The sequence below is a fragment of the Arthrobacter sp. 05L428 genome (assembly GCF_056397665.1).
This window is the reverse complement of the sequence record NZ_JBFTNW010000002.1, coordinates 167166-223322: the sequence shown is the minus strand read 5'-3', so window position 1 is coordinate 223322 and position 56157 is coordinate 167166. Positions and strand designations below refer to the sequence as shown.

At 69.7% G+C, this 56157-nt stretch carries 50 protein-coding genes and 3 tRNA genes (2 of these 53 running past the window's edge); 21 read left to right on the top strand and 32 right to left on the bottom strand.

What is annotated here, in order from left to right; genetic code table 11:
• The 11 genes from AC1DH3_RS07405 to AC1DH3_RS07355 all read right to left on the bottom strand — a co-directional run.
• Positions 1 to 698, bottom strand: the 5' portion of a protein-coding gene (locus AC1DH3_RS07405; RefSeq protein ID WP_441417975.1) for an ABC transporter substrate-binding protein. It extends 592 nt beyond the left edge of the window; only the first 698 of its 1290 coding nucleotides appear in the window; its start codon is at positions 696 to 698; the stop codon falls past the left edge of the window.
• Between the two features lie 251 nt (positions 699 to 949).
• Entirely contained in the window at positions 950 to 1561 is a 612-nt protein-coding gene (locus AC1DH3_RS07400; RefSeq protein WP_441417976.1) for a hypothetical protein, read from the bottom strand.
• Positions 1558 to 2244, bottom strand: coding sequence for a hypothetical protein (locus AC1DH3_RS07395; protein WP_441417977.1), 687 nt, complete (start codon positions 2242 to 2244; stop codon positions 1558 to 1560). The genes AC1DH3_RS07400 and AC1DH3_RS07395 overlap by 4 nt, the downstream gene beginning before the upstream one ends.
• Positions 2241 to 2609, bottom strand: a complete 369-nt coding sequence (locus AC1DH3_RS07390; protein ID WP_441417978.1) for a hypothetical protein — start codon at positions 2607 to 2609, stop codon at positions 2241 to 2243. Before AC1DH3_RS07390 ends, AC1DH3_RS07395 begins: the two co-directional genes overlap by 4 nt.
• Positions 2606 to 2797 carry a hypothetical protein gene (locus tag AC1DH3_RS07385; RefSeq protein ID WP_441417979.1) on the bottom strand — a complete coding sequence of 64 codons (192 nt, stop codon included), beginning with the start codon at positions 2795 to 2797 and terminating at the stop codon, positions 2606 to 2608. Before AC1DH3_RS07385 ends, AC1DH3_RS07390 begins: the two co-directional genes overlap by 4 nt.
• The gene (locus AC1DH3_RS07380) at positions 2794 to 3252 is read right to left on the bottom strand and encodes an Asp23/Gls24 family envelope stress response protein (RefSeq protein ID WP_441417980.1); all 459 of its coding nucleotides are present in this window, start codon (positions 3250 to 3252) and stop codon (positions 2794 to 2796) included. The genes AC1DH3_RS07385 and AC1DH3_RS07380 overlap by 4 nt, the downstream gene beginning before the upstream one ends.
• A gap of 111 nt (positions 3253 to 3363) precedes the next feature.
• Positions 3364 to 3816: a hypothetical protein gene (locus AC1DH3_RS07375; protein WP_476908950.1), complete on the bottom strand. Its 453-nt coding sequence runs from the start codon at positions 3814 to 3816 to the stop codon at positions 3364 to 3366.
• Between the two features lie 76 nt (positions 3817 to 3892).
• Positions 3893 to 6736 (bottom strand): ABC transporter transmembrane domain-containing protein, encoded by a 2844-nt coding sequence (locus AC1DH3_RS07370; protein ID WP_476908949.1) that lies wholly within the window; start codon positions 6734 to 6736, stop codon positions 3893 to 3895.
• A 371-nt stretch (positions 6737 to 7107) separates the two neighbouring features.
• A tRNA-Phe gene (locus AC1DH3_RS07365) sits at positions 7108 to 7183 on the bottom strand.
• Positions 7184 to 7231: 48 nt separating this feature from the next.
• Positions 7232 to 7305 (bottom strand) — tRNA-Asp (locus AC1DH3_RS07360).
• Between the two features lie 114 nt (positions 7306 to 7419).
• Positions 7420 to 7492 (bottom strand) — tRNA-Glu (locus tag AC1DH3_RS07355).
• 197 nt (positions 7493 to 7689) lie between these two features.
• Here AC1DH3_RS07355 and AC1DH3_RS07350 point away from each other — a divergent pair.
• Complete coding sequence (locus tag AC1DH3_RS07350) at positions 7690 to 8733, top strand: PHP domain-containing protein (protein WP_476908948.1); 1044 nt, start codon at positions 7690 to 7692, stop codon at positions 8731 to 8733.
• A 26-nt stretch (positions 8734 to 8759) separates the two neighbouring features.
• Here the strand turns inward: AC1DH3_RS07350 and AC1DH3_RS07345 are convergent, their stop codons facing one another.
• A complete protein-coding gene (locus AC1DH3_RS07345) occupies positions 8760 to 9362 on the bottom strand; it encodes a LysE/ArgO family amino acid transporter (protein ID WP_476908947.1) in 603 nt (200 codons plus the stop codon).
• A 68-nt stretch (positions 9363 to 9430) separates the two neighbouring features.
• Here AC1DH3_RS07345 and AC1DH3_RS07340 point away from each other — a divergent pair, with 68 nt between their 5' ends.
• From AC1DH3_RS07340 to AC1DH3_RS07320, 5 genes are all read left to right on the top strand, one after another.
• Positions 9431 to 10312: an ArgP/LysG family DNA-binding transcriptional regulator gene (locus AC1DH3_RS07340; protein ID WP_476908946.1), complete on the top strand. Its 882-nt coding sequence runs from the start codon at positions 9431 to 9433 to the stop codon at positions 10310 to 10312.
• Positions 10313 to 10447: 135 nt separating this feature from the next.
• A complete protein-coding gene (locus tag AC1DH3_RS07335; protein ID WP_476908945.1) occupies positions 10448 to 11497 on the top strand; it encodes a DMT family transporter in 1050 nt (349 codons plus the stop codon).
• Positions 11498 to 11507: 10 nt separating this feature from the next.
• On the top strand, positions 11508 to 11960 hold the full coding sequence (locus AC1DH3_RS07330) for a metallopeptidase family protein (RefSeq protein WP_476908944.1): 453 nt from the start codon (positions 11508 to 11510) through the stop codon (positions 11958 to 11960).
• A gap of 29 nt (positions 11961 to 11989) precedes the next feature.
• Positions 11990 to 12910 carry a cation diffusion facilitator family transporter gene (locus AC1DH3_RS07325; RefSeq protein WP_441417991.1) on the top strand — a complete coding sequence of 307 codons (921 nt, stop codon included), beginning with the start codon at positions 11990 to 11992 and terminating at the stop codon, positions 12908 to 12910.
• Positions 12911 to 13151: 241 nt separating this feature from the next.
• Positions 13152 to 14582 carry a C40 family peptidase gene (locus AC1DH3_RS07320; protein WP_476908943.1) on the top strand — a complete coding sequence of 477 codons (1431 nt, stop codon included), beginning with the start codon at positions 13152 to 13154 and terminating at the stop codon, positions 14580 to 14582.
• Between the two features lie 27 nt (positions 14583 to 14609).
• Here the strand turns inward: AC1DH3_RS07320 and AC1DH3_RS07315 are convergent, their stop codons facing one another.
• From AC1DH3_RS07315 to AC1DH3_RS07295, 5 genes are all read right to left on the bottom strand, one after another.
• On the bottom strand, positions 14610 to 15455 hold the full coding sequence (locus AC1DH3_RS07315; RefSeq protein WP_476909057.1) for an ABC transporter permease: 846 nt from the start codon (positions 15453 to 15455) through the stop codon (positions 14610 to 14612).
• Positions 15456 to 15462: 7 nt separating this feature from the next.
• Positions 15463 to 16401 carry an ABC transporter ATP-binding protein gene (locus AC1DH3_RS07310; RefSeq protein ID WP_441418175.1) on the bottom strand — a complete coding sequence of 313 codons (939 nt, stop codon included), beginning with the start codon at positions 16399 to 16401 and terminating at the stop codon, positions 15463 to 15465.
• A gap of 83 nt (positions 16402 to 16484) precedes the next feature.
• Positions 16485 to 17627, bottom strand: a complete 1143-nt coding sequence (locus AC1DH3_RS07305) for a LolA family protein (protein ID WP_476908942.1) — start codon at positions 17625 to 17627, stop codon at positions 16485 to 16487.
• Positions 17628 to 17687: 60 nt separating this feature from the next.
• Complete coding sequence (locus AC1DH3_RS07300) at positions 17688 to 20504, bottom strand: PEP/pyruvate-binding domain-containing protein (protein ID WP_476908941.1); 2817 nt, start codon at positions 20502 to 20504, stop codon at positions 17688 to 17690.
• A gap of 47 nt (positions 20505 to 20551) precedes the next feature.
• Entirely contained in the window at positions 20552 to 21589 is a 1038-nt protein-coding gene (locus AC1DH3_RS07295; RefSeq protein WP_476908940.1) for a universal stress protein, read from the bottom strand.
• Positions 21590 to 21967: 378 nt separating this feature from the next.
• Between AC1DH3_RS07295 and AC1DH3_RS07290 the strand changes: the two genes are divergently transcribed.
• The gene (locus AC1DH3_RS07290) at positions 21968 to 22621 is read left to right on the top strand and encodes an NAD(P)/FAD-dependent oxidoreductase (protein ID WP_441418176.1); all 654 of its coding nucleotides are present in this window, start codon (positions 21968 to 21970) and stop codon (positions 22619 to 22621) included.
• A gap of 21 nt (positions 22622 to 22642) precedes the next feature.
• Here the strand turns inward: AC1DH3_RS07290 and AC1DH3_RS07285 are convergent, their stop codons facing one another.
• A complete protein-coding gene (locus AC1DH3_RS07285; RefSeq protein ID WP_476908939.1) occupies positions 22643 to 23320 on the bottom strand; it encodes a copper resistance CopC family protein in 678 nt (225 codons plus the stop codon).
• A 112-nt stretch (positions 23321 to 23432) separates the two neighbouring features.
• Between AC1DH3_RS07285 and AC1DH3_RS07280 the strand changes: the two genes are divergently transcribed.
• A complete protein-coding gene (locus tag AC1DH3_RS07280; RefSeq protein ID WP_441417997.1) occupies positions 23433 to 24875 on the top strand; it encodes an NCS2 family permease in 1443 nt (480 codons plus the stop codon).
• A 170-nt stretch (positions 24876 to 25045) separates the two neighbouring features.
• Positions 25046 to 26017: a formimidoylglutamase gene (gene hutG, locus AC1DH3_RS07275; protein ID WP_476908938.1), complete on the top strand. Its 972-nt coding sequence runs from the start codon at positions 25046 to 25048 to the stop codon at positions 26015 to 26017.
• A gap of 35 nt (positions 26018 to 26052) precedes the next feature.
• On the opposite strand, the gene AC1DH3_RS07270 is transcribed toward hutG, so the two are convergent.
• On the bottom strand, positions 26053 to 27357 hold the full coding sequence (locus AC1DH3_RS07270) for a cation:proton antiporter (RefSeq protein WP_441417999.1): 1305 nt from the start codon (positions 27355 to 27357) through the stop codon (positions 26053 to 26055).
• 190 nt (positions 27358 to 27547) lie between these two features.
• Between AC1DH3_RS07270 and AC1DH3_RS07265 the strand changes: the two genes are divergently transcribed.
• On the top strand, positions 27548 to 27784 hold the full coding sequence (locus AC1DH3_RS07265) for a hypothetical protein (RefSeq protein WP_175322554.1): 237 nt from the start codon (positions 27548 to 27550) through the stop codon (positions 27782 to 27784).
• 92 nt (positions 27785 to 27876) lie between these two features.
• Here AC1DH3_RS07265 and AC1DH3_RS07260 read toward each other — a convergent pair whose 3' ends face one another.
• The 4 genes from AC1DH3_RS07260 to AC1DH3_RS07245 all read right to left on the bottom strand — a co-directional run bounded on the left by AC1DH3_RS07260 (position 27877) and on the right by AC1DH3_RS07245 (position 32605).
• On the bottom strand, positions 27877 to 28113 hold the full coding sequence (locus AC1DH3_RS07260) for a hypothetical protein (protein WP_441418001.1): 237 nt from the start codon (positions 28111 to 28113) through the stop codon (positions 27877 to 27879).
• Positions 28114 to 28277: 164 nt separating this feature from the next.
• Positions 28278 to 29870 carry a histidine ammonia-lyase gene (hutH, locus tag AC1DH3_RS07255; RefSeq protein ID WP_476908937.1) on the bottom strand — a complete coding sequence of 531 codons (1593 nt, stop codon included), beginning with the start codon at positions 29868 to 29870 and terminating at the stop codon, positions 28278 to 28280.
• A complete protein-coding gene (locus tag AC1DH3_RS07250; protein WP_441418003.1) occupies positions 29867 to 31570 on the bottom strand; it encodes a urocanate hydratase in 1704 nt (567 codons plus the stop codon). Before AC1DH3_RS07250 ends, hutH begins: the two co-directional genes overlap by 4 nt.
• Positions 31571 to 31729: 159 nt before the next feature.
• Complete coding sequence (locus tag AC1DH3_RS07245) at positions 31730 to 32605, bottom strand: IclR family transcriptional regulator (RefSeq protein WP_476908936.1); 876 nt, start codon at positions 32603 to 32605, stop codon at positions 31730 to 31732.
• 203 nt (positions 32606 to 32808) lie between these two features.
• On the opposite strand from AC1DH3_RS07245, the gene AC1DH3_RS07240 reads away from it, so the two are divergent.
• Complete coding sequence (locus AC1DH3_RS07240) at positions 32809 to 33147, top strand: hypothetical protein (RefSeq protein WP_476908935.1); 339 nt, start codon at positions 32809 to 32811, stop codon at positions 33145 to 33147.
• Positions 33144 to 33518 carry a hypothetical protein gene (locus AC1DH3_RS07235; RefSeq protein ID WP_476908934.1) on the top strand — a complete coding sequence of 125 codons (375 nt, stop codon included), beginning with the start codon at positions 33144 to 33146 and terminating at the stop codon, positions 33516 to 33518. The genes AC1DH3_RS07240 and AC1DH3_RS07235 overlap by 4 nt, the downstream gene beginning before the upstream one ends.
• Here the strand turns inward: AC1DH3_RS07235 and AC1DH3_RS07230 are convergent.
• Positions 33506 to 33958 (bottom strand): DUF5956 family protein, encoded by a 453-nt coding sequence (locus AC1DH3_RS07230; protein WP_476908933.1) that lies wholly within the window; start codon positions 33956 to 33958, stop codon positions 33506 to 33508. The two genes, AC1DH3_RS07235 and AC1DH3_RS07230, sit on opposite strands and share 13 nt — an antisense overlap.
• A 229-nt stretch (positions 33959 to 34187) precedes the next feature.
• On the opposite strand from AC1DH3_RS07230, the gene AC1DH3_RS07225 reads away from it, so the two are divergent.
• Positions 34188 to 34469 carry a hypothetical protein gene (locus AC1DH3_RS07225; RefSeq protein ID WP_476908932.1) on the top strand — a complete coding sequence of 94 codons (282 nt, stop codon included), beginning with the start codon at positions 34188 to 34190 and terminating at the stop codon, positions 34467 to 34469.
• 149 nt (positions 34470 to 34618) lie between these two features.
• Here the strand turns inward: AC1DH3_RS07225 and AC1DH3_RS07220 are convergent, their stop codons facing one another.
• From AC1DH3_RS07220 to AC1DH3_RS07210, 3 genes are all read right to left on the bottom strand, one after another.
• Positions 34619 to 35251: a flavin reductase family protein gene (locus AC1DH3_RS07220; RefSeq protein ID WP_476908931.1), complete on the bottom strand. Its 633-nt coding sequence runs from the start codon at positions 35249 to 35251 to the stop codon at positions 34619 to 34621.
• A 142-nt stretch (positions 35252 to 35393) separates the two neighbouring features.
• On the bottom strand, positions 35394 to 36143 hold the full coding sequence (locus AC1DH3_RS07215) for a 3-hydroxybutyrate dehydrogenase (RefSeq protein WP_175322546.1): 750 nt from the start codon (positions 36141 to 36143) through the stop codon (positions 35394 to 35396).
• Positions 36144 to 36211: 68 nt separating this feature from the next.
• On the bottom strand, positions 36212 to 37591 hold the full coding sequence (locus AC1DH3_RS07210) for an MFS transporter (protein ID WP_441418010.1): 1380 nt from the start codon (positions 37589 to 37591) through the stop codon (positions 36212 to 36214).
• A 133-nt stretch (positions 37592 to 37724) separates the two neighbouring features.
• On the opposite strand from AC1DH3_RS07210, the gene AC1DH3_RS07205 reads away from it, so the two are divergent.
• Positions 37725 to 38642 carry a LysR family transcriptional regulator gene (locus AC1DH3_RS07205; RefSeq protein ID WP_476892931.1) on the top strand — a complete coding sequence of 306 codons (918 nt, stop codon included), beginning with the start codon at positions 37725 to 37727 and terminating at the stop codon, positions 38640 to 38642.
• Positions 38643 to 38670: 28 nt separating this feature from the next.
• Here the strand turns inward: AC1DH3_RS07205 and AC1DH3_RS07200 are convergent, their stop codons facing one another.
• A complete protein-coding gene (locus AC1DH3_RS07200; protein WP_441418012.1) occupies positions 38671 to 39651 on the bottom strand; it encodes a spermidine synthase in 981 nt (326 codons plus the stop codon).
• A 181-nt stretch (positions 39652 to 39832) separates the two neighbouring features.
• Between AC1DH3_RS07200 and AC1DH3_RS07195 the strand changes: the two genes are divergently transcribed.
• The 6 genes from AC1DH3_RS07195 (at position 39833) to AC1DH3_RS07170 (ending at position 44941) form a co-directional block, all read left to right on the top strand.
• Positions 39833 to 40696, top strand: coding sequence for a hypothetical protein (locus AC1DH3_RS07195; RefSeq protein ID WP_441418013.1), 864 nt, complete (start codon positions 39833 to 39835; stop codon positions 40694 to 40696).
• Positions 40693 to 41124, top strand: coding sequence for a phage holin family protein (locus tag AC1DH3_RS07190; protein ID WP_441418014.1), 432 nt, complete (start codon positions 40693 to 40695; stop codon positions 41122 to 41124). The genes AC1DH3_RS07195 and AC1DH3_RS07190 overlap by 4 nt, the downstream gene beginning before the upstream one ends.
• Before the next feature lie 15 nt (positions 41125 to 41139).
• Positions 41140 to 41736 (top strand): DUF3618 domain-containing protein, encoded by a 597-nt coding sequence (locus tag AC1DH3_RS07185; protein WP_441418015.1) that lies wholly within the window; start codon positions 41140 to 41142, stop codon positions 41734 to 41736.
• Between the two features lie 81 nt (positions 41737 to 41817).
• A complete protein-coding gene (locus AC1DH3_RS07180; protein ID WP_441418016.1) occupies positions 41818 to 42933 on the top strand; it encodes a YihY/virulence factor BrkB family protein in 1116 nt (371 codons plus the stop codon).
• A gap of 86 nt (positions 42934 to 43019) precedes the next feature.
• Positions 43020 to 43871, top strand: coding sequence for a universal stress protein (locus tag AC1DH3_RS07175; RefSeq protein WP_476908930.1), 852 nt, complete (start codon positions 43020 to 43022; stop codon positions 43869 to 43871).
• Between the two features lie 65 nt (positions 43872 to 43936).
• Positions 43937 to 44941, top strand: a complete 1005-nt coding sequence (locus AC1DH3_RS07170) for a zinc-dependent alcohol dehydrogenase family protein (RefSeq protein ID WP_476908929.1) — start codon at positions 43937 to 43939, stop codon at positions 44939 to 44941.
• Positions 44942 to 45009: 68 nt separating this feature from the next.
• On the opposite strand, the gene AC1DH3_RS07165 is transcribed toward AC1DH3_RS07170, so the two are convergent.
• Both AC1DH3_RS07165 and AC1DH3_RS07160 read right to left on the bottom strand, forming a co-directional pair.
• Positions 45010 to 48252 carry an HAD family hydrolase gene (locus tag AC1DH3_RS07165; RefSeq protein ID WP_476908928.1) on the bottom strand — a complete coding sequence of 1081 codons (3243 nt, stop codon included), beginning with the start codon at positions 48250 to 48252 and terminating at the stop codon, positions 45010 to 45012.
• A gap of 61 nt (positions 48253 to 48313) precedes the next feature.
• Complete coding sequence (locus AC1DH3_RS07160; RefSeq protein WP_476908927.1) at positions 48314 to 49279, bottom strand: polysaccharide deacetylase family protein; 966 nt, start codon at positions 49277 to 49279, stop codon at positions 48314 to 48316.
• 160 nt (positions 49280 to 49439) lie between these two features.
• Here AC1DH3_RS07160 and AC1DH3_RS07155 point away from each other — a divergent pair, with 160 nt between their 5' ends.
• Positions 49440 to 51374 carry a heavy metal translocating P-type ATPase gene (locus AC1DH3_RS07155; protein ID WP_476908926.1) on the top strand — a complete coding sequence of 645 codons (1935 nt, stop codon included), beginning with the start codon at positions 49440 to 49442 and terminating at the stop codon, positions 51372 to 51374.
• Here the strand turns inward: AC1DH3_RS07155 and ppsA are convergent.
• Positions 51322 to 53757, bottom strand: coding sequence for a phosphoenolpyruvate synthase (gene ppsA / locus AC1DH3_RS07150; RefSeq protein WP_476908925.1), 2436 nt, complete (start codon positions 53755 to 53757; stop codon positions 51322 to 51324). The genes AC1DH3_RS07155 and ppsA overlap by 53 nt on opposite strands.
• 82 nt (positions 53758 to 53839) lie before the next feature.
• Positions 53840 to 56157, bottom strand: the 3' portion of a protein-coding gene (locus tag AC1DH3_RS07145; protein WP_476908924.1) for a cation-translocating P-type ATPase. The gene runs 352 nt beyond the window's last position; 2318 of the gene's 2670 nt are visible here — the last part of the coding sequence; its start codon lies off the right edge, out of view; it ends in the stop codon at positions 53840 to 53842.

Genomic DNA, 56157 nt, shown 5'->3' with positions numbered 1-56157 from the left:
GTGTTCAGGCTCGGCTTGCCGTCCTTGTCCAGCACGGAACCGCCGAAGGAGTTGATCGCCTCGGAGGCGTTCACCGTGAGGCCCTCGTACTTCGAGAACTGGCCAGCGTAGCAACCCATGTTCTTGGCCTTGGCGATCGAGCACATGCCCATCATTTCGTCCCAGGTCTTGGGCGGCGTGGGAACCAGGTCCTTGCGGTAGTACAGGATGCCGCCGTCGGAAGACTCCGGCGCGGCGTACAGGGTGCCCTTGTAGGACGCGGCGTCGAGGGTTGGCTTCAGCATTCCGGCGGTGTCGAGTGCCATCTTGTCCTTGAGCGGCTGCAGCCAGCCCTTCGCCGCGAATTCGGCGGTCCAGACGACGTCAACGCTGACAACGTCGTAGTTGGCGTTCTTGGCCTGGAAGTTCTGGACGAGGTCATCGTGCTGCTGGTCGGCCTGGTCGGTCTGCTCCTTGAACGTCACCTTCTCGTTCGGGTGCGCGGCGTTCCACTTTTCGATCAGCGGCCGGACCACGTTGCTGTTGTCCTTGCCCTGCACGTAGGTGATGGGGCCGCGCCCGTCCAGGTTGGCTGCCGCGTCGCCGCCGCCGCCACCGCCCGTGGTGCCACCGCCGCCTCCCCCGCCAGCACAGGCCGAGAGGGAGAGGGCCAAGACACCGGCCGCGGCTACGGGAAGTAGGTAATTACGGGATTTCATACAGGTGCTCCTCGCTGAGTACCGGCTGGACCGGTGGTGCAGTTGGTGTGGTGACCATCACACTAGCGACCCGGCGGTGAGGAATGCAAGCGTTTACATTAAACCTTTACGCAATGGAGACCGCCTGCGGCGGCGGTCATTCCGCGCGTTGCCGCGGCGGTGCGGGGTTGCCATCGGGCTGGGGCCTGCGTTTCCGGTGGGGCAAATGTGTCCAAGACCTCACCGTCAGCCGGCCGAAGCCCGGCGTCGGCTCAGCGGACGCGTTCGGCGCGGCCGAACCTGGACCGAGCGCCGGAGCCGATGTGAATCAGCACGGGTGTGCGCTTCCCGATCACGGCATCCAGTGCCTCCACCAGGGCCGAGACCTCCGCAGCCAGGATGTGCGGGGCGACGCCCTGGCGCGGTTGTACCCGGATCCGCAGGGCCGGCTCGCCGGCAAACTCGTAGGTGGCCACCGTGGCGCCTGCCAGGTCAGGCCGGTCGGCCAGTGCCGCCCTTAGGGCCTGTTCCGCCACACCGCCGCCGATCCGGACATTGCCGGGCACTTCGCCGGCGTCGTCCTCGGCGACGAGCAGGTTCGCGCGGCCTTTGCCCTGTTGCGCCAGCCAGGCCACCATGACCCCGATGACGAGCAGCAGCAGGACCACTATGACGATCCACAGCCAGCTCTCGGTCCCCCCGGGGAAGCGGGTGCGGTCGAAGAGTCCGCGGGCGCCGGCCCATACCCCCGCCGACCAGTACTGCCACCAGCGGCCGACGGCGGGGACGGTGGCCAGCAGGATCAGCAGGGCCCCGATGACCAGGAGCTTGGCGCCGAGGATGCCGATCAGGATCCGGTTGAGGATCCGCGGGGTACCGTTCACGCGCCGATCACCCCCGAGGAGGCCAGGTTGACCCGGACCTCCGGCAGGGGCGAGAGCGCCATGTCTCGGAGCTCCGCCTCCACGGCGGACTGGACGTCCGTTGCGCGGAGCGGCACACCGGAGGTGGGCCGGACGTTGACCAGCACCTGCCGCCGGGACACCACCACCATCACCTGCTCCTGCGTCACGTTGGCGGCGAGCCGGGCGCGCCGCGCCAGCGCCGAGGCGATCACCTCGTCATCGACCACGACGGCGGCCCGTGCGTCGGCGAGCACGTGCCGGGCCCGCCGTCCGGGCAACACCGCGTTGAGGAAGAAAAAGAGCCCGGCCGCGAACAGCACCGCGCCGACGACGCCGAGCAGGAGCGGCGGGACTCCGGCCGGGAGGGCGATGACTTTCTCGGCGGCGGTCTGCGGATCGATCAGCCACGGCGGCTGCCCAACGGCCCGCACCGCCGTTTCCAGCAGGGCGTAGACGCACAGCCCGATCACCAGGACTGCCGCGATGACGGCGGCGGACGCCCGGGACGAGCTGGTCTCGCGGGCCAGGACCCGCTCGGTTACGGCGTCGCCTGAGTCTGCCCCGGGACTCGCGGCGGGACCGGATCCGGCTGGGTGGGTGCCCGTGGCAGCGGCCTCCGGGGACCCGGCGCCGCCGTAGGGGCGTTCGGCGGCCTGGCTCACCGGACCCGCCCTCCGTCACTGACGCTGGCCCCGCTGATGCGGATGTCCACCCGGCTCAGCTGCGCACCGCTGAGCTCCGTCACGCGGCGCAGAATCTCCGCCTTCGCGGCCACCGCGCGGTCCCAGATGGGGCCGCCGAAGGATGCCACGCGGGCCGGGTCCCGGAGCACCGCGGTGAGCGACGGGACGGCGATAGGCGTGACGAGGGACAGGGCCAGCAGGCCGTCGTCGTCGGCCCAGTCGGCCCGGACGTCCTGCGGCGGCACACCGAGCGCCTCCGCAGTTGCGGCCCGCGCCACGCTCGTGAGGGCCTGGGTGCTGATCCGGTTGTGTCCGGCCAGCAGCCGTCCGGCGGTGGAACTCATGAGGAGGAACGCCGGCCCGTGAGGGCATCGACGACGCTGCGCAGGTCCAGTTTCCCTTCCGCCGCACGGCCCAGCAGGGCTCCGACGGCCATGAAGAGCAGGGAGCCGAGGAAGCCCCAGGCCCCGAACGTGAAGGACATGAAAGCCAGGAAAGCGCCGGCCGCAATGCCGACTACGGTCAGGTTCACTGCAGGGCCTCCCTCGTGGGTCGTGCCTCGCCGGAGGCCGCGGGCTTGGGCGGACCGGGGACGAAGACGTCATGGATCTCGATATTGACTTCAATGACCTGGAGGCCGACGAGTTCCTCCACGGCGGCATAGACAGCCGCCCGGATTTGGTCCGCCAGGGCATGCAGCGGGGTGCCGTAGAGCGCCACGAGGTCAATGTCCACGGCCACCTGGGTCTCGCCGACCTCGGCGCGCACCCCGGCAGCGTGGTCCGAACTGCCGACCGCGTCGCGGATGGCGCCCAGGGCGCGGGAAGGCCCGGTGCCCAGGGAATACACGCCGGGAACGGCGCGGGCGGCGATGCCGGCAACCTTGGCGACAGCGGCTTCGGAAATCACGGTGCGGCCGGTCGCGGCACGGGCCGCCGCCGGCAGACCCACCCCGGGATCCGCGGACTGAGGATTCTGGTACTCCATCTGGCACTCCCCCTTCTCTTTGACACCACCCTAGCCCTTAGGGCCGACGGTGGGGCCACATCGCCTGGATTTCCGGGCCGCTTCGGACCCGGGAGCCATGTGCCCGAGGAGCTACTTGCAGTTGGCGGCAATCCAACCGGTCACGGGAGCCATGGCGTCCTGGAACTTGCCGCTGGAATAGACGGTCTGGTCGCTCAGGCCCGCGACGGCGACCTCGTTGAGTTTGGCGAAGTCGGCCTTGAGGCTGTCCGGGACGCGTTCGGCCGTGCGGCTGAGTTCGGCCTTGAGCTGCTCAAGTTCGGCGGTTTTGCCCTGTGCCGCCGAGAGCGGGAACAGCGAGGCGCCCGTGGCCTGCTCCGAAATCGTCTTGCAGGCCTCGGCCGCCGTCGGGAAGTCGCCATAGGGGCCGGAGGACTTGGTGGGGCTGGGCGTCGCGGAGGCGGACGGTGCGGGGGCCGACGACGACGGCGGGGCCGCGGCTTCCGGCGCAGAGCAGGCGGTTAGCGCCAGGGCGGCGAGGAGGGCGGTCACGGTCAGCGGGCGTGCAGTTTTCGTCAAAATCACTCTTCTGGTCGGGCGTGCGCCGCGGATCCGTCCAGGGACTGTCCGCAGCGATGGCGTTCTTCCCCAGCGTGCGAGTCTAGCCGGGAGTGCCGGCGTGTCCCCAACCCTGGTCACGGCGCCCGTGTCGGGCGAGGGAATTATCGTCCCGCGCAGCGTTGGACAGCGAATTGTTGGTCGCGCGCTGTTCGGGCAGGCGGACCGCCTCGGGCATGGGGAGATAATACGCGCCGGTGTAGCGTGACGTGTCCCCGGTCAGGGCCCAGACCGAGCCGCGCCGGCGGCCGGCGCGGCTGTCGAGGGTTGTCCGGTCGCGCGCGGCCAGGCGGTCCAGGACCGAGGCGATGACATCCTCATGCGTGCACAGCACGGTCCCCGTGCCGCGGGCATTGTCGACGAGCCGCATCGCCCGTTCGATGCGGCCATCGGAAAGATCACTGGCCACTTCCACCGTCAGGGATGCACGGCGTGCCAGCGGCTCAACAGTGCCGATACACCGGGCGGCCGGCGCGGAGAGGATCCGGTTTATTTCGAAGAACGAGCCGAGTCCTTCGAGGGAGCGGGCTGTCGTGCGTCCTTCGTGGGCCAGCGGCCGGGTGATTTCGGAGTGGTCCCACAGCTGGCGGGGTGTTGCCGTGGCCCCGCGGATAAGCAGCAGCATCCTGTCCCGGGCCGGCACCGCACGGATCCCAAGTTCCCGCTCCAGGACGCCGCCCAGTGCGAGAAGCACGGGCCGTTCGCGTGGTTCGCTCAGCGTGCGCAGCGCCGCCGGAATGCTGAACCAGCGGGCCTCGTCCACTTCATCGTTGGCCGAGAAGATGCCGCCCTGGGCCTCCGCGGCCCAGTAGCGCACCGTCTTGAGGCGCCGGCGGCGGTCCAGATAGGTCACCTGCGGCAGCTCCGCACCGGCCCGGCAGACGAGACCCGTCTCCTCGCCCACTTCCCGCAGCGCACATTCCTGGTCCGTCTCGCCCGGTTGGGCTTTTCCCTTGGGGATGGACCAGTCCTGATGACGGCGCCGGTGGACCAACAGCACCTCCAGCGCGCCCTCCCTTCCGATCCGCCAGGGGAGCGCTCCCGAGGTCGCGGGCCTCGCCGGCGTTCCCTCGCGGATCGCGCCCCGCGCAGGCAGCGGCAAGGCTGGAGGATCTTGGGCCCCCTGCAGCCCGTCGAGCCGGCTGTACAGACCGCCGGCGGCGAGGAGTTGCCGGTGGTTACCGCTTTCCACAATCCGCCCGTGGTCCAGCACGTAGATCTTGTCCGCGCGCCGGAGAGTGGAGAGGCGGTGCGCAATCACGATGACAGTCCGCCCGGCCATCAGCCGGTCCATTCCCTCCATCACGTATTGTTCGGAGATGGCGTCCAGGCCGGAGGTGGGTTCATCGAGGATGACGATCGGTGTATCGCGGACCAGGGCCCGGGCGATCGCGATCCGCTGGCGTTGTCCGCCGGAGAGGCTGACGCCCCGCTCGGCAACCGGGGTGTCATAGCCCAACGGCAGCTGATCAACGAATTCATCGACATGCGCGGCGTGGGCTGCGGCGAAAACCTGTTCCGGAGTGACGTTGTCCGATCCGTAGGCGATGTTGTCGTAGATGGTGCCGTGAAACAGGATGGATTCCTGCAGGACCATCGAGATCTGCTGGCGTACCGAGGCCAGCTGCAGTTCGCGGACGTCCACGCCGTCGAGGAGAACAGCGCCGCCCGTCACGTCGTAGAGCCGCGGAATAAGGCTGACCACCGTTGACTTGCCCGCACCGGTGGGCCCGGTCAGCGCAATCATCCGGCCCGGCTCCACACGGAGGTTAATCTTGTGCAGCACCTCGGAATCGTCGTAGTGGAAGTCGACATCTCGCAGCTCCACCGCGCCCGCCAGCCGCGGCGCCGGCGGGGCACCGGGCGGGTCCGTGATTGCTGGGGCGGTGCTGAGGACGTCCTGGAGCCGCTCCGCGCTGACCTGGCCCCGGCTCATGACCGTCGTCAGCTTGGAAAGTTCCTTCATCGGATCGTAAAGGGCTTTGAGGTACGCCAGAAAGACCAGCAACAGTCCCAGCGTCATCGAACCGTCCAGCACCCGCTGCACGCCCGCCCAGAGCACGACGACGGTGCCGAATGTGACGATGACATCCACCAGCGGGGACAGTGCTGCCTGCAACCGGACCAGCCTCAGGCCCGCATTCATCCGCGCGGCATTGCGGAGCTGGAAATCGGCCTCATGGCGCGCCTCGCTGGAAGAGGACTGCATAACCCGCACCGAGGAGAAGGTCTCCGCCATCGTGGAGGCAATGTCGCTGTCCCTTCTCCGCGCGGCCCGGGACGCAGCCTTGATGCGGGGGCGGTACATCAGCACCGTAGCGAACAGCACCGGTGAGACCGCCAGGGCAATCATGGCGAAGCCCGGATCAACCACCACGCAGATCGTCGTGATGAAAGCCAGAATGAGGATGTTGGGTACCAGGACAGCCAGCATTGAGATGATCATGGCGCGCACGTAGTCGACATCCGTGGTCGCCCGCGTCACCAGATCCCCGAGCCTCTGCTTGTCGTGGAAGGACAGGGAGAGCCGCTGGAGGTGGGTGAACACCTCGGAGCGGACGGATGCCATCACCCGCTCTCCGACGCCGTTGAGCAGCCGCGCCCCAAAATAGTTGGCCGCCGCATTCGCCAGGGTGAACACCAACAGGCACGCAACTGCCACCACCAGCAGCTGCTGACCTTCCAGCCCGGCCGCACCGAACGTTCGCAGGAACTCGTTCTTGCTCGCAGCGCCCGGGGTCTTGAGCACATCGTCGACAATGACTTTCAGGGGCCACGGCAGCGCCACCTGCAGGGCAGCCGCGAGGACCACCAGGGCAGCTCCGGCGGCCAACGCCGCGGCGCGTGGTGCCAAGGCGCGGCGAAACCGCCAAAAAGTCAGAAACATCTGGGCGCCCTTTGCCCGGCGAAGCGGCCGCACCGACGGCGCCGGGCGAGGCGGCCGCAGGCAGCGGGGTTGAAGCGGGCCCCTGCACACGGACACTTCCCAACGGTGTCCGTCTCCTGCAGATCCGAGCTGTCGGCGATCTCCACTGAGCGTCCTCCCCCTCTACGCCATGGGTTCGCTCAATGTCTACCCCCTGCGCCGCGTCCTGTCTATCCGTAGCCTCTGCGTAGTGCCTGCAGGTTCGGACCGAGCTTCCGGGCATCCTCGATTGCTCCAGAGGGGCCGTTTCACGCCGCAATAGGGCCATTACGGAGCGGCGGGTGGGTTAAAGAAGAAAAGCACCAGTTCGTTTATGAACTGATGCTTCCCAGTGGTGGCTCCGACCGGCGTCGATCCGGTGACCTTTCGATTTTCAGTCGAACGCTCTACCAACTGAGCTACAGAGCCTAGGTGACGTGTCACCATGACGGCCGGAATTTCTTCTGGCAATCAGAGCGACCCTGACGGGACTTGAACCCGCGACCTCCGCCGTGACAGGGCGGCGCGCTAACCAACTGCGCTACAGGGCCTTGCTTTTACTGCTTGTTTACTGCTGTTTCTTGCTGCCTGCAGTATCGCTACTGCAATTTTTCAAGGCCTTTAGCCTACCAGACTTTTTCATCCGGCTTGACCAGTTCCTTGCGTACCCCCAACGGGATTCGAACCCGTGCCGCCGCCGTGAAAGGGCGGTGTCCTAGGCCGCTAGACGATGGGGGCCAGGACGCCATCCGGTAAAACCCACTGAAACAAGGGCAAAAATTAAGGGCCGAAGCCTTCCGTTTTTGTTCCCTTCGGGTTCCTCCGAACTGGACCTATAAAACTATAGGGCCAACTTCCGGAATCTCCAAAATCCACTCCACAACCCGGGAATAAGCTCTGGACAGGGCCCATGCGGCTGTGCGGATGATGGTCAGATGGACGCCACCGCTGCCCTCAATGAGATCGCTTTCTGGCTCGAACGCGAACGCGCCACCACCTTCAAGGTCCAGGCGTTCCGCAAGGCGGCCGAACTCATCGGAGGCTTCTCCCCCGGGGAACTGGCCGCACGGACGGCGGACGGCCGGCTGAAACGGATGAAGGGGATCGGCGACCGGACCTTCGAGGTGATTGCGCAGGCGGTCGACGGCGGCGTCCCCGACTACCTCGCGGGCCTGCGGGAACGTGGCGCCGAGCCCCTCGCCGCCGGCGGCCATGAACTGCTGGCGAACCTCCGCGGCGACCTGCACACGCACAGCGACTGGTCCGACGGCGGCTCGCCGATCGAGTCCATGCTGGACGCGGCCCGGATGCTGGGCCGTGAGTATCTGGCCTTGACCGACCACTCCCCCAACCTCAAGATCGCTAACGGCCTCAGCGCCGAACGCCTCACCGAGCAGTTGGAGGTGATCGCGGGGATCGTGGCCGCGCAGGCCCCCGGGGCAGGCGCAGGCCACCCCCCGGTCCGACTGCTCTCCGGCATCGAGGTCGACATCCTGGAGGACGGAGCGCTGGACCAGGCACCGGAACTGCTGGACCGCCTGGACATCGTGTTGGCGAGCGTGCACTCGAAGCTCCGCTCGGACAGCCGGACCATGACCCGGCGGATGCTGGCCGGGATCGAGGATCCGCACACCAGGGTGCTCGGCCACTGCACCGGCCGCTTGTTGAACGGCTCCCGCGGGACGAGGCCGCCCTCGGACTTTGACGCGAGGCGGGTGTTCGCGGCATGCGCGGCGAACGACGTCGCCGTCGAAATCAACGCACGGCCGGAGCGCCAGGACCCCCCGGATGAACTGATCCAGCTCGCGCTCGACGCCGGCTGCCTCTTCAGCATCGACAGCGACGCGCACGCTCCGGGCCAGCTGGACTTCCTGCAATACGGCGCGGAGCGGGCCGCCCGGAACGCCGTCCCTGCGGAGCGGATCATCACCACCTGGCCGGTGGAAAGACTCCTCGAGTGGTCCGGACGCGGAGAGTAGCGGCCGGGGCCAGGCGGGCGCGGCGCTCAAGCAAGCAACAACACAGCAAGCGTAATCATCACGACGGCGATTGCGGCGTCGAGCACCCGCCAGGCCGCCCGGCGCCGGAACAGGGAGGCCAGGAATCGCGCCCCCGCGCCAAGGGCGGTGAACCACGCAATGCTTCCAAGGCCGGCGCCGGCCGCGAACCACCAGCGTCCGGACTCGCCGTGGGCGGCCGCGAGCGACCCGAGCAGCAAGACGGTGTCCAGGTAGACGTGCGGGTTCAGCCAGGTGAAAGCCAGGCAGGTGGCCAGCACGGCCGCCCTGCTGCCCGGGGGCTTATCCCCGGGCAGGTCCAGTTGTTCCCCGCCGATCGCGCGCCGGGCCGCGAGCGCTCCGTAGACGAGCAAAAACGCGGCTCCAGCCCACTTGATCACCACGAGGGCGGCGGGCGCCCGGTCCAAGAGGACGCCGATGCCGGCGACGCCCAGCACGATCAGCACCAGGTCCGAAACGGCACAGACCGCCACCACCAGGGCCACATGGGAGCGCTGGATCCCCTGTCGGAGGACGAAGGCATTTTGCGCGCCGATGGCCACAATGAGCGACAGGCCGGCGGAGAGGCCGGAAAACAGGGGAAGGATCACCCTTCGACGGTAAGCGCCGGGCAAAGATGAAGCCAGCTAATCTTTCTGTTGCCACATAAGATTGGCTAATGATGGACATCTCCCCCGAGCAGGCCCGGACGCTGGCTGCCATCGTCACGCACGGAAGCTTCGACGCCGCAGCCGCCCACCTATCCGTGACCCCCTCGGCCATCAGCCAGCGGATCCGTGCCCTCGAGGCCGCGGTCGGCCGTCCCGTGCTCACCCGGGCCCGGCCGGCGGGACTCACCGAGTCCGGCCAGGCGGTGGTGCGGTTTGCCCGGCAGCTGGAGCTCCTTTCCGCAGACCTTGCCGAGGAGCTGCGGCCGGAGGAACCGCACGGGCGGACGCGCCTGACCCTGGTGATCAACAGCGATTCCCTGCATACCTGGGCGCTGGCCGGACTGGCCGCGGTGGCGGGAAGGGTCCAGCTCGAGATTCTCCGGGAGGACCAGGACTATTCGCTGGAGCTCCTGCGCAGCGGCGCAGCGGCCGCCGCCATCACCACCACGGCCGAGGCGGCGCCCGGCTGCACCTCACGTCGGCTGGGTGTCATGCGCTACCTGCCGGTCTGCACCCCCGGTTTCGCCGCCCGGTGGTTTTCCGGCGGCGCCTCGGCGGCTACCCTCGCCGCCGCCCCGGTCATTGTTTTCGACCGCAAGGATGATTTACAGGACCGATACCTCCGGTCGGTAAGCCGTACGGCACTGAACCCGCCCCGGCATTACATTCCGGCCGCCCACGAGTTCGGCGAAGCCATCCGCTGGGGGATGGGCTGGGGGCTGCTCCCCGAAATCGAAGTATCGGAGGAACTGCAGCGCGGCACGATGACGGCACTGGATCCCGCGGCGCACGTGGATGTTCCACTCCACTGGCAGCAATGGCGGCACGGATCGGCCGCACTTGACGAGGTCGCGGCGGCCATCCAGGCCGCCGCCCGCCCGCTCCGGTGAATCAGGGCCGCTGAATCTGCGCCGGTGCGCCGGGCCGGCCGCGGCGCTGGGCTTGGCTGCATTTTGGCAGTAAACCGACTAGACCTGACCGATTCCCGCCAGCTGCCGGGCCGCCGCACGGGCTAGATTGGCAGCATGGCAACAACAGCCGAGACAGGCTCCCCCTCCCCGGACAGCGCACATCCGGACAATACCCACCCGGACAGCACGCACCCGGACAGCACGCATGAAGCGGCCTCGCATGCCGCCCCACCGGCCGCGGCGCAGGCAACTCTCCGGCCCGGGCAGATCAGCAGGCTCGGAATCGCCGCCGTCGTCGTCACCGTGGTGCTCTGGGCGTCGGCCTTCGTGGGCATCCGCGCGGTCGGCCCCAGCTTCTCCCCCGGACCGCTGACCCTGGGACGGCTTGCCGTGGCCGCCGTCGTGCTGGGTCTCGTGGTACTGCCGCAGTTCCGCAAGACCGCCGTGCTGCCCCGTGGCCGTGAGTGGTGGCCCATCCTGGCCTACGGCGTGATGTGGTTCGGCGGCTACAACGTTGCCCTGAACGCCGCCGAACACATGCTCGACGCCGGCACCGCCGCCCTGCTGATCAACGTCAACCCCATCCTCGTCGCAGTGATGGCCGGGATCATCCTGAAGGAAGGCTTCCCGCGCTGGCTGATCATCGGCAGCCTGGTGGCCTTCGGCGGCGTGGCAGTGATTGCCCTCGGTTCCGGCCAGCGCTCGACGGCGGACGTTGCCGGCGTGCTGCTCTGCCTGCTCGCGGCCGCCCTCGCGGCGGTGAGCGTGATCGTGCAGAAGCCGGTGCTCCGGAAGTTCCCCGCGGCCCAGGCCACCTGGTTCGGCATCATGGTAGGCGCCGTGTGCTGCCTGCCCTTTAGCGGCCAGCTCGTCGCTGAACTGCAGGCGGCGCCGCTGCCCGCAACGCTGGGGCTGGTGTACCTGGGCGTCTTTCCCACTGCGATCGCGTTCACCACCTGGGCCTATGCGCTCTCGCTGATCGACGCCGGACGGCTTGCCGCCACCACCTACCTGGTGCCCGGGACCACCATCCTGATCTCCTGGCTGGTGCTGGGCGAGATCCCCACCATCTGGGGCCTCGTGGGCGGCGTGATCTGCCTCGCCGGCGTCGCGCTGACCCGGCGCCGTTCCCGGCCGCTGCGGAGCGCACCGGCCAGGGCATAGAGTTCCGGGTATGCCCGCATCGCTCCCTCCCGGCCTGCCGATCGTGCCCAGCGGGAACGACGACGCAGGCCACAACCACGACCGCCACCACGGACCGTTCCCGATGTCCGAGGACGAATTCGAAGCCGCGGTGGGCGACGCCCTGGACCGGATCCCGCCGGAATTGGCGAAGACCATGAACAACGTGGCGGTCTTCATCGAGGACGACTACACCCCCCAACCGGACGAGGACCCGGACACGGTTCTGCTGGGCCTCTACGAGGGCGTGCCGCTGACCGAGCGGGATTCCTGGTGGGACGCCGGTTCGCTGCCGGACCGGATCACCATCTACCGCCAGCCGATCCTGGACATCTGTGCCTCCCGCGAGGACGTGGTCGAGGAAGTGACGGTCACCGTGGTCCATGAGATCGCACACCACTTCGGCATCAGCGACGAGCGGCTGCACGATCTCGGCTGGGGCTAGCCGCCTCCGGTGGGACTAGCCTTGGAATCATGGGACACGACCACAGCCACTCACACGGGATCACGGCCACCGGGAAGCACCGCAAACGCCTGATCGCCGTGCTGGGCATCACCCTGTCCGTGGTCCTGATCCAGGTCGTGGGCGCCCTCGTTTCCGGTTCGCTGGCCCTGCTCGCCGACGCCGGGCACATGCTCTCCGACGCCGCCGGCGTCTTCATCGCGCTGCTGGCGGCCTGGATTGCCGCGCGGCCGGCGAGCGATGCGCGGACCTACGGCTACCAGCGGGCGGAGGTCCTGGCCGCGCTGGCCAACGCGCTGGTCCTGATCGTCATTTCCGTGGTCATCTTCACCGAGGCCATCCGGCGCCTTGGCTCGGCTCCCGAGGTCCACACCGACGTTATGCTGTTCGCCGCCGTCCTGGGCGCGGTCGCCAACCTGGTCTCGCTGATGATCCTCCGCGGCGCACAGAAGGAAAGCCTCAACGTCCGCGGAGCGTACCTGGAAGTCCTGGGCGACCTGTTGGGCTCCTTCGCCGTCATAGTCGCGGCCATCGTCATCATGGTCACCGGCTACCAAGCCGCTGACACCATCGCCTCGATCCTGATCGCGCTGATGATCCTGCCCCGGGCGTGGCACCTGCTCCGGGACGTCGTGGACGTGCTCCTCGAAGCCACTCCCAAGGGCGTGGACGTCCAGATGATCCGCGAACACATCCTGGCCGTCGACGGCGTGGTGTCCGTCCACGACATCCACATCTGGACGATCACCTCAGGGGTGCCGGTCTTCTCTGCCCACGTGGTCGTGGAGGACGCTGCGCTGGGCGCCCGCGGCGCCGACAGGGTGCTGGACAAACTGGTCACCTGCCTTGGCTCGCACTTCGACACCGAACATTGCACCTTCCAGCTCGAACCGGCCACCCATGCGGAACACGAAGCGCACCAGCACGCCTGACCGGCCGGCGCAGCGGTGTACGGGTACATCTGCCCGCCCCGGCACCCGCTGCAATGCTCGACACGCCCCTGCGAATGTGCCCAAATGACATTGTTGTTGTTTATGTTATTGATGTGACTCTTGTTGCCAAAGTGGTATTTGGCACGTAGCCTCTTCCCTGCTGGGCGATCCGCAGAGGGGCTTTTTCACGCGCCAATTTCAGACCTCGCTCGCGCCAGCCTGACTGCAACGAGGTTTTTCCATGAGTTGGACCGGACCCGGCGGCAGGGCCGCCGCCCTGTGCACCGCCGTCGTACTGCTCGGAACGTTGGCGATCCCCGCCCAGGCCGCCCCGGCCGCCACGAAGTCGGTCCCCGGCCTGAGGATGCCGGCCGCGCCGGACCTCCCGACGCCCGCGGACATCGCCGCGGCGAAGGCCAGCGAAAGCGCGACGGCGGATCAGGTCAACCGGATCGACCGGATCCTGGCCGACGCTTCCGCGGCCAAGGAGGCCGGCCTGGCCACCTCGCTCGCCGCCAACAACGCCTACATCGATGCCCTGGTGGAACTCCAGATCCGGCGGGATGCCGCCGAGCTGGCGGAAGCCAAGGCCGCCGCCGCCGAGTCTGAGCAGAAAAAGGCGCGCAAACTGATTGGCCAACTCGCCGGTGATCTCTACCGCAATGGCGGGATGACGCCGGCGCTCGGCAACCTGGTCGGGGGGAACGGCGAGGCGCTGCAACAGGCAGCCACGCTGGAGGCGGTGGCCGCCAGCCGCACCCGCGCCTTCCAATCAGCAGAGACCGCCGCTGCCGCCGCCCGGTCGTCGAAAGATGCCGCCGCCGAGGCCGACCGCGCCGCCGATGATGCTGCCCGCACCGCGGAGTCCCGCAAGGCCGACGCCGAACGCGCCGACGCGGACCGGCAGAAAGCAGTGTCAGAGGCCGCGGCGCAGCGGACGGTCCTGGTCGGCCAACTCGCCACCCTTCGCAACACCACCGTGGCGCTCGAATCAGCGCGGGTGGATGCACTCGACCGGCAGCGCCAGCAGGCACGGCTCGCGGCCCTGACACGGGAGGCGGCGCCCACCGGACAGCCTGCCCGGGCAGCGCAGCCGGCACCGGCCACCCCGGGCCGGCCGTCCGGCACGACGCCCAGGCCGCCCGCACCGCCGGCCTCAGCCGCGCCGCGGCCGGCGCCGACCGTCCCGGCGCCACGGGATCCCGCGCCCGTCCCGCCGTCCCCGGCTCCTCCGCGGGCCCCCGCGCCGGCCCCGCCGCCTCCGGCCCCGGTGGCCCCGGTCCCGGCCCCGGCCCCCGGCGGTTCCAACCAGACAGCGCTGTCCTCGGCCATGGGCAAGGTGGGCGCGCCCTACTTCTACCAATACGGCGGAACGGGCGCCTACGGCTTTGACTGTTCCGGTCTGGTCCAGAACGCGTTCGCCGCGGCCGGCAAGAGCCTGCCCCGCACCGCCGCCGAGCAGTTTGCGCAGGCGCCGGTGAAGGTGCCGCTTGCCGCAGCGCAGCCTGGGGATCTGCTGGTCTGGGGCTCGGCCCCGGGGTTCTACCACGTGGCCATCTACCTTGGCGGGGGCCGTGTAGTGCAGGCGCTGAACCCGGAGAGCGGGATCACCGTGACGGACCTCGCGTCCATGGCCGGGATGCAGCTCTACCCCTACGCCGCCCGGTACTGATGCCCGGAACGGCGTCGCCCGGATGCCCTAGGAGAGCACGTCCTTCGTAGTGAACCGGGCGTAGGCGAGGGCGCCGAAGACGGCCAGATAGCCGCCCTGCAGCAGGGCATTGGCGGCGAACGAGTCCCAGACGATGGGCTGGCGCAGTAAGTCGGCGAAGTCGAGCCAGCGGTGGGTAAAGAGCCACGGGTGCAGCCACTCCAGTTGGGGCAGCGCATCGGCGACCTGGGAGACGACGGCGAACACCACCGTTGCCGCCATCGCGCCGACGGGCACGTCCGTGAGGGTGGACATGAACAGGCCGATGGCGGACAGCCCCACGAGGGACACGGCCAGATAGGCGGCGATCAGCAGCAGCCGCCCCAACGCCTCGGCGGCGCCGATCGAGTCCCCTGACAGCAGGGTCACGGGACCCACCGGGAAGAGCGCGGCGCCGATGCCTGCCCCGACCAGGGCCACCGTGAACGGGGCCGCGACGGCGAACACGACCGCGCCCGCGAACTTGACCACCAGCAGCCTTCCCCGCCCGGCCGGGGCCGCCAGCAGGTACCGCAGGGTTCCCAGTCCTGCCTCGCCCGCCACGGTGTCCCCGGCGACCACCCCGATCGTGAGCGGGAGGAACAAGGGGACGGCGACCAGCATGGCCGTGACGCCGGCGAACAACCCGTTCTGGCTGATCCGGTCCAGGAACGCGGGCCCGCGCCCGGGCGGCACCGCCGAGGAGAGCCGCACGGCCACGGCGATCAGCACCGGAATGGCGGCCAGGGCGAGCAACATGGCCCAGGTCCGGCGGCGCCGGAACAGGACCCCCAGCTCGGAGCCGAGCAGCCGGAGGGTCGGGGCCGTGGCAGGGCCCGCTGCCCCGCCCTGCACCGTCGAATCACTGGGCAACGTCGAACCCCTCCCCTGTCAGCTCGACGAAGCGGTCCTCGAGGCTGCCCTGTTCCACGGTGAAGCCGCGGACCCGGACGTCGGCCGCTACGAGGGCCGCCACCAGCTGTTCGGGCGTGGGGGCGCCTCCGGCGGGGCCGGAAGGCAGCGGCGCATAGAGCACCTCGCCCGCGGCTGCGGATCCCCCGCCGTCGGGCTGTCCGCTGCCAGAACCACCGCCGTCGGGGGTCAATCCCAGGCCGGCCATCACCCTGGCCGCGGCGCCGGGGTCGGGCGTCAGCAGCCGGACCCTGGACTGCCCGGCCTGCCGCAACCCCGCCAGCGGGCCCTGGGCCACAAGGCGTCCGGCACTCATGATGGCCGCGTGCGTGCAGATCTGTTCCACCTCGGCGAGCAGGTGGCTGGAGACGAACACCGTGGCGCCGTCCGCGGCCAGGGACCGCACCAGGTGCCGCACCTCGCGCGTGCCCTGCGGGTCCAGGCCGTTGGTCGGCTCATCCAGCACCAGGAGCTCCCGGGGTGCCAGCAGGGCATTGGCGATCCCCAGCCGCTGCTTCATGCCCAGCGAATAGGCCCGGACTTTCTTGTCCGCGGCGTGCGCCAGGCCCACCCGTTCCAGCGCGGTGCGCACCCGCGCGCGCCGCGTCCCGGCCTGGGCCTCCGGATCGGCGGCGTCGAAGCGCAGCAGGTTCGCGGCTCCCGAGAGGAAGGGGTAGAAGGCCGGCCCCTCGACCAGGGCGCCCACCCGCGGCAGCACGGTGCGCAGTTGCCGCGGCATCTCCTCGCCCAGGACGCGGACCGAGCCGCTCGACGCAGCTGCGAGGCCCAGCATGATCCGGATGGTGGTGGTCTTGCCGGAGCCGTTGGGGCCCAGGAAACCGAAGACCGAGCCCCGGGGTACGGCCAGGTCGACGCCGTCGACCGCCATTTGCCGGCCGAAGCGCTTACTCAAGCCCCGAGTCTCGATGCTCAGTCCGGCGGACGGCAGTTCGGGTAACGGCGCGACGGCGGTCACCGGGCGGCAGCCGCGGCCTGGAGCCGTTCCAGCGGGACCGACCCGGCGAAGACGCGGCCGTCGTCGAGGATCAGCACGTTCAGCAGGGCGGTCGAAAGGAGCCTGCCGCCGGCCACGGGCACCGTCGCCTGGGCCAGCAGCGACGCCGCGCTCCCGGGGCCGTCCTGCTGCTCCGGCGCTCCCTTGGCCGGTGCTGCCTTGGTCAGGGAGCCAGCCGGCAGTTCGACGACGGATTCCCAGCCGGTTCCGCTGACTTTGACCTTGTCCTTCGACGCCGTGCCGGGGGCCTTTGTGGCTGTGCCCGGGGCCTTCGTGGCAGTGCCGCGCTTTTCCTTGGCGCCGGTCGCTTTGTGGTCCGGGACCGGGAGCTCCTTGACGGTGGCACCCGGCGGCGGGCTGAACTGGAAGATCGCGGCGTCCGGCGCCTGCAGCGAAAGTTTGGTGAACGCGACGCTGAACGCCGGATCGGACTGGCCGCGGGCCTTCACTTCAACGCCGAGCGGCATTCCGCTCTGGCCGTCCACCGAAATCGAGACGGAGGCCAGCAGCGTGGCCGTGGACCTGGGGGTGAGCACCAGCTGGTAGGCGGGGCGGCCGGCGACCTCAACATCCGTCCCGACGCTCACATTGCTGCTCCGGTCGAGGGCGGCGAGCAGCTTGGCGGCCAGGCGGTCCGGGGTCGGCACGGATTCCTGTCCGGACGGGTGACGGCCGCCGGCCGGGAGGACCGCGTGCGCGGCGGTGTTGTCCTTGGAGTTGTAGAACCAGAGCTGGTCGCCGTGCCGGATGACGTCACGTTCGGCGAGCCGGTCCAGCACTTGGATGCGGGCGTTGTCCGCCCCGTCGCGGTAGACCCGGGCCGTGTGCGGTCCCGTCAGCAGCTCCAGCCAGGCGGTGTCACCGGACGCGGTTCCCGGGCCGGTTTTGGGAAGGTCCGGCAGGCCCAGGTCCGAGGTCTGTTCCAGGGTTCCGGAGAAGGACGGGTCGCGGTGCTGGGCGATCAGCTCCAGCACCTGCTCGGGTGATTTGGCGGGCAGCGGGTCCCCCGCGCTGGCCGGCAGGGATCCCGCCAGCACCCCGGCGGCGATCACGGCGGGAACGGTTGCGGCTGGCAGCCAGCGCAACCAGGTACGGGTCATTGCGACCGCGCTCCATCTTGGCAGCTCATGTTTCAACATTACGCCCGGATGCGGCCGGCATCACCGTGTCCCGGCAGATTCCTCCGGGGCAACGCCCGCCGCTGGCCCGCCGCCGTTCCGCGGCCTGTCCGGAACGACGGTGCCGGCGGCGCCGTCGACCGTGACGGCCTGCCCGGTGACGATCAGCGAGGTGGCGTCCGGGACCCCGACGATTGCGGGAATCCCGTACTCCCGGGCGACGACGGCGCCGTGCGAGTTGGGGCCGCCCATTTCCATCACGAGGCCGCCGGCAGTCAGGAACAGCGGCGTCCAGCCCGGATCCGTGGAGGGTGCCACGAGGATCTCGCCGGGCTCCAGCCGCGCCCCCTGCGGCTCAAGGATGACGCGGGCGCTGCCGGTGACGGTGCCGGCCGATGCGGGCGTGCCGGTCAGCACTCCGGGGGTTCCTGCCCCCGCCCCGGCGGCGCCGTCCTGCAGCGCCTCCGGTTCCGTCCCGTCCGAGAGCAGCACCCGCGGAATGTGGCGGCGGCCCAGTTCGCGGGCATAGGCTGCGCGGCGTTCCGCGACGAGGTGCTGCAGCTGGCTCCCGGCGAGGCCGTTACGGACCTCGATCAGGTCCAGGAAGAAGACGTCGTCCGCGTCCGTCAGACGTCCGGACGCCACCAGCTCCGTCCCGATGGCCTGGAGCTGTCCCCGCACCGCGGCCATCGCCTCGACGATGTGGTACTTCGGCATTTCGCGCAGCCCGGCGAACATCCGGGTGCGCTTCAGTGCCGCCCGCACCAGCGCCGCCCGCAGCCTGCCCCGCTCCCCCGCGGCGGCGACCAGTCGCTCCACCTGGGCCTCGGCGTCGCGCGCCGCCTTGCTGAACTGCCGGTCCGGGGCCTGGCCCGGATCCTCCAACCGCAGGTAGTTGGCCAGGACGCCGAGGAGGTGGGTCGGATCGTCGGACCAGCGGGGCATCCCGAGGTCAATTTCCGCCACCGCCCGGTGACCGTAGCGGCCCAGGAAGCCGGCAATCCCGGATTGCACGACGGCGGGCAGTGTCCGGTCGCGGTAGCGGCGGACGAGGTCCGGCACCACGGCATCATCGAAGCCTGCGCCGTCGAAGACGGCGGCTGCGCCGGCGTCGGCCCGGATGGCCGAGGCGAGCCGCCAGAGGGCCAGGTCCATTTCGGTGGTGACGTTGTTGGGCAGCCCCCGCAGGACCGGTTGCAGCGCACCTGGGCCGCCGGCAGATCCAAGCAGCCTGCCGGCGGCCGCGAGCAGGGCAAAGCCCAGGGCCGGCAACGGGAGGATGTTGGGCACCACCGGGAAGAGCTCCCGGCCCAGGATGCGCTCCACGTGGTCCAGCCGCTGCACCGCGGTGGACCCGGCGGGGACCACCAGGGCGGCCCGGAAGCGTTCGCCGAACTGTTCCGCCCGGCGCAGCGCGGCCTTGGGCCTGAACAGGGCACGAAGCAGCGACCCGGGCACCCTGGCCCGCGCCGCCACGGGGCCGATGTGCCGCAGCAGCCGCCACGGGGATCTGCTGGTGACGGAAAACCGGGGGTCCCCGAACAGCTCCCGCAGCACTGCCGCGGAGCGGGCTTCCATCACGTCGAAGACCCGGGGCACGATGGCCCGCCCGACGGTGCTGCGCACCACCGGGGTCAGGTCGAAGAAGAGCCGCTGCCCGGCCTGGACATACGGCGTCGGCCCGTCGTGCGGTGCGGGAACCTCGAAATGCGCCGCCCGCGCCACGGACGAGGCGATCAGCCGGAAGCCTGCCAGCCCCATCGGGGTCAGTGGCCGGGTCAGGCCCTGGGCCAGGCTGAAGCAAAGGTAGACGCGGGTTCCATCGCGGACCGGCGCCCGCTCCGGCCGCTCCGGCAGGGGGTAGAGCGTGGTGATGGGGCGCGACTGCGTCAGCCATGCCGCTCCGCCGCTGTCGATCGCCCATTCGAGGTCTTGCGGCGCCCCGAAGTGCACCTCCGCGCGGCGGCCGAGCAGCTCCAGGCCCAGGAGCTGGACGTCGTCGACACAGGGCTGCGGGCCCGCGCCGGACCGGGCGGTCCGCTCGGTCCGCTCGGTTCCGCCGCCCGGCACCGGCCGGATCACCACCGCTTTGCTCCCGATCCGGCGCTCGAGAATTCTCCGGGTGCCGCTGTCAATGACGAAGTGGTCCGGGTTGACCGCCCCGGACACCACCGCCTCGCCGAGGCCCGGGCTGGCATCGATGACCGCCTCGTGCCGCCTGCCGGTGACCGGATTGGCGGTGAACAGGACGCCGGCCACGGCTGCGTCCACCATCCGCTGGACCACAACGGCGAGCGACACGGCCGCCGGACTGATCCCCTGGATGGCGCGGTAGCTCACGGCGCGGTCGGTCCAAAGCGAGGCCCAGCACTGCCGGACGGCGGAAAGGACCGCGTCGGCGCCCACGACGTTCAGGAAGGTGTCCTGCTGTCCGGCGAAGCTGGCGAACGGCAGGTCCTCGGCGGTAGCGGACGAGCGGACCGCCACCGGGGTGTCCGGTCCCAGCGCCGCGTAGGCGGCCCGGACGGCCTCGGCAATGTCGGCCGGGATGTCCACGGCCAGGACCAGGCGGCGGGCGGTGGCGGCCAGTCCGGCGAGTCCGGGAAGGTCCCCCGGTGCGGCCGCGGCCAACCCGGCGTAGACGGTGTCGAGCCCTGCACCCGAGGTGGCGCGCCGGTAGGCCTGTGTGGTCAGGCAGAAGCCGGCCGGCACCGGGAGCCGTGCGTGCAGCAGTTCGCCGAGGTTGGCGGCCTTGCCGCCGACGGCGTTTAGCAGCTCCGCGCCGACCAGCTCCAAGCCGAGCACCAGCCCCGGGCCCGGCTCATGCCGGGGCGCGTTTGGAACGGGTAACTGCTCCACCTGCCGGCCCTCCCTTCACTGGGGAAGCGCGTGCTCCCGGGTCCGGGCTACGAGTCGCCGAGCATCGGTCCGAAGCTGGGCCGGTCGGCCAGCCGCGGGTCATCCCGGTCCGGAACCACCATGACGGGGCCCTTCGCGTGGTGCAGGATGCCGTCCGAGGTGGATCCCAGCAGCATCCCGGCGAAGCCGCCGCGGCCGCGGGTACCCACCACCACGAGTTCCACGTGCCGGCTCGCCTCAACGAGGATGTCGATCGGCGACCCGTCGACGAGCTGGGTTTCGACGTCGAGCCGGGGGAAGTGGCTCTTAATCCAGGCCACGCCGGCGTCGAGCTGGACCCGGATATCGGCAAAGAGGGCCTCGCGGTCCATCGGGGCCGGAACCCAGGCAAGCGAGCCGCTGTACTGCGGAACGGCGCAGACCAGGCGCAGCGGCGCGGAGAGGCGTTCAGCCTGGGCGGCCGCTTCGAGGACCGCCACCCGGGCCTGCTCGGAGCCGTCCACGCCCACCACCACGACGTTTTCCACCGGCTGGTGGCCTGACTTTTCCCGTTCGGCCCGGACGTGTTTGTCCTGCGTGGTTTCGCCCAGCCGGTCGCCGCAGATCAGCGGCACCGTGACCGTGGGGCATTTGGCGTGGGCGGGAAGAGCGCTGCTGACCGAACCGAGGAGCCGGCCCACGAAGCCGCCCCGGCCGCGGGTTCCGAAAACCAGCAGCTCGGCGGTTTCCGTCATTTCCAGCAGGACACCGGAGGCGTCGCCATTCTCCACCGAAGCATCGACGTCGATGGAGTACCCGGCGACCTTGTCCAGCGCCTGCTTCAGGATGGCCTCCGCGCCCTCGCGGATTACCGAATCGTCCACCGTCGCGTACCCGCCGTCCAGCCCGGACGCGGCAAAAACCGGCACCGAGTAGGCGGTCACGATGTGCAGCGGACGGTGCCGGCGCTCGGCTTCCCGGGCCGCCCACACCAGGGCGCAGTGGCTGTGGTCCGAGCCGTCCACACCGACCACTATGCCCCGAGGAGCGGAGCCGTGGCCGGCGGCGTCCCCCGCCGGATCCGGATGCACCTGTTCTCGGGCCATGGGGTCCGCCTCCTCGCGTTACGTGGCTGTGTTGCGGCTATTCTGCCAGAAGAGTCAGGCCGCGGCTTCCACCCGGGACGCAGGCAAGGTTTACCCAGTGTTTACACGGCCTCCGTGGCCCCGGAAACCCGCGGATCATTGGTTAATGCGTCTGCCGGAACCCGGACAAACCGGCGAAAACCCGCACAAATACAATGTCGGGCCGGCCCTGTTCACAGCCCGCAATCTTGGGTATCCTCTGAGGCATTGCTGAACCGAGACTCGTCTTTCAGATCGCAGCCTCCCCTGTGGAGTGCGTCGGGACGGATCGCCGGAAAAGCGTTCCGGGCATGGGCCCGGAATCCGCATCATTCGAGGAGGGACCCCGCAGTGTCGAGCATGCCTGTGTACGGCGGAATCGAACGGACCAGCACTGTGGTCATCGGCACGGGCCTGTCCGGCCTGGCGGTCGCCAGCGAGCTGCAGCGCCGGGGGGTTGAAGCCATCGTGGTGGACGGCCTGGATCTGCTCGGGGCCGGGAACCCGGCCAACACTTCCTCGCTGCAGCGCTGCGACGCGGCGGACGCAGCCACCCTCCGGGAGCGCAACGAGATCCTGCGCCACCTGCGGAACTACGCCGCCAGCCACCACCTCGATGTCCGTAACAACGTCCGCGCGCTGCAACTGGACCACCTTGACGCGGATGGCCCGGCGGACGCCAGCCTGGACTTCCAAGGAACCGGGCAGCCGGCACAGCAGTGGGCCGTCAGCACCCCCAACGGAATCCTGTACGCCGACCATCTGGTCCTCACCCGCTGTGCGCACAGCCAACTGCGCCGCATGCTCGCTGAGCTGGGGGTTGCCGCGGGCCAGAACCTCATGGCGGCCATGCACGCACTCGGCATGTACCTCGTCGGCGTGGGCGAGCTGATTACCCCCACGCCGAAGGAAGTCCTGCGCCAGGCCAAGCTGGTGGGCCAGGCGATTTCCGCCAAAGTCCATCCGGAAGGCATGCCCGCGCTGCTGTCCGCGGGGCTGGCGCTGCCGGCCTAGGAGCCGTCTTCGGCCTCCAGCCTAGCTCCGGGGTCCCCCGGTGGATTCTTCCGGGTTGGTGGCTGTGTCGGCGTCTGTCTCGGCGTCGCCGTAGCCGTCTTCGTCGTCGCCGCCATTAAGCCGCCGCTTTGCCATCAGGCCCAGGGCCACCAGGATGCCGACCGCCACCGCCACGAAGATGACGATGCTCCACGGAAAGGGCTGCGAGGCGTCCGGCGCCGGCGAGGGCGCGATGGTCGTTCCCGGCTGGGCGGTACCCAGCGTCGGGACCGTGCCCGGCGCAGGTGCGCTGCCGGCCGCCGTCGCGCCTGCCGCCGCGGTAAAGGTGAAGGTGCCCTCTATCGGGTGGCCGTCCGAACTGGCCACCCGCCACTGCACCGTGTAGAGCCCGGCCGGCGCGCCCGCCTTGAGCTTTTGCGAGGCCACGTTGTCCACGATGTCCACACCGCCATCGGCCCAGTTGCTGCCGGTGGCGTCGCTGACCTTGATCTGTGTGCCGAGGGCGAGCGGATGATTGCTGAGCGTGATCGCAACCGCTGCCGGCGGGGTGGGCACCGTCGCGCCGGCGGCGGGGCTGGTCGACTCCACGGCGTCGTGGGCCGACGCCGGACCGGCAGCCAGGAGGGCTGAGCCCAGCAGGACCGTGGCCGCCACGATCAGGCCCAGCAGGGCGCCCGGAAGTTGTCGGATGAAACGCATGGCTGGCCTGCTCCTTGTGTTGGCTTCCTTACAGACTAGGCGAGTTTGGCGGGTGGGCGCCGTCACGCCTAATAGGATTTAGCTAACACCCCTTTTCCCTCCCGGAGGACCAATGCTTAAGCAGGGCTCTGCACTCGACCGGTATTTCAAGATTTCCGAGCGGGGGTCGAACTTCTCGCGCGAGATCCGTGGCGGGTTCGCCACGTTCTTCGCCATGAGCTACATCGTGGTGCTGAACCCGCTGATCCTTTCCGGCCCGGATTCGTCCGGCGGAACGCTCGGCTTCCCGGCCGTCGCCGCCGTGACCGCCCTCGTGGCTGGCATCCTGACCATCCTGATGGGAGCCTGGGCCAAGCATCCCTTCGCGCTGGCAACCGGCCTCGGCGTCAACGCCTTCGTGGCCGTCACCGTCGCCACCAACCCGGGCCTGACCTGGCCGGACATGATGGGCCTGGTGGTCCTCTCCGGCGTCACCATGCTGATCCTGGTGCTCACCGGTTTCCGGACCGCCGTGTTCCGGGCGGTCCCGGAAGGGCTGAAGACGGCGATCGTCGTCGGCATCGGCCTCTTCATCGCCCTGATCGGCCTGGTCAACGCCGGCTTCGTCCGCCGCATCCCGGACGTCGCGGGCACCACGGTCCCCGTCGGCCTCGGCTTCGACGGCAAGCTGCTGGGCTGGCCCACGCTGGTGTTCGTGATCGGCCTGGTCCTGACCATCGCCCTCGTGGTTCGCAAGGTCAAGGGCGCGATCCTGATCGGCATCATCACCTCCACAATCCTGTCCGTGATCCTGGAATTCACCCTGCACATCGGGCCCAGCTTCGACGGCAAGAACTTCAACCCGCAGGGCTGGTCCCTCGTGGCGCCCAAGTTCACCGAATGGGCCGCCCCGGACCTGTCCCTGATCGGCAAGGCCAACCCGTTCGGCGCCTTCGAGCACCTCGGCTTCGTGGCCGCGACCCTGCTGGCGTTCGTGATCCTGCTGAGCATCTTCTTCGACGCCATGGGCACGATGGTTGGCCTGGCCACCGAGGCCGGCACCATCGACAAGGACGGCAACATCCCCAACGTGGACCGCGTGCTGCAGATTGACGCCCTGGGCGCAATCGTGGGCGGCGGCGCGTCCGTCTCCTCCAACCAGATCTACGTCGAATCGGGCGCAGGCATCGGCGAAGGCGCCCGCACGGGCCTGGCCTCGATCGTCACCGGCCTGCTGTTCCTCGTTGCCATGTTCTTCACCCCGCTGATTAACCTGGTGCCGTTCGAAGCCGTGGCTCCGGCGCTCGTCGTCGTCGGCTTCATGATGGTCTCCCAGGTCGGCAAGATCGACTGGCAGGACTGGGGCATCGCGATTCCCGCGTTCCTGACCTTCACGCTGATGCCGTTCACCTACTCGATAGCCAACGGCCTCGGCGCCGGGTTCATCTCCTTCGTGCTGATCCGCCTGGTCCAGGGCCGCGCCCGCGAGGTGCACCCGCTGATGTGGGCCGTGGCCGCCGCGTTCCTGCTGTTCTTCGGGATCGGCCCGATCGAGGCCGCGCTCGGTATCCACTAAGGATCCCGGCCCGTCTCCCATCCGCCGAGATGGCATTTCGCGGCAGTGTTTTCGTGGAACATTGCCGTGAAATGTCATCTCGGCGCCGTTTAAGCAGGGTTTCCGGGATTTCGGACACTCCGACGGCGGCGCTGCTGGTTTTCCGGCCCGGGCTGCGGTGAGCTAGGGACATGCCTTCTTCCGCCCGCACCGCCGACGTCCCGCCGCAGCCTTGGACCGGACGGTTTGACGGCGACGGCGCCGACCACCGCCGCTGGTGGCAGGCCGTGACGCCCTACACTGCCCACCCGCTCGGGAACCGGCAGCCGGCCGCGTCCGCCGGCGCGCGGCCTGCTGTCATCCTCGGCTTCGGCAGCGACGCCGGAGTGCGGCGCAACAAGGGCCGGGTCGGAGCGGCGGCCGCGCCGGCCGCCATCCGCGCCGCCCTCGGCCCGCTGGCCTTCCATTTGGACCGGGAAGTGCACGACGCCGGCGACGTCACCGTCACCGGGGACGCGCTGGAGGCCGGGCAGGCACGGGCCGGGCTCGCCATCACCGGCCTGCTCGACGCCGGTGCCCTGCCGGTGGTCCTCGGCGGCGGCCACGAGACCGCCTTCGCCAGCTACCTGGGCGTGACCGGCTCCGCCGCGGTCCGGGAGGGGCTGAAGGTGGGCGTGCTGAACCTGGATGCGCACTTCGACCTGCGCGACGAGCCGGTGCCCAGTTCCGGCACCCCGTTCCTGCAGATGGCCCGGGCGGAAGCCGCCGCGGGACGCGAACTAAAGTACGCCGTCGTCGGGATTTCTGAACCGAACAACACCAAGGCGCTGTTCCGGACCGCCGCGGAGCTGGGCGTGGACTACCTGCTGGACGAGGACTGTTCCGCGGACGCCGCGCAGGCTTTCGTGGCCGCGTTCCTGGCCCAGGTGGACGCGCTGTACCTGACCATCGACCTGGACGTGCTGCCGGCGTCGGTGGCGCCCGGGGTGAGCGCCCCGGCGGCCTACGGCGTCCCGCTGCCGGTGATCAGCGCAGTCTGCCGGCAGGTGGCCGCGAGCGGGAAACTGCTGCACCTTGATGTCGCGGAGCTGAACACGGACTTCGACATCGACGGCCGCACCGCCAGGGTCGCCGCGCGGCTGATCAACACACTGCTGCGGTAGCTGGCCGGCGGCGCGGCACGGCTCGCCGGGGGCGCTCAGATGGCGGTGCGCGGCGCCTGGCCCTCGTCGCCGTGCTGCTCCACCGCGCGGCGCTCACGCAGCCGGTCCAGCCGGTTCATCACCGGCGCCGTCGTCGCGCCGTGCAGCACGATCGACATGGCCACGACCAGTCCCACGAACGCCCAGAGTTCCTGCGCCTGGGCGCTGAAGTTGCCGCGGCCGAGGGCGTAGCCGAGGTAGTACAGCGAGCCGATGCCGCGGATGCCGAAGAAGGAGATGGCGATGCGTTCCCGCGGGCCGGTCTTGCCCCGGGCCAGCCCGAGCCAGCCCGCCAGCGGTCGGACCAGGAGCAGGAACGCCAACGCCACCAGCACCTCGGCCCAGCCGATCCCGGCCAGCAGGCCGCGTGCGATCGCCCCGCCCAGCAGCACCAGGATGACCACGGTCATGAGCCGTTCCAGCTGCTCCACGTACGAGTGCATCACCCGGTGGAAGCCGTGCGTGCGCTCGGCGGCCCGGATGGTGACAGCGCAGACGAACACTGCGACGAAGCCGTAACCCTCGACCATTTGCGTGACGCCGTAGGCAAGGAAAGTCGCCGCGAGGGCCACAAAGCCCTCGGAGTGGTTGGAGAGCCGGACGCTCTCATGCCGGGCCGTGAAGAAAAGCCGCCCCAGCAGCTTGCCCGTCGCGAGTCCCAGCAGCACGCCGATGCCGATCCGCCAGAGCACGTCCACGGCCAGCCAGTGACCCAGCCAGCCCGACGGCGAGGCGCCCACGAAGCTGATGGCGATGGCCAGGTAGACGAAGGGGAACGCCAGCCCGTCGTTCAGGCCCGCTTCGGAGGTGAGGCCGAAGCGGATCTCGTCCTCGCGCTCGGTCTCGCCTTCCTCGTCCGCGGGCTCCCCCACCTGCACCTCGGAGGCCAGGACCGGGTCGGTCGGGGCCAGGGCGGCCGCGACCAGGAGCGCGGCCCCAAGGCCGAGCCCCAGGAACCACATTCCCAGCAGGGTCAGGCCGATGATACACAGCGGCATGGCCAGGCCCAGCATCCGCCAGGTCGTGGACCACCGCCGGCGACCGACGGGCCGGTCCAGCGCCAGTCCGGCGCCCATCAGCGAGATGATGACGCAGACTTCGGTCAGGTGGGTGAAGAACTCCCCGTGCTGCAGGGGGTCGGGGTTCGGCAGGGCCGGCATCAGCGTGAACGCCAGCATCCCTGCCCCGAGGAAAACCATCGGCATCGACAGGGGCGCGTTGCGCAACAGCTTGGGCAGCACCGCCGCGATGAAGACGGCGATTCCGGCCGCAAAAAAGACAATACTGGGAGCTTCGAACATGTGCACGCCCTCCTGCCACAACCGGGGTGCAGGCCCGGAATGGGTCGGGGCGCCGTTCCAACAGAACGGCGCCCCTCGCCTAAAAAGATATACCGCCACCTGCACACTATCGGCTCCGGACCGGGACGCCACGCCGGACAGACTAGAATAGCGGGTGGCCAACCGGCCAGATTCTAGGAAAGACCAGTCAATGAACACACACACCATGCGGACCCAGGCCTCTGACGCCACGTCCATCAAGCTCTCGTTTGCCAGCGCGCAGGAGGTCCACCACGGCCTCGAAAACGCCGTCAACACCTTGATCGCCTCGGCCGTCCAGGACCGCCGCTGCGGGATCCGGGTTACCCGCCACGAGCCGGGCGCCTACACCGTGGCGCTGGACGACACCGTGCCCTTCGGTGAGACCCACGAGGACGTCGCGGCCTAGTCAGCGCGGGCCGGAACAGGCCAAGGGCCGGTGAGGGATGCACCCCTCACCGGCCCTTCTTTGTGCTTGATTCTGCGCCGCGGCGCCGGCGCCTAGCTGCGCCGCACCTGCACACCGTCGGACTTCAGGAACAGCTGCGCCTCCGAGGGTGTACCCGGCACCAGCCAGAGCACATTTCCGCTGGACGACACTTCTTCGACTTCCCCGGCTGCCAGCAGCTGTGCGTGCTTGAGGATTTCCACCTGGTCCCCCGCCTTGAGGCTCCTCCAGTCGGAGACCGTGGCGGCGAACGCCGTGCGCCTGGACATGACCGTCCCGCGTGATTTCATGAACTTCTACCCCTTTGTAGGTTCGTTTTTTACTTTTCCGCCACAACGTCTTTGGTGTGGGCTACATCATATTCTTACTACATTTGCTGCGCCCCCGGCGGCCGTGTTGCCGAACATTTCGGGGGCTCCGGGAAATGCCCGGCCGGCTCGTATTTTCTTTGCCGTCAGGCCAGATTTCCGACGGCGGATTCGGCGGCGGCGCGCACCTTGCCTGAGGCCACGAGCAGGTCGGCTGCCTCCAGCTCAGGTGAGAGGAACCGGTCGGTTCCGGGCCCCTCGACGACGTCGCGCAGCACCGCGATCACCGCGGCCCCTGCCGGGCCCGGCGTGAGTTCGCCGCCGGAGAGCTGGGTGCGGATGTCCAGGGCCCGGGCGGAGGTCACCAGCTCGATCGCCAGGACGCGGCGCAGGTTCTCCACCGCGCGGCGCAGCTTGCGGGCCGCGTGCCAGCCCATCGAGACATGGTCTTCCTGCATGGCCGAGCTCGGGATCGAATCCACCGACGCCGGAACGGCCAGCCGCTTGTTGTCCGAGACCAGCCCGGCCTGGGTGTACTGCGCAATCATCAGGCCGGAGTCGACGCCGGGATCCGCGGCGAGGAAGGCCGGCAGCCCGTGCGAGCGGGCCGGGTCCAGCATCCGGTCGGTCCGGCGCTCGGCGATGGAGCTCATGTCCGCGACGGCGATCGCGAGGAAGTCCAGCACGTAGGCCACCGGGGCGCCGTGGAAATTGCCGTTGGAGCTGACCCGGCCGTCCGGCAGGACCACGGGGTTGTCGATCGCGGCGGCGAGTTCGCGCGAAGCGACCAGCGCAGCGTGGTCGACGGTGTCGCGGACGGCGCCGGCCACCTGGGGGGCGCAGCGCAGCGAGTAGGCGTCCTGGACCTTGGTGTCGTTGACCCGGTGCGAGGCCACGATCGGGGAGTCGGACAGCACCCGCAGCATGTTGTCCGCGGAAGCGGCCTGGCCCGGGTGCGGCCGGAGCGCGGCGTGCAGCTCCGGCAGAAACACCTGGTCCGTGCCGAGCAGCGCCTCGACGCTGAGCGCGGCGGTGATGTCCGCCGTCGTGAGCAGCTGGCGGATGTCCGCGATGGCCATCAGCAGCATGCCCAGCATGCCCTCGGTGCCGTTGACGAGCGCCAGGCCTTCCTTCTCGGCGAGGGTGACGGGTTCAATGCCGTGCGCGGCGAGGAGCTCGGCGACGGGGCGTCCGCCCTTGCCGCCGAACAGTTCGCCGTCCGGGCCCACCGCTTCGCCCTCGCCCATCAGGACCAGGGCGCAGTGCGAGAGCGGCGCGAGGTCGCCCGAGCAGCCCAGCGAACCGAATTCGCGGACCACCGGCGTGATGCCGGCGTTGAGCACGTCCACCATGGTCTGCAGCACCACGGGGCGGACGCCGGTGCGGCCGGAAGCGAGAGTCTTGGCGCGCAGGAACATGATGCCGCGGACCACCTCGCGTTCCACGGCCGAGCCCATGCCGGCGGCGTGGCTGCGGATCAGCGACTTCTGCAGCTGGGTGCGCAGCCCGCCCGGGATGTGCCGGTTGGCCAGGGCGCCGAAGCCGGTGGAGATGCCGTAGGCCGGCGTCTCGCTGTGCGCGAGGTCGTCGATGTGGGCGCGGACCTTGGCGACGGCGTCGAGGGCGTCCTGGGAGATGGTCACGTGGACGCCGTGGCGGGCGACGGCGACGACGTCCTCGGGGGTGACGCCGCTGGAGCCGAGGGTGACGGTGAGCGGTGAGTGGGTCGTAAGGGTCACTTTGTGGTTCCTTCGTTCATGGGGATGCGGACGCCGCGTTCCTTGGCGACCTCGACGGCGCGCTCGTAGCCGGCGTCGGCGTGGCGGATGACACCCATGCCGGGGTCGTTGGTGAGCAGGCGCTCAAGCTTCTGCGCGGCGAGCTCGGTGCCGTCGGCGACGGAGACCTGGCCGGCGTGGATGGAGCGGCCGATGCCCACGCCGCCGCCGTGGTGGATGGACACCCAGGTGGCGCCGGACGCGGTGTTGAGCAGGGCGTTGAGCAGCGGCCAGTCGGCGATCGCATCGGAGCCGTCCGCCATTGCTTCGGTTTCGCGGTACGGGGAGGCGACGGAGCCGGAGTCGAGGTGGTCCCGGCCGATCACGATGGGCGCCTTGACCTTGCCCTCCTTGACCAGCTGGTTGAACAGCAGGCCGGCCTTGGCCCGCTCGCCGTAGCCCAGCCAGCAGATGCGGGCCGGCAGGCCTTCGAATTCGACGCGCTCCTGCGCGGCGTCGATCCAGCGGTGCAGGTGCTTGTTCTCCGGGAAGAGCTCCTTGATGGCCTTGTCCGTCACCGCGATGTCCTCGGGGTCGCCGGACAGGGCAACCCAGCGGAACGGGCCCAGGCCCTCGCAGAAGAGCGGGCGGATGTAGGCCGGGACGAAGCCGGGGAATTCAAAAGCGCGGTTGTAGCCGCCCTTGCGGGCCTCGTCGCGGATGGAGTTGCCGTAGTCGAAGACCTCGGCGCCGGCGTCCTGGAATTCGACCATGGCCTGGACGTGCTTGGCCATCGAGGCCTGCGCCTTCTTGGTGAAGCCTTCCGGGTCGGCGGCGGCCTCGCGGTGCCACTCCTCCACCGTGATGCCCTCGGGCAGGTAGCTCAGCGGGTCGTGCGCGGAGGTCTGGTCCGTGACGATGTCCACGGTGAGCTCGCCGGCGTTGTGGCGGCGCAGGATCTCGGGGAAGACGGTGGCGGCGTTGCCGACGTAGCCCACCGACCAGCCGCGGCGCTCCTCCTTGGCTTTGAGCACTTTGGCGATGGCGGTGTCGAGGTCGGTTTCCACCTCGTCGAGGTAGCGCTTGCCGGCCCGGCGGCGCAGGTGGCTCTCGTCGACGTCGACGATCAGGCAGGCGCCCTCGTTGAGGGTGACGGCGAGCGGCTGCGCGCCGCCCATCCCGCCGCAGCCACCGGTGAGCGTCAGGGTGCCGGCGAGGGTGCCGTTTTCGTCCCCGGTGAGCTTGCGGGCGATCGCTGCAAAGGTCTCGAAGGTGCCCTGCAGGATGCCCTGGGTGCCGATGTAGATCCAGGACCCGGCGGTCATCTGGCCGTACATCATCAGGCCCTCGGCCTCGAGCCGGCGGAATTCGGGCCAGTTGGCCCAGTCGCCGACGAGGTTGGAGTTGGCCAGCAGCACGCGCGGAGCCCACTCGTTGGTGCGGAAGACGCCGACCGGCTTGCCGGACTGGACCAGGAGGGTTTCGTCCTTTTCCATGGTTTCCAGGGTGCGGGTGATCGCGTCGAACGCCGCCCAGGACCGGACCGCGCGGCCGGTGCCGCCGTAGACCACGAGGTCATCCGGGCGCTCGGCCACCTCGGGGTCCAGGTTGTTCATCAGCATGCGCAGCGGGGCTTCGGTCTGCCAGCTCTTGGCGGTGAGCTCGGTGCCGCGGGCTGCTTTGACCGGGCGGGCACCGGTGGTGAAATCGGCGGGTGCCATGGGGGCTCCTTCGTTGTTTCGGGTGGTTCCTGGGAGAGGTTCTGTATCAACTAAAGCCTGTCCGGAGCCCCGGAAACAGGGGCTTCGCGCGGGTGCTGTCCGGGATTCCAGACCCAACTGGCTAGCAGTTGTTGTCGTTTTGCGCAGCCATAACGACAACTACTGCGAGCCAGTTGGGCTGGGGCGGCCGTGGATCCGGACCGAGAGATCGTCCGCGACCTTCTTGACCCGCGCGGCCAGGACCGGCCACTGGTCCGTGGGCAGCTTGTCCTCCAGGAACGTCACGGCGACGGCGGCCGTCGGCCAGCCCGTGTGGTCCGTGACGGCGGCCGCGATCGAGCCGAAGCCGGGGGTCACTTCGCCGTGTTCGGTGGCGTAGCCCCGCTGCCGGACCTGGTCCAGATGCGAGGACAGTGCGGAGTACTTGGTGATCGGCGATTCGGTCTCGTGCCGGGCACTGAAGGCCGCGGCGTTCGGGTACAGCGCCCGGACCTGGGACTTCGGCAGCGCGGCCAGGATCGCCCGGCCGCTCGCGGTGAGGTGGCTGGGTAGCCGGACGCCGACGTCGGTCACGAGGGAGGGCCGGTTTTTCGCCCGCTCCTCGACGATGTAGAGCACGTCCCTGCCGTGCAGCACGGCGAGGTGGGCGCTCTCCCCGATCACGTCCACCAGCGTCGCAAGCATCGGCCGGCCGAGCCTGGAGAGCGGCTCCTGGCGGGAGTAGGCGGAGCTGAGCTCGAAGGCGCTGATGCCGAGCCCGTACCGCTGCTCCTCGTGCAGGTGCAGCACAAAACCGTTCGCCTCCATCACGCCGAGCAGATGGTAGACACTGGAGCGCGGCAGGCCCAGCGCGGTGGCAATGTTCGACGCCGCCATCGGCCCGCGCTTGGAGGCCAGCAGTTTCAGGATCCGCAGCGTGTTCTCGGCCGCCGGTACCTTGGACGCCGGCCTGGCGGCGGCCGGCCTGGCCGCAGCCGGCTTCGGCAGGGCACTGGGGGTTCCCACGGGCGGGGTGGTGGCGCTGGCGGCTGACATGTGGTCCTCTTCGTTTCGGGTGTGTCCGGTATCCCGTACTTAAGCATGCCCCCGGCTGTCCACCCTCAAGGACTCAGCGCATCTCACGTTGTCTGGAATACCAGACAATCATGCTAGACCGGGCGGGGGACTTCCGCCCCTAGCCCGGCCACGGGAGAAGGTGCTTCGCTGAACGAAGCCGCCGGAACATCAGGAGGACCGCCGTGCGCTGGATCGCAGGACTGTTCTTAATCGCCCACGGCCTCGTTCATCTCGCCATCTGGCTGCCGCGGCCGGACGAAAAGGCGCCGTTCGACGTCGGCCGGTCCCCCTTCGCCGGGGAGGTGCGCCGTCTCGCTGTTGCCCTGGCCATCGCCGCCGCGGCGGTACTGGGGCTGGCGGGCCTGGGACTCCTGGTGGCGGCGCCGAGGTGGATCCCGGTCACGGTAGCCGGGGCCGGAATCTCGGCCGCCCTGCTGGTGCTCACGTTCAACCCGTGGTGGCTGATCGGGCTGGGCATTAACGCAGCCATCATCGTCCTCGCCCTGCAGCAGCCCGGGTGACGGGTGTGGATACCCGGCGCACGGAGTTCCAGGGGGCGCAGCTGAAAGCGGTGAAGGCGGTCCATACCCTGGCGTGGTTCACGATCGAGGCGGCGATGGTCTATGTCCTGTACTCCGGGATCCGGGGACGCTCCGACCGGAGGGCGGGCGTCGCCGGCGCCGTGGTCTTCGCCGAAACCGCGGTCTTTGCGGGCAACGGCTTCCATTGCCCACTGACGGCGGTCGCTCAACGGCTCGGCGACAGCACCGGCTCCGTCACGGACATCTATTTGCCGAAGTGGTTTGCCCACAACCTCCCGGCGATCCACGTCCCGCTAATAGTCGCGGCGGTAGCGCTCCACTGGCGGAACCTTCGCCGTCAGCCCCGGTAGAGCCGGACCATCGCCGCCGCGGTGGCTGCCCTCAACCGCGACGGGTGCATCCCGTCGTTAGGCCGCCCCGCCGTCGCGCCTTCCCAGACGGCGGCCCAGAAAGCGTCGGGACCATTAGCGGCAGCGGCCGGCGGGCGCAGGTACCAGTCGAAGCCGCGCGGGCGGGGCGGCACGCCGGCATGAACCAGATAGGTGTCGATATCGTCGTCGATCGACTCCAGGTCCGCGTCGGTCAGGAGCGAGGGTTCCCGGGTCACGCGTCCGTCGCTGTATTGGGTAACGACGACGGTCTCACGGTTGCGGGGCGCGGCGGGGACCCGCACGACGTTTGGCGGACCGGCGGCCCACACCATAAGCGCACCCCAGCCGTTTTCGGGCGCCGGAATCCAGCCTTCGGGCGCGGTGGACGCCTGCCTGGCACCCCACGGATCCTCACTCATAGGCCCACCCTAACCATCTCGCCGGAATTCGTTGCCCCGAGTATCCCGTGACCGGGATCCAAGTGGTGGTCGGCGAAGAAGGGGTACGTGTTACGCGTGTTACTGGTGGGACGAGTTCGTACAGTGGGCGGACGGGGGCGCCGGAACGAAGACGGCAAGGCTGGGGAATCCGTCCACGTCGTTTCGGTCCCCCGTGAAGGAACTTCGTTCGCTGGCAAGGAGCAGCCCGATGCGCATTTCCCCAGCACGGCCAATCAGCACAGCCCAGCCCGCACGCCCGCAGCCGGCTGCCCGTGTCGCCCGGGCCTTGCGGCAGGCTGCACGCCGCGTCTACGAAGGCCGCGTCCCGTTCCGCATCGGCCAACTGGTCGTGGGCGACGACCCGTTCAATGGGCGCAGGGAAGGGACGGTCGAGGTCATCCGCGCCCCGTTCGTCGGCCTGCGCGTCCCCGGGACTCCCGCCGGAACCCTGTTCTACTTTGATCACCGCAACGTACGGCAACCCGAATAGGCAGACCAGGACGTCCTTTGCAGTCCGCTCCGGGAAGTCCTTCCGCATCCCCGACTCGGCGCTGCAGGACGGCATCCCACAGACCGCCACGACGACCATCTGGCAGCATCAAGCCGGCTGCTCGCCGGCCCGGGCCCCTACGCGGGCGGCTAAGCCTGCCGTTCGGCCCTCCGTCGGAAACCGCCCGGCCAGTCGGACCTCCGGATCCGGCCTAGTTCCTGAACCGGCCCCAGGTGCCCCCACTCGTCTCGCCCGAGCCGGGCCAGCGGCCCGAGCAGGTCGATGCGCGGGTGGCTGCCATCCAGGACATCGGCAGAGATCGCGGCGTGGGTGACCTCGCCGAACACCAGCACGCAGTCACCCATGGCCAGCGTCGAATGCAGGCGGCACTCCAGGGCCGCCGGCGACTCCGCCACCCGGGGCACGCTGACCGTCAGGCTGGCCTCCCGGGTGAGATTGGCGGCATCGAACTCGCTGACCTCCGGCGGGAAGTTGGTGCCGGTCGCGTTGACCTCGGCGAGGAAGTCGGCCGGCGCAAGATTGACCACAAATTCGCCTCGCGCGGAGATGTTCCGCAACGTGTCCTTCCGGCCTACCGAGGTGAACTGGATGATCGGCGGTGTCACCGACGCGACAGTGAAGAAGGAATGCGGAGCGAGGTTGTCCACCCCGTCGACGGAGGTGCTGGAGACCCAGGCAATAGGACGGGGCACGACGACGGCTGTCAGCAGCCGGTAAAACTCTGCGGAGGGCAAGTCGGCGGGGCTGAAATCCTTGCGCATGCCCCCAGCCTAGCGGCATGCCCCGCGGCGAAGCCGCCACCAAACCTGGCCCGGCTGACAGACAACTGACCCGCCCGGGCAGAGATGCCCGGGCGGGTCAGGGCCAGCGCGTCAGAGCCAGCGGGTCGGAGTTGTGAACGCCCTATCGGGCGGACCAGCCACCGTCCATGGTGTAGCTGGCGCCGGTGACCATGCCGGCGTCGTTCGAGGCCAGCCACGCCACCAGCGAGGCCACCTCCTCGGGTTCGACCAGCCGCTTCACGGCCGCCTCGGTGAGCATGATCTTGGCCAGCACCTCGGACTCCGGAATGCCGTGCACCTTGGCCTGGTCCGCAATCTGCGACTCGACCAGCGGCGTCCGGACATACCCGGGGTTGATGCAGTTGGACGTGACACCGTGGGCACCGCCCTCCAGCGCCGTCACCTTGCTCAGCCCTTCCAGGCCGTGCTTGGCGGAGACGTAGGCGCTCTTGAACGGCGAGGCCCGAAGCCCGTGGACCGACGACAGGTTAATGATCCGGCCGAAGCCGTTGGCGTACATGTGCGGCAACGCGGCCCGGATCAGCAGGAACGGCGCCTCAAGCATGAGGGTGACGATGCGGCGGAAATCTGCCGGATCAAAGTCCTCGATCGGGCTGATGCGCTGGATCCCGGCGTTGTTGACCAGGATGTCGCAATCCAGGCTGAGCGTCTGCAGGGCCTCGACGTCGAGCAGGTTCACCGCCCACGCGGTGCCCCCGACTTCGTCGGCGAGGGCGGTGGCGGCGGCTTCGTCGACGTCGGCAACCACCACCTTCGCGCCCCTGGCAGCGAGGGCACGGACGCTGGCAGCGCCGATCCCGCCCGCGCCGCCGGTGACCAATGCCTTGCGGCCGTTGAGTGTATTTTCCATTACCCAGCCTTCCAGTTCAGAGATTCACGGTCATCAGATTCAAGCAGTTCAGCGGACGTTCAAGCAGCTCAGCGGACGGCCGCTACTGCAAGGCCTTCACGTTCGGCGTCGGCCCGGTCCACGTCCTCGAGGGCGATGCCCTTGGTTTCCTTGAGGCTGAGCACTGCCACCGTGGTGATGGCGCAGGCCACCAGGAGGTAGATGGCGGTGGGCAGCCAGGAACCGGTGTCCTTGAGCCACGCGGTGGCCAGCAGCGGCGCGAGCGAGCCGGCGAAGATCGAGGTGACCTGCGAACCCAGCGAGACGCCCGCGTAACGCATCCGGGTCGGGAACAGCTCCGACATCAGCGCCGGCTGGCCGGCGTACATGAAGGCGTGCAGGCACAGGCCGATCGTCACGGCGAGCACGATGACGACGGGGTTGCGGGTGTCGAACATCGGGAAGGCGAAGAACGGCCAGGTGGCTCCGGTGATGGCTCCGACCAGGTAGACCGGCTTGCGGCCCCAGCTGTCCACAAGCCGTCCGACCTGCGGGATGACCAGGAAGTGGATGAGGTGGGCAATCAACAGGGCCAGCAGCAGCGAGGACGTGTCGTACTTGTGGACGCTCTTGAGGTAGACAATCGCGAAGCTCACCACCAGGTAGTACATGATGTTTTCCGCGAACCGGAGGCCCATGGCCTGCAGGATGCCCTTGGGATACTTGCGGATGACTTCGCGGACGCCGTAGCTGGCGGCCTGCTCCTGCTCCAGCTGCGCCTTGGCCTCGAGGAAGATCGGGGCTTCGGAGACGTTGGTGCGGATGTAGTAGCCGACGAACACGATCACCGCGGAGAGCCAGAACGCCACGCGCCAGCCCCAGCCGAGGAAGTCCGCGGCGCTGAGCACATTGGACATGATGAACAGGACCAGGGTGGCCAGCAGGTTGCCGACCGGGACCGCCGCCTGGGGCCAGCTGGACCAGAAGCCGCGGGACTCGTTGGGGCTGTGCTCGGCAACGAGCAGCACGGCGCCGCCCCATTCGCCGCCCAGCGCGAAGCCCTGGATGAAGCGCAGCGCCACCAGCAGGGCAGGCGCGAGGTAGCCGATGTCGACGAAGCCCGGGAGGCAGCCCATCAGGAAGGTGGACACACCGATGATCACGATGGTCAGCTGCAGGGTGGGCTTGCGGCCCAGCTTGTCGCCGATCTGGCCGAAGACGATGCCGCCGAGCGGGCGGGCGACGAAACCGACGGCGTAGGTCAGGAACGCCTGGATGATGCCGTCCAGTTCATTGCCGGTGGCGGGGAAGAAGTACTTGCCGAACACCAGGGTGGCGGCGGTGGCGTAGAGGAAGAATTCGTACCACTCCACGACGGTGCCGACCATCGATGCGGCGACGATTTTCTTCAGGCCTGCACCCTTGGTGGCTGCGGCGGGGGGTGTTGCGGAGCGTTGGTCTACGCTCATTTCGTTCTCCTTAGTGTCCACGATGACACGCGCCGTGATGCACAGCACTGAAAATGGGCTTCATCGAGTATTGCCGCAGATACCTTGCGGTTCAATGGCCAAACCGGCACGATGTATGTGCAGAATTGCAGATATGAATGCAAATCCCGACGACCTGCTGGTGCTGCTGGCGGTCTCGCGCTCGGCCAAATTTACGACGGCAGCCCAGGTCCTGGGCTTGAACCACACCACGGTCTCCCGCCGGATCGCTGCCCTGGAGAAGGCCCTCGGCGGCCGCGTGCTGTCGCGGGCCGCGGGCGGCTGGGAACTGACGGAACTCGGCGCCTCCGCGGTCGCCGTCGCCGAGCAGGTGGAAGGCGCCGTGCGCTCGCTCGAAAAGCCCGGCACGACGCCGGATCCCGTCACCGGCGTCGTGCGGATGACCGCCACCGACGGTTTCAGCGCCTACATCGCGGCCCCCGCGGTGGCCCGGCTGCGCCGCCACCACCCCGGGCTCAGCGTGGAGATCATCACGGTGACCCGGCGGGCGCTGCAGCAGCGCTCCGGCCTGGACATCGAGGTGGTGGTCGGCGAGCCGCAGGTGCATCGGGCCGAGGCGGCCCGGCTCGGCGAATACATGCTGGGGATGTACGCCTCGCGGAGCTACCTGGCCGAGTACGGGACGCCGCGCTCCGTGGACGAACTGGAGGCGCATCCGCTGGTCTACTTCGTCGATTCCATGCTCCAGGTGGACGACCTCGATGCCCCGCGGCGGCTGGTGCCGACCATGCGGGACGGGCTGAGTTCCACGAATGTCTTTGTCCACGTGGAGGCGACGCGGGCCGGGGCCGGAATCGGCTTCCTGCCCTGCTTCGCCGCGGACCTGCATCCGGACCTGGTCAGGCTGTTGCCGGATGAGTTCGCCGAACGGCTGCCCTACTGGATGGTCCTGCGGCCCGACTCGATGCGCCGGCCGGCCGTCGCCGCCGTGGTCCAGGCCCTGCGCGAGCAGACCGACGCTCACCGCGAGGCGCTGATGGGCCGGGGCGGGTACGCAGCGATTGCTCCGTAGGCGCCGTTTTGGGGCCGCAAAAGGGCCGTTACGGAGCTGTCGACGACGTCGGGACCGCGGCTTTCGGGTCCGCGGCTTTCGGGTTCGCCGACGTCGGGACTACCGCCAGCGGGACCGCCGCCTCCGGGTCGTGGCGGACGGCGGCGCCGGCGGCGAAGGCGCGCACCTTGGCATCGTGCCAGATGTGCGCCGGCACCGCGCCGCCCAGCAGGCGCCGTGCGAGGCCGGGGTCGTCGTCGAACGGCGCGTCGCTGCCGGCGATGATCATGTTGCCGTAGCGCCGGCCCTTGAGCATGGCCGGGTCGGCGATGATTACCGTGTGCTCGAAGGCCGCAGCGATCGTGGCAGCGTCTTCGCGCGCGTTGGCCAGCGCCGGGGCGTCGCCGGAATTCACCAGGTAGATCCCGCCGGGCGCCAGGACACGCTTGGCGTGGCCGGTGAATTCGCTGGTGGTGAGCGGCCGCGGGGTGACGGAGCCGGCGAAGACGTCGCGGATGATGAGGTCCCGCGTCTGCGGCGTGAGGCTCTCGGTAACCTCGCGGGCCTCCCCCACGCGCAGGCGCAGCAGCGGCGCCTTGGGCAAGTCGAACCAGCCGCGGACGTACTCGGCAAGTTTCCCGTCCAGCTCCACCACCACCTGCCGGGCGTCCGGATAGGCGGCGTGGAAGTAGCGCGCCAGCGAGCAGGCTCCCCCGCCCAGGTGCAGGGCACGCAGCTTCGGCCGGGTCGGCGGCGGCCAACGCGACTCCACCAGCGCCGCAATCCAGCGCATGTACTCGAAGTCAAGGAACAGCGGGTCGGCGAGGTCGATATGGGAGCTCATCACGCCGTTGATCCGCAGCAGCCACCCGGTCGAGTTGTCCTGGTCCGGGATCAGCTCGCAGTCGCCGGTGTCGATGTAGTAGACGCCCGCGACCGGGCCGTCCGGGCGGCTGCCCTTCGGCACTTCCACCACTCCCGGCGTCGACGTCCCGGCGTTTCGCCCGGCCGCCCTGCCGCGCTTTGCCATCAGCTATCCGCCATTCCGCTCATGGACCAACCCTAGCTGGCCAGCGACGGCCGATTTTCAAAATTTCCTTGTAATCAAATGCGAAGCGTGCTTACTATCTAATAGTAATCATGCTTACTATTCGCGTTCGGCGCTGCTGGTTTGCTAACCGGCAGCAGATCTACAAGGAAAGAGAGCGACGATGACAGAGAACCAATGGCCCCAGGACGGTAGCTACGGAACCCCGACGGCGACGCAGGGCACGGAGCTAGGTACAGAGCCGGCGCTGCGGCAGAGCTCGACGTTCCCGCCCGCCTCCACCGGGACGCCCTCGAAGACCGACACCGCCAGGGGCGAAGCCGGCGAGGTCAAGCAGCAGGCCGCGGAATCGGCCCAGAACGTCACCGAAACGGCAAAGGCCGAAGCGGCCAACGTGGCCGGCGAGGTCAAGAGCAACGCCAAGGACCTCATCAACCAGGCCCGGACGGACCTGACCGCCCAGGCCGGCACGCAGCAGCAGAAGGCTGCCCAGGGCCTGCGCTCCATTTCCAGCGAACTCCACACCATGGCTGAGGCCTCGGACCAGCCCGGCGTCGCGACCGACCTGATCCGCCAGGCCGCCGAGCGGTCACAGTCCGTGGCGACGTGGCTTGACAACCGCGACCCCGGTTCGTTGCTCAATGAGGTCAAGTCCTTCGCCCGCCAGCGGCCCGGCACCTTCCTGCTGGCCGCTGCCGGCGCCGGCATCCTGGCCGGACGCCTCAGCCGCAGCCTCAGCGCCGGGGCTCCAGATACGACGTCCACCGGCACCACCGGCACCCCGGCGCAGTACAGCGCCCCGGTCACCCGGGTGCCCGACGCCGGCGTCGCGGTCCCCCCGCCGCCGGTGACCTACCCGGAGACGACGACCGCCGGCGTAGCCGATACCTACCCGCCCAGCCCGCTTGAGGGCACCGGCGCGCACGCCGACCAGTGGGCTAACGACCCGCTGGCCGCCGATCCGTACCGCATTGATCCCACCGTCGACCCCGACCGTAAGGATCCGTTCGACGGAGGCCGTCGATGAGCAGCGAGATGCCCACGGGCGCCCCGATGCCTCCCACCGAGGCCCATGTGAAAGCGGAAACCAACTCCCTGGGCGATCTACTAGGTGACGTCACGCGGGACATGTCCACCCTGATGCGTCAGGAAGTGGAGCTCGCCAAGGCCGAACTGAAGCAGACCGCCGGCCGGGCCGGCAAGGGCGGCGGCATGTTCGCCGGTGCCGGCGTCGCAGGCCACTTCGTCCTGCTGTTCCTCTCCCTCGCCCTCTGGTGGGGTTTGGGAACGCTGATGGGGCTGGGATGGTCCGGCGTCGTCGTCGCGATCATCTGGGGCATCATCGGCGCCGTCCTGGCCTCGATGGGCCGCAAGGAACTCAAGGCGATGAAGGGCATGCCGCAGACCGCGGAAACCCTCCAGGAAATCCCCCCGACCCTCAAGCCCAGCCACTAGAGCGAGGAAAACACAATGACTGAAAACCCGGATGCCATCCGCGCCGACATTGAAGCAACCCGCGCCCGGCTCGGCACCAACGTCGACGCCGTGGCCGACAAGGTCACGCCGTCGCACATCGTCCAGCGCCAAACCGACAAGGTCAAGGACGCCGTCTTCGGAGTGAAGGAGAAAGTCATGGGAGCAGCCGACCACACCGCCGGCAACGTGCATTCCGCAGGCGGCAGTGCCGCCTGGCACCTGAACGACGCCGGCTCCGCCGTCGCCGACGCACCGCACCTGGCCAAGACCAAGACGCAGGGCAACCCGCTCGCGGCAGGGCTCATCGCCTTCGGCGCCGGCCTGCTGGTGTCCTCGCTGATCCCGGCGAGCCAGAAGGAACGCGAGGCAGCGGACGCCTTGAAGACGGCCGCCGAGCCGCTCACCACGGAGCTGACCGAAGCCGCGCAGCACGTGGCCGAGGGTCTGAAGGAGCCTGCCCAGGCCGCCATGGAGAACGTCAAGGCCACGGCCACCGACGCCGCCCAGAACGTCAAGGGTGAAGGCCAGACGGCCGTCGCCGACGTGAAGGACCGCGCGGCCGACGCCAAGGACAACGTCCAGCAGGCCTAGCCCGACCCGGAAGACGGCCGGTTGCCCTCGCTGACGCGCTGGGCAGCCGGCCGCTGCGCTTAACCACGAAAGAAGATTCCGATGGCCAAGAACCTCACCAAGGCGGACACTGGCTCCATGGACGACGCCGAAACCCCCGAGAGCAGCACCGCCAAGGCGCGCACTGCCCCCGCCCCGGACGACGCGCGCAAGCCGGACCGCCCCACCGATGTCACCAAGCCCTCCTGGAAGTACATCGCCAAGAAGACCCTGCGGGAATTCACCAAAGACCAGTGCCCCGACCTCGCGGCGTCGCTGACCTACTACTCGGTGCTCTCAATCTTCCCGGCGCTCCTGGCGCTGGTGTCCCTGCTGGGTCTCTTCGGAGACGCCCAGAAAACCACCTCGGCGCTGCTGGACATCGTCCAGGGCATCGCACCCGGCCAGACCGTGGACACGATCCGCCCGGTAGTCGAAGAACTGGCCAGCTCCTCGGCCGCGGGCCTGACGTTCATCGTGGGCCTCCTCACCGCCCTCTGGTCCGCCTCCGGCTATGTCGGGGCGTTCGGGCGGGCCATGAACCGGGTGTATGAGACCGACGAGGGCCGGCCGTTCCTGAAGCTGCGCGGCACCATGCTCGGTGTCACGGTCGTCAACCTGCTGATCGTCGTCGTGCTGGCCGCGATGCTCGTGCTCAGCGGCCCGGTGGCCGAGTCCGTCGGAAACATCATCGGTCTGGGCGGGGCGTTCCTGGCCGTCTGGAACATCGCCAAGTGGCCGGTGATGCTGGTGCTCGTGATCGTGGCTATTGCCATCCTCTACTACGCCACCCCCAACGTTAAGCAGCCCAAATTCCGCTGGATGAGCATGGGATCGGCGATCGCCCTGGTGGTCTTCCTGCTGGCATCCCTGGCGTTCGGCTTCTACGTGGCCTACTCCAACAGCTACAACAAGACCTACGGTGCAATCGGCGGCGTCATCATCGCGCTGCTCTGGCTGTGGATCCTGAACATGTCGCTGCTCTTCGGCGCCGAGTTCGACGCCGAAACCGAACGCGGCCGCCAGCTCCAGGCCGGCATCGAGGCCGAGGAAGCCATCCAGCTGCCGCCGCGCGACACGAAGAAGAGCGACAAGCTGCAGGCCAAGGAGGAAGAGGACATCCGCCGCGGACGGGAGCTGCGGGAAGAACATAGCGGCCCCGAACGGGCGGGGGACTAAAGCCCCTAGCCGTCCCGTTCCCCGCACCGGTAGTACTGGGGGACGCACCGCTGGGGAGTGCTACGTCCGCCTACCCGGGAGGATCCATGCCGGCACCCGCAGCAGGTCCCCGGCCCGCCGCCGTCGCCGTGGGCTACGACGGCTCCGAATCCTCTCAACTCGCTGTCCGCTGGGCCGCCGACCACGCCGCCCTCCGGGGAGTCCCCCTGCGGGTGGTCCACGCCTGGGTCTGGCCGATGTTCACCAAGGACCTGGGACCCGTCAAAGGCGTGGCCGGCAGCGGCCTCCGGCATTCCGCCGAGACCATCCTCGCCGAGGGCGTGGGGCTGGCCCACGGCGTTGACCCCGGGCTCGCCGTCGACGGTGTCATGGAGGCCGGACTGCCCGCACAGGTCCTGCGCCGGGCCGCCGCGGACGCCTCCCTCCTTGTGGTGGGTAGCCGGGGTATAGGCGGCGTGCTCGGCCACCTCGCCGGCTCGGTCTGCCTGGAGCTGGCCGGCGCCGCCCCGTGCCCGCTGATGGTGGTCCGCCGTCCGCACCTGCCCGGCAGGCCCGTCGTCGTCGGCGTCGATGCCGCGGCCCACAGCTCGGCGGTGCTGGCCGACGCCGCCCGCCTCGCCGTCGCAATGGGCGCCGAGTTGCAGCTGATCCATGTTGATCCGGACCATGGCGGCGACCTGGCGGAGCACGGCCGCCACGCCCCGCTCCACGGCGCGGAACTGCTGGAGTACTCCCTCGGCGAAGCAGGGAGACTCGCCCCCGGGCTGGCAGTCTCCGGCACGCTGAAGGAGGGCCGGGCGGCGGCCAAGGAACTCGTGGAGGCAGCCGAAGATGCGGATGTGCTGGTGCTGGGCACCCACAACCGCGGCGGAGGCATTGGCAACACCGTCTCGGCGGTGCTGCACAAGGCGGCCTGCAACGTCATGATCACGCGCTGATTCCGGCCCCGGGATCACGGCCGCCGCAGCCCGGGTCAGGAAGATGAGCCAGAAGGGGAGGCCCTGTGCGAGCCTGGTGGGTTGCGCAGCCCGGACCAATCGCGACGGGTCCGCTGGTATCCGGCGAGCGCCCGGACCCCAGCCCCGGCCACGGGGAAGTCCTTTTGCGCGTGCGGGTGTGCGGGGTGTGCCGCACGGACTTGCACCTGGCCGAAGGCGAGCTGGCCCCCAGACGGGCCGGCGTCGTTCCCGGGCACGAAGTGATCGGCGAGGTGATCGGCGCCGGCCCGGGCGCGGACCGGTTCCGCCCGGGCGAGCGGGTGGGAGTGGCCTGGCTCGGCGGCACCTGCCGGTCCTGCCTGTTCTGCCTGCGCGGGCAGGAAAACCTGTGCCTGTCCCCCACCTTTACGGGCTGGGACCGCGACGGCGGCTACGCCGAACTCATCACCGTCGCCGAGGACTTCGCCTACCGGGTGCCCGAAATCTTCCCGGATGAGGAGGCGGCTCCGCTGCTGTGCGCGGGCATCATCGGCTACCGCGCCCTGAGCCGGGCGGAACTGCCGATCGGCGGCCGGCTGGGCATTTACGGCTTCGGCGCCTCGGCCCACCTCGCCGCACAGATTGCGCTCTACCAGGGGGCCCGGGTCTACGTCATGACGCGGTCTCCCGAAGCCCGCCGCCTCGCCCTGGACCTCGGCGCCACCTTCGCCGGCGGAGCCGAGGATGAGCCCCCGGACCCCCTCGACTCCGCCATCCTCTTCGCTCCCGCCGGGACCCTCGTGCCGCCGGCGCTGCGTGCCCTCGACCGTGGCGGAACCCTCGCCGTCGCCGGCATCCACCTCAGCGACATTCCGCCGCTGCACTACGCCGCCGAGCTGTTCCAGGAGCGCCAACTGCGCAGCGTCACCGCCAACACCAGGGCCGACGGCGAGGAGTTCTTCCGGCTCGCCGCTGAGATTCCGCTGCGCCCCACCACGGTGGCCTACCCCTTCGACGCCGCAGACCAGGCGCTGCGGGACCTCGCCGGGGACCAGGTGACCGGCGCCGCCGTCATCCGCGTGGCCTCCTGAAGCAGGCCCCGCCCAACTGGCTCGCAGTTGTTGTCGTTTTGAGGGCTCAAAACGACAACAACTGCCAGCTAGTTGGGTGCGGAATCGGCGCGGAGGAATTCATGCTGTTCGCCGGCCCGCAGCAGCACCTTCCGGGGGCCAACCCGGACCAGCACGGGGGCGGCGTCCCCGGGGGCGGCGGAGACCATGAGCCGGTCCGTTTCCAGATGCACCGCCAGCAGCTGGTCGCGGTAGCGGACCTGGAACTCGACCCGGCGCAGTTCAGCCGGGAGCCTGGGCGTGAAGTCGAGGGCGTCCCGGGTGATCCGCAGTCCAGCGAAGCTGCGCTGGACGACGTCGATCGAGCCGGCCATGGCGCCCAGGTGGATGCCCGAGCTCGTGGTCCCGCCCTGGGTATCGTCCAGGTCCGCGTCCAAGGCTTCGCGGAACGTGGCCCACGCCCGCTCAGGATCCCGTTGCGCGAGGACCGAGGCGTGCGCCACCCGGCTGAGCGTGGAGCCGTGCGCGGTCCGGGCCAGGTAGAAGTCCACGGTCGCGGCCATCTGGGCGGCGGTGACGGTGTAGCCCATCCGGCCGAGGAATCCCACGAGCTGGTCCTCGCCCAGGACGTAGAGCAGCATCAGGACGTCGGCCTGTTTGGCCAGCCGGTAGTGGTTGGTGCTGTCCCCTTCGGCTTCCAGGATCAGGTCCAGCCGTTCAATGTTGCGGTAGCTGCGGCGGTAGTGGGTCCAGTCCAGTTCCCGGAGCGCGCCATAGCCGGCGAACTGGCTGATGATGCCGTCCCCGTGGAAGGGCACGAACATGCGCCGGCTCAGCCGCTCCCAGCCAGCGATTTCCGCTGCCGTAATGCCGAGCCTGGCCCGGAGGTCCTCCATGTCGAACCCCTGGACGGAGCGCATAATCCACTCCGCCTGGTCGAACACCCACGCGGCCATGATGTTGGTGTAGGCGTTGTCGTCGAGGCCTCCGCCCGGGTTGCCCTGGGTGCCGGTGTGGTACTCATCCGGCCCCATCACACCCCTGAGATGGAACCGGTCCTCGATGGCGTCGTAGTCCGCCATCGAGGCGAACAGGCGGGCGACGTCGACAATGAGTTCCGCGCCGTGCTGGGTCAGCCAGCCGCGGTCCTGGGTGGCCTCGAAGTACTGCCAGGCGTTGTAGGCCACGGCCAGGCCCACATGGCGCTGGAGGTGCGAGTAGTCCGGCATCCAGTGCCCGGACAGCTTGTTGAAGAGCAGCTTGGGCGTCTGCTCGGTGCCGTCGCTGCCGCTCTGCCAGGGGAACAGCGCGCCCCGCAGCCCGGCCGCCCGCGCCGCATCCCGGGCCGTGCCGAGCCGGCGCCAGCGGTAGTCGACGAGCTCCCGCGCGAGCGAGGGCAGCCGGGAGTTCAGCACCGGCAGGACAAACAGTTCGTCCCAGAAGACATGCCCGCGGTAGCCCTCTCCGTGCAGTCCGCGGGCCGGCACGCCCGCGTCCAGCTCGGCGGTGTGCGTCGTCAGTGTCTGCAGCAGGTGGAACACGTGCAGGTTCAGGATCAGCTGCGCCTGCGACGGGGCGTCGGACTCGATGATGAACGGAGCCAGCAGCAGGGACCAGGCCTTCTCATGCTCCGCCAGCAGCGCCTCGAAGCCGCCCGCGCGCGCCAGCACCGCCTCCGCCCCGGTCAGCGGAGAGGAAACCGCGTGGTCCCGGGAGCTGGCGACCCCCACCGTCTTGGTCACCGTCACCGCTGTCCCGTCCGCGGCCGCCACCTCGAAGCGGTGCGCGTACAGGCCGCCAAGCTGCTCGAAGGCGGAGTTAGCCGGCCCTGACACCTCGGTGCGGACCGCCAGGGCGATGCCGACCCGGCTCTGGCTGGTCTGCACCTGGACGTTCAGCACGACGGCGCCCCGTCGGGCAGTACTCTGCCCGCGGGCGGTGTGCCCCCGGGCGGACTGCCCACCGGCGCTCCGCCCACCGGCGGACTCCCCACCGTCGGATTCCGTCACCTGCACCGCCGTCAGGTGCCGGTTGGACAGCTGAGCGTCCTCCGGGACGTTGGAGTTGGTCACGTCCGTGTCGCAGCCGCTGCGGACGCTGATGCTGCCGCTCCAGCCGTCCGCGGTCAGCACCGTCTCCAGCGCGGCTAGGTGCGGCTCCGCCATCGACACAAGGCGGCGCTGCACCAGCCTCAGCCGCCGGCCGGCGTCGTCCTCCAGCAGCGCCTCCCGGGTGAGCAGCGCGCGTTTGAGGTCCAGGGTGCGGCGCTCCTGCTTGAGCACCAGGCCTCCCTCCGACCACCAGGCGCCGCCCTCGATCCGCAGGTCAAGGTGCAGCCAGTCCGGAATGTTCACCATGTGCTCGTCCACCGTCTTCTGGCCCTCCACGACGCTGGCCAGCCGGTTGTAGACCCCTGCCAGGTAGCTCCCGCGGTAGTGGATCTCACCGCCGCGGTGCTCCGGCGCCGCACCCCGGGTGGCCATGTAGCCGTTGCCCAGCGTGGTCAGCGCCTCCCGGTGCCCTTCGTGGGCCGGGTCGAAACCCTCGTAGACCAGCATCCAGGGGTGCGTGATGACCAGGCCGATGTCCAGTTCGCTGACGTCTTCGACCACGATGTCGGCGCCGGCGGTTTCCAGTTCGGCCCGCCGGCCGGTCCGGTCGATCCCGACGACGAGCCCGAAGCCGCCGCGGCGGCCCGCTTCGACCCCGGCGACGGCCGCTTCGATGACCATGGCCCGGCCGGGCGGGATGTCCAGCCGCCGCACCGCTTCGAGGGCCAGGGCCGGCGACGGCTTGCCGGGGATGGCCTGCCGCAGCGCCGCCTGGCCGTCCGCGACATGGTCGAAAAAGCCTTCCAGGCCGACGGTGGCGAGCAGCGCGCCCGCGTTGGGCGCCGACGTGGCCAGCAGCACCGGAATCCGGCCGGCCCGGAGCCGTTCCAGCAGGGCCAGGGTGCCGGGGAAGGCCCGGGGCGGCTGGCCGCGCAGCAGTTGGCCGAAGAGTTCGTCCTGGCGTTTCCCGAGTCCGAATGCCGTCCAGTCGCCCGGACCATCCGCCGGCGAACCCGGCGGAAGCGAGACGCCGCGCGAGGCCAGGAACGCCGAGGCAGCCTCGGCGGGCGTCCTGCCTTCGATGTAAAGGGTGTAGTCGGCGTCGGCAATCGGGTCCCGGCGGGCGCGCGACGGCAACCGGGGGTCCCGGAAGACGTCATCGAGGAGCCGCTTCCAGGCAGCGGCACGGAGTTCCGCGGTATCAAGCACCACGCCGTCCAGTTCAAAGACCACCGCGTCGACGGGTGCCAGGGCAGCTGCAACTGTGGGCGACTCCGTCATGCGTTATTCGTAGCAGTCATCCCCGTCGGGGAACAGTGGCGGTCGGCCCGGTTACGGGCGGTCAGCCGAGGAGCGCGTCCAGGGTCGTGAAGCCGTAACCGGCCTGGCGGATCCGGTTGATGAGTTGCGGCAGCGCGTCGGCGTCCAGGGTGGTGCCGTCGTCGGGGTTGGAGCCGATGTGCATCAGGACGATCTCCCCTGGCTGCAGGCCGGCGAGCGCCCGGTCGGCGACGATCTGGACCGTAACGCCGCCGCTGGAGCCCTTCCAGCCGAGGGTGTCGACCGTCCAGCGCACCGGCAGGTAGCCCCGCGCGTTCACGGCGGCGATGGTCCGTGCGTCCCGCTCGCCGAACGGGAAGCGGAAAAGCGGCCGGGAATCCGCGCCTCCGGCCGTGATAGCGGCCTGCGCGCCGGCGAGCTGCTGGGCGATCTGGGCGTCGGTGAGGGAGGTGAACCCCGGATGCGTCATCGAGTGGTTGCCCACCCGGTGGCCGGCGGCCACGATCGAGGCGACGCCCGCGGGGTTGGCGCTGGCCCAGTTGCCCGTCAGGAAGAACGTTGCCCGCACTCCGGCGGCGCCGAGGGTGCGCAGAATGCTGGGCAGGCCCGCCGAATTGGCCCCGGCGTCGAAAGTCAGGGCAACCACGCGGCCCGCGCCGGGGATGACCTCGACGTCGGCGCCCCGGAGCGCCGCGGGGAACGGGGCAGCGGGTGTCGGGGGCGGCGGGGGCGGCGGCGCCTGGGTCACGGGCGCCGTCGTGACCGTCGGAGGGATCGGAGCGGCGCTCGACGGCGGCAGGGGCGACCGGCTTGGCGTCGCAGCGGGTGAGGGGGTGCCCGGCGCAGTGCGCGTCGGCGAAGAGGTAACGGAAGCCGACGCCGCGCCGGTGGCCGGGGCCGTCGACGGAGCGGCGGCAGGGGGTCCCCCGGAGAGCACAACTGCCGTCACCACCGCGCCGACCACCAGCAGCACCGCAGCCACCAGCGCAAGCACCCGGCGCCGGCGCCCGGCGAAGATCGACCACATGCCTCACCATGGCACCACAGGCCCCAGTGGGGTAGGGCTGAAAGGCCCGACGAACCCCCAGGTGTCCGTCCGGCCCGGAGCCCGGGAGGGGAGGGCCGCGCAGTAGGATGCAAGTAGGCGCAGACGCCGGGTCTTGCGCGAGGAACGAGGCGGGACAACCGTGAAAATTGCGCTCCGGTATCCGCTTGTCACGGGCACGGTCGCCGCCCTCCTGGCGGTGATACTGCTGCTTGCCTCCGGCCAGGAAGCTATCGCGCGGATCGCCGCCAGCATCTATGCGCTGGCTGTGGCGGCCTACCTCGCCGTCGGCATGGTCCGCCGCCTGGTCGGCGGCCAGTGGGGCATCGACATCCTGGCCGTAACCGCCATTGTCAGCACCGTACTGGTGGGCGAATTCGTCGCCTCGATGATCATCGTGCTCATGATGGCCGGCGGCACCGCCCTTGAGGACCACGCCGCCGGCCGTGCCAAGAAGGAACTGACGTCCCTGCTGGAGCGCGTCCCGCAGACAGCCCACCGGGAACGCAACGGCGGTGCCGCCGGAAGCCACGCCGCCGAAACCGACAGCCAGCATGAGGACGTGGCGGCCACCGACGTCGAAGTCGGCGACATCCTGCTGGTGCGGCCCGGCGAAGTGGTGCCGCTGGACGGAGTGCTGCTTTCCGAGTCCGGAACGTTTGATGAATCCTCGCTGACCGGGGAGAGCCTGCCGGTGGAGCGTGCCGCCGGCGAGGGCCTGATGAGCGGGTCGTTGAACGGCCAAGCGGCCATCCGGATGCAGGTCACGGCGCTGATGGAGGACTCGCAGTACAGCCGCATCGTCGCGCTGGTGAAAGAAGCGGCCGACAGCAAGGCACCCATGGTCCGCCTGGCCGACCGCTACGCCGTCCCGTTCACCGCCCTCGCCTACGTTCTCGGGGCGATCGGCTGGATCGTCAGCGGCAGCCCGGTCCGGTTCGCGGAGGTGCTGGTGGTGGCCACGCCGTGTCCCCTGCTGATCGCCGCCCCCGTGGCGTTCCTGGGCGGCATGAGCCGTGCCGCGCGTGGCGGCATCATCGTCAAGTATGCCGGGGTTCTCGAGCAGCTGAGCCGGATCAAAACGGTGGCCTTCGACAAGACCGGCACCCTGACCTACGGCCGCCCCTCCCTGGTGGGCATCCGGACCGCGGGGTCCTTTACCGAGGACCGGGTCCTCGGGCTCGCGGCCTCCGCCGAGCAATATTCTTCCCACGTGCTCGCCGCCTCGGTGATGGACGCGGCACGGTCCCGTGGCTTGGTTTTCGAGTCCGCCACGGAGGCCACCGAATTCGCCACGCACGGCGTCCGGGCGCGCTTCGACGGCCGGGACGTCGTCGTCGGCAAGCCAAATTTCGTGTCGGAATCGGCCGCCGGTGTCGTGGAAACCGAGCTGGCCAGCGGCGAGCTCGCCATCTACGTGGGTGTGGCCGGGGAGTTCGCCGGGGCCCTGGTGATGAGCGACCCGATCCGCGGGGAAACCCGCCGCACCGTGGCCGAACTCCGGGAACTCGGCGCCACCCGGACGGTCATGCTCACCGGCGACGCCCTCGCCACCGCCGAGCACATCGCGGCAGAGGCCGGGCTGACCGATGTCCGCGCCGAGTGCCTGCCGCCGGACAAGGTGGAGGCCGTGCGCTCTCTGCCCCGCCGTCCGGTCATGATGGTGGGCGACGGCGTCAACGACGCCCCCGTCCTGGCCGTCGCCGACGTCGGGATCGCGATGGGCGCGCGGGGTTCGACGGCGGCCGGCGAGTCCGCCGACGTCGTGATCATCCTGGACGACCTGTCCAAGGTGGCCTCGGCCGTGCGGATCGGCCAGCGCACCGTGAAGGTGGCGCTGCAGAGCATCTGGATCGGCATCGCGCTGAGCGTGGCGCTGATGCTGGCGGCAGCCGCGGGCTACGTTCCGGCCATCGCCGGCGCCCTCTCCCAGGAGGTGGTGGACCTCGCCACGATCCTGAACGCGCTCCGGGCGCTGGGCTCCGGGACGCGGACCCCGCGGCCGGGCGGGCCGGCCGGCCGGCCTAGCCCGCGGACGCCAGCTTCTCGGCTTCCGCGATCCGCGGGACGGTCCTGAGGTAGCTGTCCGGGTTCAGCGAGATCGAATCGATGCCCTCGCCAACCAGGAACGCCGCGAACTCCGGGTGGTTGCTGGGGCCCTGGCCGCAGATACCGATCTTGATCCCTGCCGCGTGCGCCTTCCGGATCGCCTCGCTGATCATCGCCATGACGGCCTCGTCGCGCTCGTCGAACAGCGCCGCCAGCTGCGCCGAGTCCCGGTCCACGCCGAGGACCAGCTGGGTGAGGTCGTTCGAGCCGATCGAGAAGCCGTCGAAGCGGGTGGCGAATTTTTCAGCCAGGACCACGTTGGAGGGGATCTCGCACATCATGTAGACCTGTAGGCCGTGCTCGCCGCGGACCAGCCCGTTCTCAGCCATCACCGCCAGCACCTTGTCCGCCTCCTGCGGTGTCCGGCAGAACGGGACCATGACGATGATGTTGCTGAAGCCGATCCGCTCCCGGACCCGTTTCAGCGCCCGGCATTCGAGCGCGAAGCCTTCCCGGTACCGCGCGTCGTAGTAGCGCGAGGCACCCCGGAAGCCGAGCATCGGGTTCTCCTCGGCCTCCTCGAAGGAGGCGCCGCCGATCAGGTGCGCGTACTCGTTGGTCTTGAAATCGCTGAGCCTCACGATCACCGGGTTCGGATGGTAGGGCGCGGCGATCTTCGCGATGCCCAGCGCCAGGGCGTCCACGAAGTAGTCGCCTGGATCGGCGTAGCCGCGCGTCAGGTCCCGGATCTGCGCTGCTTCCTGCGGGTCCGCGACCCGTTCCGGGTGGACCAGCGCCATCGGATGGATCCGGATCAGGGCGCTGATGATGAACTCCATCCGGGCCAGCCCGACGCCGTCCGCGGGCAGCCGCCACCACTGGAAGGCGGCCGCGGGGCTGGCGATGTTCACCATGACTTTGGTGCGCGTCGCCGGCAGCTCGCCCAGATCCACGTCCTCGGTTTCGAACGCGAGGCTGCCGGCATAGACGCGGCCCGTATCGCCTTCGGCGCAGGACAGGGTCACGGCCTGGTCCTCGGCCAGGACACTGGTGGCGTTGCCGGTCCCGACGACGGCGGGCACCCCCAGTTCCCGGCTCACGATGGCCGCGTGGCTGGTGGGGCCGCCGTGGTCGGTGACGATCCCGGCGGCGCGCTTCATGATGGGCACCCAGTCCGGGTCGGTCATTTCGGTGACCAGGATGGCGCCGTCCCGGAACTTGTCGATGTCAGCGGCGCTCCTGATCACGCACGCCGTCCCCTGCGCGATCGAGTCGCCGATGGCCGCCCCGGTCACCAGCACCGCACCGGTTTCCAGCAGGTGGTGGAGCGTGAAGCGGGAACCGGTCTTTTGCGACTGCACCGTCTCCGGCCGGGCCTGGACCATGAAGAGCTCGCCCGTCACGCCGTCCCGGGCCCATTCCATGTCCATCGGCCGGCGGTAGTGCTCCTCGACGCTCACGGCCCAGCGGGCCAGGGTGAGGATCTCGGCGTCGGCCAGGACGAAGGACCGGCGTTCCGCTTCCGAGGTGTCGACGGTGCGGGTGCGGGCGTGGCCGCCGCGGCTGTAGACCATCTTCTGCGCCTTGGAGCCGAGGGTCTTTTCGATGATCGGGCTGGGCCTTTCCGCCAGCCCTTCCGCCGGTCCTTCCGCCGGTCCTTCCGCCGCCGCGGCCTCGCTCAGGAGCGGCTTGAAGACGAGGTACTTGTCCGGGTTGATCGTGCCCTGCACCACCGTCTCGCCGAGACCCCAGGCAGCGCTGATCACGGCAGCCCGCGGGAACCCGGAGTCTGTATCGATCGAGAACATCACTCCGGAGGCGCCGACGTCGGAGCGCACCATCCGCTGGACCCCGATCGAGAGTGCGACGTCGAGGTGGTCGAAGCCCTTGACTTCCCGGTAGCTGATGGCCCGGTCCGTGAACAGCGAGGCGTAGCACCGCCGGCAGGCGTCCATCAGTTCCCGGTCGCCGGTGACGTTCAGGAAGGTTTCCTGCTGGCCGGCGAAGCTGGCATCGGGAAGGTCCTCGGCCGTGGCGCTGCTGCGGACCGCGACCGACAGCCGCTCCAGGCCGGCGCGCTGGCCCAGATCGCGGTAGTGCGAGCGGATGGAGTCGGCGATGTCCGGCGGGAAATCGCTGGCCAGGAACAGCTCCCGGATGGCTTCCCCGGTCTCGCGCAGCGTCGCGTCCCCGGAGCGGTAGGCCAGGATCCGCGAGCGCATCGCCGGTTCGATCCCGTTCGCCGCGACGAAGGTCCGGTAGGCCGCGGCGGTGGTGGCGAAGCCGTCGGGAACCCGTACGCCCCGGGCCTTGAGGGACTGGATGAGCTCGCCCAGGGAGGCATTCTTGCCGCCGACCTGCGGGACGTCCCCCATGCCAATTTCTTCAAACCACTTCACGTGCTCGGGCATGCCGGCGCTCCTTTGGGCGTTTGTCCATCCATGGTCCGATCCTGCGGCCCGGGGCGGTGTGGGGTCAGAGGCTTTGGACCTCTTAGCCGGCGCGTTGGGCGGGCCGCCCGGACGTGCCGTGCCGGGCCAGCTTGTAGAGCCAGTCCGCGACCAAGACCGCCGGAATGGCGGCGAGGGCCACGGCCAGCCCGCCGGGTGTCGGCGGGGCATGTCCCAGCAGGGCGGCGACCGGGCCAAGGAACAGGAAGACGGAGAGCAGCCCCAGCTCCGCCAGCACGGCCCAGAGCAGCAGCCGGTTGGTGAACCAGCCCAGCTGCCAGGGCGGGGAGGTGGCGCTGCGGCAGGCGAAGGCGTTGGCGAGCTGGGCCAGGACCACGGTGGTGAACGCGGCGCCGGAGGCCGCCATCAGCGCGTCCGACGGCGGCAGTGCGGCTCCGGGGCTCCAGCCGGCTCCGAAGAGAACGGCGGTGTAAGCGGTCATCTCCATCAGCGCCTCTACCGGGCCCAGCAGGCCGAAGACCCGGAACATCAGGGCCCGGTCCATCAGGTGCCGGCGCTCCGGCGGACGTTTCAGGGCCCCTTTGCTGGGCGCTTCGCTGCCGAGGGCCAGGGCCGGCAGCAGGTCGGTGCCGATGTCCAGGGCGAGGATCTGAAGCACGCTCAGGGCCAGCGGGAACCGGCCACCGGACAGGGCCCAGAACACGAACGGCGTCAGCTCGGCGACGTTGTCCGTGAGGTGGTACGTCAGGAAACGGCGGATATTCGCGTAGGTGGCGCGGCCCTGCTCCACGGCCGCGATGATCGTCGCAAAGTCGTCGTCGAGCAGCACCAGGTCCGCCGCCTCGCGGGCCACATCCGTGCCGCTGAGGCCCATCGCGACGCCGATGTCCGCCTGCTGCAGCGCAGGCCCGTCGTTGACGCCGTCACCGGTCATGGCCAGCACGTGGCCGCGGTGCTGCAGCAGCCGGGCCACCCGGAGCTTTTGTTCCGGCGTTACCCGGCTGACCACGACGCCGTCGCGGTCCAGCAACGCGGCCAGGACCTCGTCATCCTCCGGCAGGTTGTGGCCCTCCAGCACCAGCTCCGGGGAGCCGATCAGGCCGGTTTCCCGGGCAATGGCGGCGGCCGTGAAGGCGTGGTCGCCGGTGACCATACCCACCTTGATGCCGGCGTCGCGGGCCGCCTGCAGCGAGAGCCGGACCTCGGCGCGGGGCGGATCGTGCAGGCCGATCAGGCCCAGCAGCGTCAGCCCGCTCTCCACTTCGTCCGCCGTCGTGCCGTCCCGCACCGGTCCGGGCAGGCTCCGCTGCGCGACCGCGAGGACCCTGAGCCCGTGCGAGGCCATCTGGTCCACCATCTGCAGGGCACGGTCGGCGCCGCCGGCGCCGCCCACGTCGCCGTCGCCCTCACTGTCGCCGTCGCCCCGGCACAAGGGGATCACGGACTCCGGGGCCCCCTTGACGAACAGCGTCGTACCGACGATGGCGGACTCGCGCAGCCGTCGCGGATCGAAGGCGAAGCGGTGCGACGGCGTTGGCTCCGCCGGCCCGCCGCCGGGGCCGGCCAGCCGCGTGGCCAGCGCGTCGATGGCGGCCTCCATCGGATCTCCCTCGGCGATCCACTGCCCGTCGTGCGGCACCGCCCGGCCCACCGAGGCGGCACGGGCGGCGGCGCTGAGCCGCTGCCCCGCCTGGAACGCCGCCGCTCCGGCGTCCGCGCCACCCTCCCCCGTGACCTCGGCTTCCGGCGCGTAGCCGTTCCCGGTGACGCCGAGCAGCCCGGAGGGTGTCCAGACCTCGACGGCGTTCATCCGGTTCTGGGTGAGGGTTCCGGTCTTGTCCGTGCAGATGAACGTGGTGGAGCCAAGCGTCTCGACCGCCTGCAGGTTCCGCACCAGGGCCTTGCGCGCGGCCATCCGCTGGGCTCCGATGGCGAGCGAGAGGGTGACGGTGGGGAGCAGGCCCTCGGGCACCAGCGCCACCGCCACGCCGATCGCGAAGAGGAACGCATCGCGCCAGGAGATGCCCACCAGCAGCGAGAGGATGAAGAACAAGGCACCGATGCCCAGGGCCACGCCGGCGACAATCCGGACAATCCGCTGCAGTTCCAGGGCCAGCGGGCTCGGCGGCGCCTCGACCTTGCCGGTCAGTGACGCGATCTCGGCGAGCCGTGTCTGTCCCCCGGTGCTGGCCACCACTCCTTCGGCCGTGCCGATGACCAGGAAGGTTCCACCGAACACGGTGTCCCCCGCAGCCTTGCTGACCGCTTCGCTTTCGCCGGTGAGCATCGATTCGTCCACCGTGCAGCCCGCAGCCAGGGCCAGGCGGAGATCCGCCGGCACCCGATCGCCGGCAACCAGCACGACGGCGTCTCCGGGCACCAGCTCGGTGGTGTGCACTT

Bases quoted from the DNA above. Each gene is read 5' to 3' on its own strand.
- AC1DH3_RS07390 (WP_441417978.1), bottom strand. From the start codon at position 2,609: ATGAGTTCCACCGCCGGACGGCTGCTGGCCGGACACAACCGGATCAGC.
- AC1DH3_RS07380 (WP_441417980.1), bottom strand. From the start codon at position 3,252: ATGGAGTACCAGAATCCTCAGTCCGCGGATCCCGGGGTGGGTCTGCCG.
- AC1DH3_RS07370 (WP_476908949.1), bottom strand. From the start codon at position 6,736: ATGTTTCTGACTTTTTGGCGGTTTCGCCGCGCCTTGGCACCACGCGCC.
- AC1DH3_RS07350 (WP_476908948.1), top strand. From the start codon at position 7,690: ATGGACGCCACCGCTGCCCTCAATGAGATCGCTTTCTGGCTCGAACGC.
- AC1DH3_RS07340 (WP_476908946.1), top strand. From the start codon at position 9,431: ATGATGGACATCTCCCCCGAGCAGGCCCGGACGCTGGCTGCCATCGTC.
- AC1DH3_RS07335 (WP_476908945.1), top strand. From the start codon at position 10,448: ATGGCAACAACAGCCGAGACAGGCTCCCCCTCCCCGGACAGCGCACAT.
- AC1DH3_RS07330 (WP_476908944.1), top strand. From the start codon at position 11,508: ATGCCCGCATCGCTCCCTCCCGGCCTGCCGATCGTGCCCAGCGGGAAC.
- AC1DH3_RS07325 (WP_441417991.1), top strand. From the start codon at position 11,990: ATGGGACACGACCACAGCCACTCACACGGGATCACGGCCACCGGGAAG.
- AC1DH3_RS07320 (WP_476908943.1), top strand. From the start codon at position 13,152: ATGAGTTGGACCGGACCCGGCGGCAGGGCCGCCGCCCTGTGCACCGCC.
- AC1DH3_RS07310 (WP_441418175.1), bottom strand. From the start codon at position 16,401: ATGGCGGTCGACGGCGTCGACCTGGCCGTACCCCGGGGCTCGGTCTTC.
- AC1DH3_RS07305 (WP_476908942.1), bottom strand. From the start codon at position 17,627: ATGACCCGTACCTGGTTGCGCTGGCTGCCAGCCGCAACCGTTCCCGCC.
- AC1DH3_RS07295 (WP_476908940.1), bottom strand. From the start codon at position 21,589: ATGGCCCGAGAACAGGTGCATCCGGATCCGGCGGGGGACGCCGCCGGC.
- AC1DH3_RS07290 (WP_441418176.1), top strand. From the start codon at position 21,968: ATGCCTGTGTACGGCGGAATCGAACGGACCAGCACTGTGGTCATCGGC.
- AC1DH3_RS07285 (WP_476908939.1), bottom strand. From the start codon at position 23,320: ATGCGTTTCATCCGACAACTTCCGGGCGCCCTGCTGGGCCTGATCGTG.
- AC1DH3_RS07280 (WP_441417997.1), top strand. From the start codon at position 23,433: ATGCTTAAGCAGGGCTCTGCACTCGACCGGTATTTCAAGATTTCCGAG.
- hutG (WP_476908938.1), top strand. From the start codon at position 25,046: ATGCCTTCTTCCGCCCGCACCGCCGACGTCCCGCCGCAGCCTTGGACC.
- AC1DH3_RS07270 (WP_441417999.1), bottom strand. From the start codon at position 27,357: ATGTTCGAAGCTCCCAGTATTGTCTTTTTTGCGGCCGGAATCGCCGTC.
- AC1DH3_RS07265 (WP_175322554.1), top strand. From the start codon at position 27,548: ATGAACACACACACCATGCGGACCCAGGCCTCTGACGCCACGTCCATC.
- AC1DH3_RS07260 (WP_441418001.1), bottom strand. From the start codon at position 28,113: ATGAAATCACGCGGGACGGTCATGTCCAGGCGCACGGCGTTCGCCGCC.
- AC1DH3_RS07250 (WP_441418003.1), bottom strand. From the start codon at position 31,570: ATGGCACCCGCCGATTTCACCACCGGTGCCCGCCCGGTCAAAGCAGCC.
- AC1DH3_RS07245 (WP_476908936.1), bottom strand. From the start codon at position 32,605: ATGTCAGCCGCCAGCGCCACCACCCCGCCCGTGGGAACCCCCAGTGCC.
- AC1DH3_RS07230 (WP_476908933.1), bottom strand. From the start codon at position 33,958: ATGAGTGAGGATCCGTGGGGTGCCAGGCAGGCGTCCACCGCGCCCGAA.
- AC1DH3_RS07225 (WP_476908932.1), top strand. From the start codon at position 34,188: ATGCGCATTTCCCCAGCACGGCCAATCAGCACAGCCCAGCCCGCACGC.
- AC1DH3_RS07220 (WP_476908931.1), bottom strand. From the start codon at position 35,251: ATGCGCAAGGATTTCAGCCCCGCCGACTTGCCCTCCGCAGAGTTTTAC.
- AC1DH3_RS07215 (WP_175322546.1), bottom strand. From the start codon at position 36,143: ATGGAAAATACACTCAACGGCCGCAAGGCATTGGTCACCGGCGGCGCG.
- AC1DH3_RS07210 (WP_441418010.1), bottom strand. From the start codon at position 37,591: ATGAGCGTAGACCAACGCTCCGCAACACCCCCCGCCGCAGCCACCAAG.
- AC1DH3_RS07205 (WP_476892931.1), top strand. From the start codon at position 37,725: ATGAATGCAAATCCCGACGACCTGCTGGTGCTGCTGGCGGTCTCGCGC.
- AC1DH3_RS07200 (WP_441418012.1), bottom strand. From the start codon at position 39,651: ATGGCAAAGCGCGGCAGGGCGGCCGGGCGAAACGCCGGGACGTCGACG.
- AC1DH3_RS07195 (WP_441418013.1), top strand. From the start codon at position 39,833: ATGACAGAGAACCAATGGCCCCAGGACGGTAGCTACGGAACCCCGACG.
- AC1DH3_RS07190 (WP_441418014.1), top strand. From the start codon at position 40,693: ATGAGCAGCGAGATGCCCACGGGCGCCCCGATGCCTCCCACCGAGGCC.
- AC1DH3_RS07185 (WP_441418015.1), top strand. From the start codon at position 41,140: ATGACTGAAAACCCGGATGCCATCCGCGCCGACATTGAAGCAACCCGC.
- AC1DH3_RS07180 (WP_441418016.1), top strand. From the start codon at position 41,818: ATGGCCAAGAACCTCACCAAGGCGGACACTGGCTCCATGGACGACGCC.
- AC1DH3_RS07175 (WP_476908930.1), top strand. From the start codon at position 43,020: ATGCCGGCACCCGCAGCAGGTCCCCGGCCCGCCGCCGTCGCCGTGGGC.
- AC1DH3_RS07165 (WP_476908928.1), bottom strand. From the start codon at position 48,252: ATGACGGAGTCGCCCACAGTTGCAGCTGCCCTGGCACCCGTCGACGCG.
- AC1DH3_RS07160 (WP_476908927.1), bottom strand. From the start codon at position 49,279: ATGTGGTCGATCTTCGCCGGGCGCCGGCGCCGGGTGCTTGCGCTGGTG.
- ppsA (WP_476908925.1), bottom strand. From the start codon at position 53,757: ATGCCCGAGCACGTGAAGTGGTTTGAAGAAATTGGCATGGGGGACGTC.